Origin of the sequence: Nitrincola schmidtii (assembly GCF_008973715.1) — a bacterium.
In the GTDB taxonomy this organism is placed as follows: Bacteria; Pseudomonadota; Gammaproteobacteria; order Pseudomonadales; family Balneatricaceae; genus Nitrincola; species Nitrincola schmidtii.
Map to the genome: position 1 here is coordinate 1 of NZ_WBOL01000011.1, position 57,671 is coordinate 57,671.

Sequence of the window (57,671 nt, forward strand, 5' to 3'; positions counted from 1 at the left end):
TTTGTCTGGCGACCATAGAGACGTGGAACCACCTGATCCCATCCCGAACTCAGTAGTGAAACGCGTCATCGCCGATGGTAGTGTGGGGTCTCCCCATGTGAGAGTAGGTCATCGCCAGGCACTTAATTCTAAGAAACCCTTGTCACTCCGTGGCAGGGGTTTTTTATTATCTGCTTTTATGCACAGGATGTGCTGACATAAAACCGCTCCTGCGTTTTCTGTATACTGGCCATCCTTGGCCGTATACACCCCGAAGTGCTGTGATGCACGTGAAGGGGGTATGTTCGCTTACAATTATATTCCGTACTCTTCCCTGTACTTGCGAATTGCGGCTAATGCTTCAGGCATCTCGTCCTTTTCTTCCAAAAACTCAATCAGCTGAGTCAGTGTAATAATGCTGATAACCGGAATTCCATAATCGCGCTCGACTTCCTGTATTGCAGATAGCTCAGCACGCCCTTTTTCTTGCCTATCAAGTGCGATAAGAACACCAGCAGGCTTTGCTCCTGCGTTATCTAAAATCGTCATGACTTCGCGTATGGCGGTTCCAGCAGTGATCACATCATCAATAATTAACGCTCGACCTTTCAGTTCAGCACCAACGAGTGTGCCACCTTCACCATGGTCTTTAGCTTCTTTTCGATTAAAAACATAAGGAACATCATGTTTATAATCACTGGCTAGTGCCACAGCAGTGGTTGCAGCTAGCGGAATACCCTTGTAGGCTGGTCCAAAGAGTAAATCATAGTCGACGCCGGACTCTTCTAGTGCAGCTGCATAGAACTTTCCTAGCTTGAGTAATGCTTCACCAGAACAAAAAAGGCCTGCATTAAAAAAATAAGGGCTGATACGTCCAGATTTTAATGTGAACTCACCAAACCTAAGGACGTTGGTGTCGATAGCAAATTGAATAAAATCGCGCTGATAATCGTGCATATTGAAATCGCTGTTAAGGGTTCATATAAAGACTATAATGATAACGTTGATAGCACATCTGTTCTATGAAGATAAGCGTTTTAAATTTCCTTTTGTTGCTGATCTCGTTACAATTTAAAACTAAATACCAATAAAACTGTTTTTGCTCAATGGAGCTGCCCAAATATGCGCGTGATCTCATTCAATACCCAAGGTATTGAGCAAGCCGCTGATAAAGGATTTTTTGACTGGATGATCCAGCAAGATGCTGACGTAGTGTGTCTTCAAAGCCTTAGAGCTAAAGAATATCAGCTTGATGCTGATCGTTATCATCCAGAAGGTTACCATTCCTATTTCTTTGATGCGTTTGAAGACGGCTTTAGCGGCGTAGCTATATATACACGACATGTACCCAAAGCAATAATGACGGGTCTAGGATTTGAACAGTGCGACTTCAATGGTCGTTTCATCCAAGCTGATTTTGATAAGTTCAGTATATCTTCCCTGACTATTCCTTCAGGTCTAAAAAGTGACCAAGAACAGATGGCCAAAATGGAATACCTTGATCTCTTTATGGGCCACCTGAAGAAGACCTTGCGAAAGCGTCGTGACTTTATCTTCACCGGGACCCTTAACATAGCTCACAAACCCGTAGATTTAAGCAATTGGTACGTTAATCAGCGTGTATCAGGTTTTTTAGCTGAAGAGCGGATCTGGATTGAAGAAATGTTTGGTGATTTAGGCTATGTTGACGCCTTCCGTCAGGTGAACAAAGCAGACCGTCAATATACTTGGTGGCCTGACTACAATCGTGCTTGGAAGTTAAATGAGGGTGCCCGATTAGATTATCAAATCACGACACCTAATTTGAGGAAGTCGATCAAAGCAGCATCCATTTATAAAGATCAGCGTTTCTCTGATCATGCACCGTTAATCATTGATTACGATTTAGATATGTAAGCTATAGAGTTGCCGTTTATAGACAAAAAAGGAGCATAAATGACGCTCCTTTTTGTTTGTGGATTCAGTTAGAAAAAAAGCAAATAATTAAGCCTTTAATGCATCACGCTGTATTTGTTGAATCTCGGCGATTCCCTTACGGGCTAAATCTAACATCGCATTCAACTCTTCTTGAGTATAGGGTGCAGCTTCAGCCGTACCTTGAACCTCAATAAACCCCCCCGCCTCAGTCATCACAACGTTCATGTCAGTTTCTGCAACAGAGTCTTCTTCATAATTGAGATCAAGAACAGGCTCACCTTTGCAGATTCCAACGGATACCGCTGCAATAAGTTGCTTAAAGGGATTGCCCTTTACGGCACCATTTTTATCCTTACGCAAGTAATCAATGGCATCAGCTAGAGCAACACAAGCACCACTAATGGCAGCTGTACGTGTACCACCATCCGCCTGAATAACATCACAATCGATTGTGATCGTATTTTCCCCTAGTTTTTTTAAGTCAATCGCAGCACGTAATGAACGGCCGATTAGACGCTGAATTTCTATTGTGCGTCCCGATTGTTTACCTCGACTGGCTTCGCGATCATTTCGAGTATTAGTCGCTCTCGGTAGCATGCCATATTCCGCTGTTACCCAGCCTGATCCAGACCCTCGCAGAAATCTGGGAACTCCACGTTCAACACTTGCGGTACAGAGTACTTTGGTATCACCGAACTCAACAAGAACAGAGCCTTCTGCGTGACGGGTATAATTACGTGTCATTTTGATTTCACGTAACTGATCTGGTTGACGGCCACCCGGACGTATTTTGTTTAAACCAAGACCCTTTAGTTGATCCGATAGACTGTTACTCATTGTGTCCCCTTGCTTGTCTTGTCATCGTGGAGTCGCTTTAACAAGACTGTTAATATGTGATCAACGCTAATTTTAATCGAGATTGACTCAAGATGACACGAAGCATGACGGCTTTTGCAGCTCTAAATACAAATCTAGGTGAAACTGAAGTGAAATGGGAGATTCGCTCTGTTAATAGTCGTTATTTAGAAATGCATTTCCGTCTACCAGAGAACTATCGTTGTTTAGAATCTCAGCTTCGAGAACTTCTTCGTCAACAACTGACGCGTGGTAAAGTAGAAGTGTCGTTACGATTGAATGATGGCCAATCTAATGCGTCATTATGTGTTGATCATGTATTGGTAGAATCACTTCTTGCAGCGATTTCTCAAGTAGAAAGTCATATGCCAACCTCAACAGCTCTTTCCCCTGTGGATCTTCTCCGTTGGCCGGGCGTTCTTACACAGCAAGAAACTAATAAAGCCACCGATTCTCAACTGATAGAAAGCTTTACTAAAGCGCTTCAACACTTATCGGAAGGTCGTTTGCGTGAAGGCGAAAAGCTTAATGAAATTATTCAACAGCGAATTGATGCCATAGCTAAGATACTGGAAGAATTGCGCAAAGAGTTGCCACAAATACTTAAGCGACAAGAAACATTGTTGAAAGAACGTATACAGCGTTTAGTCACAGAAGCAGATCCTGCTCGCATTGAACAAGAAACGGCCTTATTAATCCAAAAGGCTGATGTAGAAGAGGAGCTAGATAGGCTAGAGGTTCATATCGGCGAAGTTGAGCGGATTTTAGAGCAAAATGAACCCATAGGCAGACGTTTGGACTTTTTAATGCAGGAATTGAATCGCGAAGCGAATACCCTATCTTCAAAATCGATATCTTTATTTTCTACCCAAGCAGCAATTGATCTAAAAGTTCTGATTGAGCAGATGAGGGAACAGATTCAAAATATAGAATGAAAACCCCTAAGCAGGCACAATAGTGGTTTTTTATTCATAGTTATTAGGCTTTACGATGACAACCAGCAATAATACTAAACGACTCAATAAGTTTATCAGTGAGACGGGTATCTGTTCTCGTCGTGAAGCTGATCGACTGATCGAAGATGGCTTAGTGACGGTGAATGGGCGTGTTGCTGATTTAGGCGTTCAGGTGACTGCTGATGATCATATTAAAGTACGTGGTAAGCCATTAAAAACAAAACCTGTGCCTGTTTACATCGCTTATAACAAACCTGTAGGCATTACCAGTACAACCGATTCACAAGTGCCTGATAATATTGTAAAGGCCGTTAACTACAAAAAAGGGCGTATTTTCCCTATAGGTCGGTTGGACAAGCCTTCAGAAGGTCTAATCCTTTTGACCAACGATGGCGATATCGTCAATCGTATTTTACGAGCGGGAAATGCGCATGAAAAAGAATATGTGGTGACGGTGGATCGTCCTTTTGGTCCGGACTTTATTAAGCGAATGGCTGCTGGCGTTCCCATTCTTGACACGGTGACACTGCCTTGTAAGGTGCGCCAACTGTCGGCTAACAGCTTTAACATCATTCTAACTCAGGGCTTGAATCGACAGATTCGTCGAATGACGGAGTACTTAGGTTACGAAGTTACACGATTAAAGCGAATTCGCATTATGAATATTAGCCTAGGTCATCTTAAATCTGGCCAGTGGCGCTTGTTGGATCATCAGGAGATGTCTTTGATACAGGCGATGATTGCGGATTCGAGTGGTACTGAAGAGGCAAGTAAAATTAAACAGCCCTTTACTCGTGCACCCCTTAAAAATCAGAAGATATCAGCAAAGAAGAAGACCTCTAGGCGTTGATAGTGATATCAAAGCAAGACCCCTCTGGCTGTCTGACTGAAGTAAAGTTAGCCCTTTAATTGCGTTATTACCCGATACTTTTACGGAAGTAAGTTTGGCATATTATGTAATCTAAACTAGTATGCTTATATTAGATTATCTTTTAATATTCAACAGAGTATTTAAATCAATTGTTTGAACTTAGTCGTTTTTCGTTCAGTTTCGCGATGGGCTGCGTGATGTTTGTCATGTTGTCATTCAGTACGCTTGCCACAGCCAATCATGCTGATGATTACCCAAGCCAAGAAGTTGCTGAGCTTATTTTAGGCATCATTCATTTCAGTCGTTGGCCTGATAGTAAAAAGGATCTTCAGTTATGCATTGTTGGTGAAACAAAGCATGCAGACTTTTTACTTAACACCGACCTAACGGTAGGTGATTATCATATCGATAGTCAGTGGATTGATGATGCGCAGTTATTAGAATACGTAAGTTTATGTCAGGTGATTTTTTTCGGTCACTATAATGTCAGACAGATTAATGACTTTTATGCACAGCTATATGGAATGCCTGTGCTAACTATTGATGAATGGAATGAAGACTGTCGCATCGGTGGTATGTTCTGCTTACATAATAACCAAGGTCGGTTAGGCTTTAAGGTAAATTTGGATGCAGTGGGTCGCAGCCAAGTTAGGGTCCAGCCTAATGTTCTAAGATTAGGCCAGCATAGAGCAAATAAATGAGCCAACTGCAATTTAACATCTCCTCTGACTCATCAAACTTAAATTCTCTATTGTATTTAGTGATGCTGTTCATTCTATTTGATTTTAATGATCGTCAATGATTTTTATCCCGTAATCGTTGCAATTCGGCCCTCTTCTGACGCCCAACAAGAAACTAAACTACCTTGTGTTTCGTGAACGGCTGGGCGTTGCTGTTTGCACTTGGCATTCGCGAATTCGCAGCGTGGGTGAAAGGTACAGCCTGATGGGGGATCGATGGGGCTGGGTATCTCTCCAGTCACTTGCTTACGTCGACGACCGCTCATCTCGTGATCAGGAATGGCATCCAGCAGCATCCGCGTATAAGGATGTGCTGGTTGCTTAAATAATTGATCACTGGGCGAATTTTCAACCATAGAACCTAAATATAATACGCCTATACGATCTGCCATGTGTTTAACGACCGATAGATCGTGGCTGATAAACAGGTAAGTAAGTCCAAACTCATCTTGCAGATCCCGCATCAAATTAAGTATTTGAGCTTGAACGGATACATCGAGGGCAGAAGTCGGCTCATCACATACCAAAAAGTCGGGTTGAGCTGATAACGCTCTGGCGATGGCAATTCGTTGACGTTGACCGCCTGAGAACTCATGAGGGTATTTGTGCCTATCTCGACCAGCAAGACCGACTTTATCCAATAGTTCTTCAACTGTCCTAGTCACTTCAACCTGGCTTTTTGCTAACCCAAAGGCATGGATAGGTTCAGCAATAATATCACCTACCCGCCAACGTGGGTTCAGACTGGCAAAGGGATCTTGGAAGATCATCTGGATTCGTCTTCTGAGTGTTTTGAAGGCCTCGCCACGAGTGTTCGGTAACGACTGACCATCAAAACGGATATCACCTGATGAAGGATGAATTAAATCCACAATTAACTTTGCAATAGTTGATTTTCCAGAGCCAGACTCACCGACTAAAGCAAAGGTTTCGCCACGATTAACGCTGAATGAAACCTGATCGACGGCGGTTAAAAAACGCTGTGGCTCACGCTCGATCATACGGTTCAGCCAAGGCTTTGACACATCGAAGTGACAGGACAGCTCGTTGACTTCAAGTAATACTTGCTGAGTCATGGCTTATCTCCCTCATAAAGCCAACAGGATACCTGACCTTGATCGGTAGCAATCAAGTCGGGTCTGTCTTCTGTGCAACGATCAATTTTTTGAGTACAGCGAGGATTGAAGGCACAGCCTGTGGGTATGGCATCTAAACGCGGCATACTTCCGGGAATCTGTGTCAGTCGTTCAACACGCTCGGTGATGGATGGGATGGAACCCATTAATCCTTGAGTGTAAGGATGCTGGGGCTGTTTAACGATCTGTCGCACTTCGCCAATTTCTGCAATCCGACCTGCGTACATCACGGCAACACGATCACAGGCTTCGGCAATGACACCCATGTCATGAGTAACCAGCATGACAGCGGTTTTATGCACGTGGCACATACGTTTTAATACATCAATGATCTGTGCTTGAACTGATACATCTAAAGCGGTGGTTGGTTCATCTGCAATGATAAGCTCTGGCTCCCCTGCCAAGGCTAAGGCGATGACCACGCGCTGGCGCATACCGCCAGAGAATTGGTGTGGATAATCATCAATGCGCTTACTGGCCGCTGGGATACCGACTTCATCCAGTAGTTGAATAGCACGTGCACGTGCTTCTTTATCATTTAAAGGCAGATGAGTTTGAATGGTTTCAATGAGCTGATTGGCAATGGTTAAGATTGGATTAAGCGAGGTTAAAGGGTCTTGAAAAATCATCGCGATACGTTTACCGCGTAAGCGACGCATCTGATCATAGGGTAATTGATCGATACGCTGATCTTTAAGCCATATTTCGCCAGAAGCAATATGCCCAGGTGGTTCCAGCAAACCAATAATAGCCGCGCCCGTTAATGACTTACCGGCGCCTGATTCACCCACCATGCCGAGTATCTCACCAGGATGTATATCGAATGAAACTTTATCAAGCGCTGTTAGACGCGTTTTACGTTTTGGGAACTCGACAACAAGGTCCCTGACTGAGAGCAGTGCTTGAGTCATATTAGCGTAACCTTGGGTTGAGAGCATCGCGTAACCAGTCACCTAGCAGGTTGACTGACAATGCTAAAATTAACAACGTGAAGCCAGGAAACAAGGTAATCCACCATTCGCCAGAAAATAGAAATTCATTACCCACTCGAATCAGTGTACCTAAGCTTGGTTGAGTTGATGGAACGCCAACTCCCAAGAAGGAAAGGGTCGATTCTAAAATAATGGCTAGGGCGAGGCCTATGGTGCCGATAACTAATACGGGTCCCATCACGTTAGGAAGAATATGGCGTGCCAGAATACGTAAGGAAGAAACGCCAAATAAGCGTGCCGCTTGTACATACTCTTTATTTTTTTCCGCTAGGGTTGAGCTGCGAACTGTTCGAGCATATTGCACCCAGTCGCTTAGGCCGATGGATAGAATCAGTACATAAATGGCGGCTTGTTCTTGCATTTCGTTGGGTATCAAGCTTTTGGAAATACCGAAAATGAGCAAAGCAACTAAAATAGCGGGGAAGCTCAGTTGTACATCGGCAATACGCATAATAACGGTATCTATCCAGCCACCTTTGTAACCAGCAATCAATCCCAGTGTGATACCTAAAATAGCCGCAAAGGCGACTGCTGCAAAGCCGACTAGTAGGGAAATACGAGCTCCGTAAAGAATCGCTGAGAAAATATATCGGCCCTGGCTATCGGTGCCCATCCAGTAAACATTGCCGGTAAAGGCGTTTGGTTCCATTGGTGGCGTAAAGCCGTCCATTAAATTCAGGGATGCTGGGTCAAACGGTGTATGAGGTGCAATCCAAGGTGCGAAGGCTGCAGCCAGAATAATTACCACCGTCAGGAGAGCAGACAGAATGATAATGGGTCGGCGACTAAAATCGTAAAATAGATCGCTATCTAAAAAGCGACGAAACACACCACTTTCAGCAGGAGGTGTTGAGTGTGTCGTTTGGTCAGTCATAAAGGTCTCTCATATGCTGTTAACTAATCACTTGCTAACAATAATTCTTGATAAAAGCACGCTAACACTAACGACCAGCACTTCGCTTAGTCGCACGTAAGCGCGGATCAACCGCAAAATACAACAGATCCACGATAAGGTTGATCACCACAAATACCAGTGCAATTAAGAGTAAATAAGCAGACATAAACGGGATATCGACAAAGCGTATGGCATTGATAAAGAGTAAGCCTACGCCGGGCCACTGAAAGACGGTTTCAGTAATAATCGCAAAGGCGATAATGGAGCCTAGTTGTAATCCAGCAATGGTGATAACTGGCAGTAAGGTGTTCTTTAACGCATGATGGAAATGAATCGAGCGTTGTTTAATACCGCGAGCACGAGCGAATTTGATGTAATCGGTGCGAAGCACTTCCAGCATTTCAGCACGAACTAAGCGCATCAATAACGTCAGTTGGAACAGGCCCAAGGTAATCGCTGGTAATATTAAAGATTTCCAGCCGGATACGGTTAAGAGTCCCGTACTCCAGTTTTCTGTAATCTGGACGGTTTCACCTCTGCCAAAGGATGGCAGCCATTGTAACTCCACTGAAAAAAGGTAGATCAGCAGGATACCGATTAAAAAAGTGGGTAAGGACACGCCAATTAAAGAAGAGGACATTATAAAGTGACTAAGCCATCCATCTCTTCTCAGTGCAGTGTAAACGCCAAGGCCAATCCCCAAGCTAATCGCGAGAACGCCAGAAATTAAGGCCAGTTCAAGCGTGGCGGGTAAGCGCTCTGCGATCACTTCTGAGACAGGTCTTGCCATGCGATAAGAGATACCAAATTCGCCTTTTACTGCATTACCTACAAAACGAAAGAATTGAATTGGGATGGGATCATTTAAGCCTAATCGCTCTCGTAATTCAGCACGATCCTGTTGGCTTGCTTCTTGGCCGACCATATTATTAATGGGGTCGCCAACAAACTGAAATAAACTAAAAGAGATGAAGGCAACGACCAACATCACTAAAACCGCTTGAATCAAGCGGCGTATTAACATGGCAATCATAATGCTGTGCTCATCTGAAACGGATGACCTCCGCCTTGATTAAGGCGGAGGTTATTAAGTTTACTTGAAGGATAAGTACTTCAGCATAGGCTGGTTCTGGGACTGCACAGCAAAGTCGATATCCTGACGGACGGCCCAGTTAAGTACCTGATGATGAACCGGTAAGTAAACGATTTCATCCTGCACAATTTCCCATGCGCGAGCGATTTTTGCATTACGCTCATCTAGGTCTGTTTCAGTCGGTAGTGCACGCGATAAGCTATCAAACTCTTCATTTGACCAGCCAGTGAAGTTCCAAGCACCGGTATCTGGGGTTTTAGTTTCCAAAAGGAAATCAAATACATAGTGTGAATCTAGGGGTGGAACCGCCCAGCCAAGGATGAAGAAGTCGAGCTCGCCCTGCTGAAGTTCAGCAAAGTGTATGCTATTCGCACGTGCATCTAAGCGGACGTTGATACCCGCTTGCCCTAACATGCCGGTCACTGCCTGACAGATAGCTTCATCATTGACATAACGATCATTGGTACAAGTCAGTGTTACCGTAAATCCATTGGCATAACCTGCTTCAGTCAGGAGTTCTTTAGCACGGTTAACATTGGTTTCAGGAACGGTATCCAGTTCAGCTGTCCAGCCATTCACGAAGGACGGTGCAATCATTCCTGCTGGAACGGATTGGCCACGCATCACTACTTGCTGAATAGCATCGCGATTGATGGCGATATTCATTGCTTCACGGACACGAATATCCGCAAAAGGATTGGCCCCTTTGACATCTGATGTGCGAAGTTCTTCCCGGCCCTGATCCATACCAAAGAAAATGGTACGGTTTTCAGGTGCAGATAGCATGGTAATATTCGCTGAGTTATTTAAACGATTGATATCCTGAACAGGCACATCCTGTAGAAAGTCAATTTCGCCTGATAGCATCGCCGCAGCTCGTGTAGCTGCTGATTGAATCGGCGTGAGTACTATGCGGCTGATTTCCATTGGGAACTCGCCCATGCCCCAATATTCGTCGTTACGAACCATCTCAGTGCGGACGTCTGGGTCACGACTGACCAAGCGGAAAGGCCCCGTACCGTTCGCATTTCTGACAGCAAAGTTTTCTTCACCTGCAGAGTAGTCTTGAGGAGTTAAGACGTTATTGGCTTCTGCCCAAACTTTACTCATGATGAACAAGTTAGTTAGGTTGTTGGGAAGGAGTGGTGTGGGTCCATTCGTTTCAATATGAACCGTTAGGGGATCGACGGCACGCACTTCTTTAACCGAACTGATCAGCGTACGCATATCCGAATTAGGGTGTTGTGCGCGTTGGAAAGAGAAAACCACATCATCTGCAGTAAACGGAGTGCCATCATGGAAGGTCACGCCTTCACGCAGCTTGAATTCCCAGACACTGGGGTCGTCAGTCACTTCCCAGGAAACCGCCAAGCCTGGCTGCATTTCTGAGTCTAAATCTAAGTAGATTAACGGATTGTAAATTTGGTGTGCGACTGCGTGAGTTTGTCCGTGGTTTTGTGAGTGTGGATCAAAGGTGAGTGAGTCACCTGCACTTGCCCAGCGTAGAGTTTGAGCATTTGCGCTGGCTATCATAATCATAGAAATGGCAGTACCAAGTGTAACGGCACGAAGTGTCTTCTTCATGTGGATTCCTCATGAAATTATTATATCCTAGCAGCAGGGTTTGCAGCTCAGGCTGAGTTTGTTTTCGAACAGCTTAAAGAGTAGCCTTACAATAGCCTATTATCTAGTTTGATCTTATGGATCATAACCAACAAAATACACCGGTCGGAAATTATTTTTAATGACAATTTCATTCAGGATAACGGTATGAACACGCCAGGAACACTTTTTATTGTCTCCGCACCTTCGGGAGCAGGTAAAACTAGCTTGGTTAAAGCCTTGCTCAAACTCGATGAAGGTATCCGAGTGTCGGTTTCTCATACCACTCGTCTCCCTCGTCCCGGTGAACAAGACGGGCAAGACTATAACTTTGTTTCCCATGCTGCTTTTGATCAAATGATCGGAGAAGGTGCTTTTCTGGAGTTTGCTGAAGTATTTGAAAACAAATATGGCACTTCTCAGATCTGGGTTAAAGAACAGTTAGCTCAGGGCGTTGATGTGATTCTGGAAATTGACTGGCAGGGTGCTCAACAAGTTCGCCGTCTAATGAAAGGTGTCATATCCGTATTTATTTTGCCACCGAGTCGCCAAGTGCTTGAAAAGCGCCTGCAAGGGCGTGGACAAGATGATGAATCTGTCATCGCGCTGCGAATGTCCAAAGCGGTTGATGAAATGAGCCACTATCCTGAGTTCGATTATGTTATAATCAACGATGATTTTGATCAGGCGGTTGCTGAGTTGCACAGCCTGTTTCTGGCTAGGCGTCTTAGACAAGAAGCCCAGCAACTTCGTCATGAGGGTTTGCTAACAGAACTCTTGTCGTAAAACTGATCATTTTGTAAACTATTTCTCCTTTTTTGCCCCACATTCTGAGGTTGGTATGGCTCGAGTAACTGTAGAAGACTGTCTTGATAATCTTGAAAATCGTTTTGAACTGGTAATGGTTGCATCAAAACGTGCTCGCCAGTTAGCGATAGGTGGCAAAGATCCCAAGGTTGAATGGGAAAATGACAAGCCAACCGTTGTTGCATTACGCGAAATTAGCGCTGGCTTCATCGATCGTTCCGTTCTACTGGATGCAGACGACTTCTGATTCTTCCAATTGTCTTTCGAATGCGGCATCATCACAAATGAGCAGTGGAGTGGTTAAATCCAACTAGCTCAACAGGAGTGATGATGCCGACCATAGATGACCTTTCTCAGCGATTAACTGAATATCTCGAACCGGACCAGATCAATTTGGTGCGTAGAGCTTATTTTTATGCTGAACAAGCTCATGACGGGCAACGTCGAAAAAGTGGCGAGCCTTACGTCACGCATCCTCTAGCAGTCGCATCTATCCTCGCCAACATGCATATGGATCATCCGAGTTTAATCTCGGCAATGTTGCATGACGTTATTGAAGATACCGAGATCAATTATCAGGGTATTTCAGAGCAATTTGGTCAATCCGTTGCTGATATAGTGGATGGCGTATCCAAGCTAACTCATCTTGAATTTGAAACCCGAGCAGAGGCACAGGCCGAGAACTTTCAAAAAATGGTTCTGGCGATGGCAGAAGATATTCGTGTCATTATCGTCAAACTGTCTGATCGTCTTCACAATATGCGTACCCTAGGTGCGATGCCGCCTGAAAAGCAGCGACGTATCGCTCGCGAAACCTTGGATATTTATGCGCCAGTCGCGGCAAGATTGGGGATGCGAGATCTTCAAGTGGAGCTAGAAGATCTGGCTTTCCAAGCCTACCATCCTATGCGCGCTAAATATATTCGTCGCGCCGTCGTCAAGGCGCGAGGGCAACGTAAAGATGTGATTAGCAGCATCGAAAAAGCGATTGATAACCGCTTAAAAATGGAAGGTCTACAAGGCTCAGTTACCGGTAGAGAAAAACACCTCTATAGCATCTATAAGAAGATGAAAACTCAACGAAAAGCCTTTGTCGACATCATGGATGTATTTGCTTTTCGCGTCGTCACCGAAAGTGTTGATGACTGTTATCGTGTGCTCGGTGTGGTACACAATTTGTACAAACCAGTGCCAGGTCGTTTTAAAGACTATATTGCCATACCCAAAGCCAATGGTTATCAATCTTTGCACACCGATCTATTTGGCGCTAAAGATATTACCATCGAGGTACAAATACGTACCCGTGAGATGGATGCCGTTGCCAGTCAAGGTATTGCCGAGCACAGTCACTATAAGGTTTATGGTGATTCAGACAGTGCTGTCGGCTCTTATAATCGTGCTCGTAAATGGGTGAAAGGCTTGCTGGAAATGCAAGAACGTGCCGGTGACTCGATGGAGTTTATCGAGCATGTTAAAAAAGACCTTTTCCCCGATGAAGTCTATGTGTTCACCCCCAAAGGTCGTATTTTAGAGCTTCCCAAGGGCGCCACTCCAATCGACTTTGCTTATGCAGTGCATACCGATGTAGGCAACTCCTGCGTATCTTGCCGCATCGATCGACGCTTAGCCCCCTTGTCGCAACCTTTAGAGAGTGGTCAAACCGTTGAAATTATTACCACGCCTCGTGCTCAGCCTAATATGGCTTGGCTGAACTTTGTTGTTACCGGTAAAGCGCGTTCAAGTATTCGACACTTTTTGAAAAATCAGCAACGCCATGAATCAGTTGAGTTAGGTCGACGCCTGTTGAATCAGTTCTTGAGCAACTATGGCACCAGTTTGGAGTATGTCGATCCAGAAAAATTGGGCGAGCTTTTAAAAGAGGCAGAGCTTAAATCATTGCAAGATCTGTTAGAAGATATCGGCATGGGTAATCGTATGGCCTATGTTGTGGCCAGACGCTTAAAACCTGACACGACTGAAGAAGACACTCCAACCAAATCGAAAGGTAAGCCTATAGCGATTAAGGGTGTTGAAGGTGTGGTGTTGCAATATGCTCGCTGCTGTCATCCCATACCTGGAGATGCCATCGTCGGATATATCAGTGCCGGTAAAGGAATGGTTGTTCATCGTACAGATTGTGGAAACCTCGGTGCAATGCGCGATGATCCAGAGCGCTGTATCTATCTTGAGTGGTCTGGTAGTGACAAGGATGAGTATCCTGTGGTGTTAATGCTAGAAGTAGAGTCTCAGCGTGGCATTATTGCCAATCTAGCGTCGGCAGTGACAGAGGCTGGAGCCAATCTTCTAAAGATTGATAGCGGTGAGCATGAAGGACAAATTTATAAGGTGCAGATGGATCTTGCTGTCAATAATCGAGTGCATTTAGCGGCGGTGATTAAAAAGCTGAGACGTTTACGCGCCGTTTTAAAAATCATCCGTCCCTAGTAGACACGATCAGTTAGATTGATTTAGTTTGGTTTTTGTAAGCTTCTGTTACACTTAGCTGTATGAAAGCAGCTTATTACAATCTAGAGGGGTAGTAAATTGTCTGTCGGCGCAAGACCATTAGGTCAAATGGAAAAAAATGTGGTCAGAATCGCACTGGTACACGACCAGCAGGGAAAGGCATTAGTAGTCCTGCCGGCACATGCGCTTCTTAATTTAGCTGCACTTTGGCGACTCACTGGGCGTCAATTGCAACCGGTCAGTGGTAGTGACTCGCAACGTTTCTTTGCTCAAGAGGGATTGAAAACGGCAAAGGGTCAAGAGCAATTGATGAATATGCCTCTGATCTTGGATTCTGATGTAAATGTTTCTAAATCAGAAGTCTGGGAGCCATACACCGGGCTTCGTTTCTCTATCCAAGACGATCGGCTTAAGAATGCTCAGTATGTTGGTTCCTTAAGCTTAACCTCCGAACTCATCTACGAAAAAGTGACAATGCAGAGCGATGTCGAAGCCATTACTCAGGCGCTAGAGCGTTTCTCTGCCCTCCGTGTTCGCCAACGACTAGAAGATACCCTAAGTTTACCTGGTTTCAGCCAAACTACGCGTAAGTTGATCATGCTACGTAGCGATCCAGACGCAGAGGTTGAAGAGCTACTAAAGATTGTAAAAGTGGATGCTCCTGTCGGTGCTCAGGTGATGAGTTGGGCTGCATCACCCTATTATGCGGCACCCGGTAAGGTAGAGTCGATTGAAGATGCAGTGATTCGTGTGCTTGGCTTTGATCTAGTGCTTAACTTAGCTTTGGGGGTAGCGATGGGGCAGGTGATGAGTATGCCTGATAATACGCCTCGTGGTGGAACACCCTTCTGGTTGCAATCAGTCTCTTCAGCCGTGTTTGCAGATCAGTTAGTACGCGCTTCAAAAAGTGAAAACCGTCCAAAGCCTGGACTGATTTATTTATCGGGTTTACTACATAACTTCGGCTATTTGTTATTAGCACATCTATTCCCAGCACAGTTCTCTACACTATCCCGGTATATTGAAGCTAACCCTCACTTACCCTATACCTTGATCGAACAGCAAGTCTTGAGGCTGACTCGAGAGCAAATTGGTGCGTGGTTATTAGAGAGTTGGTCGCTGCCAGAAGAAGTGTGCGTCGGAGTTCGTCAGCAGAATGACGTTAACTACGATGGTCCTCATGCAGAATATGCTAAGTTTGTTCAAATCACTAATCGCGTTTTGCGCGAGTTGGGTTATTGTGATGGACCGATTGAACCTGTTTCAGAGCAAGAACTTGCCGCTATTGGTTTGACTATGGAGAGTAAAAATAAAGCGGTTGAGTCTTTCTTACAGAATCAAGATAAGTTAAAAGAGTTGGTAAGCATCTTCGGGGCACGAAGTTCTTAATTAGGGATAGCTAGCTGATATCATCAGAGGCAGATAGCTCCGCTTCTTTGCTTTCTAGTGCCTCTAGCTGTTCCATCCACTCGATCTCAACCTGATCCAAAGTTTGTTTATGGTCAGTTTGCTGTTGTAGCAATTTTTTTAAGCTATCTTTTTGCTCAGCAGTGTACAGATTTGCATCGGCTAACTGAGTTTCAATTTGAGACAGACTTGAACTCAGCTCGGCTACTTTCTGTTCTAACTTCTCAACTTGCTGCCTTAACGGACGTAACGCTGCTCGCTTCTCTGCTTGCTGGCGCTTCAGCTCTTTCTTTTCATTAGCGCTAAGTGATCGCTCACCAGTTCCTCGAGCACTTGTCGATTGGTTTGCGGTTTCTTGACGGCGATATTGACCTAACCACTGTTGATAATCATCCAGATCACCATCAAACGATTTGACCTCTCCTTCTGCAACCAACAAAAAGCTATCAACGGTGTTACGTAATAGGTGTCGATCATGCGAAACAAGAATTAAGGTGCCTTCGAACGCTTGCAGTGCCAGTGTGAGTGCGTGGCAGACTTCCAAGTCTAAATGGTTAGTAGGCTCGTCCATTAACAGTAGGTTTGGCCGTTGCCATGCAATCAGTGATAGGGCAACGCGAGCTTTTTCACCGCCGGAAAAGCGTGCAACGGGTGTTAGCGCTTTATCACCAAAGAAGTCAAAGCTTCCTAAGAAGTCACGTATGGATTGATCCGTAGCTTTGGGATTGATGCGCTGTAAGTGTAAAAAGGGTGATGCTTCAGGATCGAGGGCTTCTAATTGATGCTGAGCGAAGTAGCCAATACGCAAATGCTCGCCACAGACTCGCTCTCCGGTTAAGGGTTCAAGGTCTCCCATCAGGGTTTTGATGAGCGTCGATTTACCTGCTCCATTAGGGCCAAGTAAGCCAATACGTTCACCTGGCGTCAAGGTCAGCGACAGTTCCTTCAGAATACAGCTGCCGTTATAGCCTAATTCAGTATGCTGAAGAGCCAGCAGTGGTGATGATGTTTTATCGCTGTTAGCAAAGCTAAAGGTAAATGGGCTATCGATATGGGCAGGAGAAAGCTGCTCCATCCGCTCAAGTTCTTTTAGACGACTTTGCGCTTGTTTGGCCTTAGAGGCTTTCGCCCGAAAACGTCTGACAAAGCTCTCGATCTGCTCGATACGCTCTTGTTGTTTTTCGAATGCTGCTTGTTGCTGCGACAGGCGTTCAGCTTTTGCCCGCTCAAAGGCGGTATAGTTACCCTTGTATAGCGTCAATTGTTCAGCCGACATGTGCACGATGTGGCCGACGACATTATCCAAGAAGTCGCGATCATGAGAGATCAGTAATAAGGTGCCAGCATAGCTTTTTAGCCACTGCTCTAACCAAAGGGTGGCGTCTAAGTCCAAGTGGTTGGTGGGTTCGTCCAATAACAAAATATCAGAGCGACACATTAAAGCTCTGGCTAGATTAAGACGAATTCGCCAACCACCTGAAAAAGACGCGACGGGCTTTTCTGCATCACCGACTTTGAAGCCAAGTCCGTTGAGGAGTTGGTGGGCTCTGGCTTCGGCACGATAACCATCGATGCGCTCCAATTCAGCATGTAACTCTCCCGTTCTTCCGGCGTTATGCGCTGCTTCCGCTTCAACAAGTGCTGCCTGAATGCTACGGAGCTCTTTGTCACCATCGAGCAAAAACTCTAGCGCCAGTTTGGAGGTAGCAGAGACTTCCTGAGCCATATGAGAAATGATGGCTGACTCGGGCAGTTTAAGCTCACCGGTATCGGGTTGAAGTTCGCGGAGTAACAACTGAAATAGGCTGGATTTGCCCACGCCATTGCTGCCGATGATGCCAACTTTCCAACCTGAGTGGAGGGTTAAATCGGCATGATCGAGTAGACGAGTTGTTCCGCGTTGTATGCTAAGCTGTGAGATCTGAATCATGGCGGGATTTTATCACAAAATGCAGTTAGACAATCCACTTTGGCACTATGTATCAGCAGTTTATTCGCATTCGGGTGTTGAAAATGTGTGCTTACAAGCACAGGCATTAGGGTTGCAGGTAAACAGTTTGTTACTTTGTATTTGGCTGGCGCATCAGCAACAACAATATGATCCTTCGGCTTATCTTCATATTGATCAGCAGTGGCGAGATCCGTTATTAAAGCCGGTACGAACATTACGTTACTGGTTGCGTGAGCGAAAAGAGTCAGATCCAGAGTTGTTAACATGTTATGAGTCGATGAAGCAAACAGAGTTGGAAATGGAGCGAGTTGATATTGCACAGCTTTGGGAAGCGTCTTTAAAAACACCTAAGCTTGAGCAGCAGGATTTCTCATCACTTGCGTTAATGAATATGTCAGCCTATGTTAGTTCTGTAAAAATCAAAAATCATGATGCCTGTCAACATTGCTGCCGGTCTTTGGTTGATCTTTTGAGCTAATCTTGCCTATTCAGTGAACTTTGGCGTTAAATAGTTAACTAAGCCGAACAGGTGAACGTGTTACACACATCAATATAGGAATACTTTATGAAAAAAATTGCACTGGCCGCTATGTTAGCTGGCAGCGTCAGCTTAGCCCAAAGCGTGCAGGCACAAACCTTAGACACCGATGCAGCCAAACTGAGCTACAGTCTTGGTGTGATGATAGGTGAGAATATTCTGATCCATGATTTCCAAACGCTCGACACAGAAGCTTTTCGCTTAGGTATCGATACCGTTTATGGTAATCAAGATGCATTGATGACGCCTGAAGATATAATGGCGACCATGCAGGCGTTTCAACAAAATCAAATGGAAGCACAGCGTGCAGCTTTTGCAGCACAGGCTGAAGAAAACCTAAACTTAGGTCAAGCTTATCTAACTGATAACTCTGCTAAAGCGGGCGTAACAACAACCGATTCTGGTTTGCAGTATGAACAGCTAGAAGCAGGCGAAGGTGCATCACCTGTTGCCACCGATGTGGTTAAAGTTCACTACCGTGGTCATTTGATCGATGGTACTGAGTTTGACAGCTCCTACTCTCGTGGTGAGCCGATCTCTTTCCCACTAAGCGGTGTTATTCCGGGTTGGACGGAAGGTCTTCAGTTGATGCAAGTGGGTGAAAAAGCACGTTTAGTGATTCCTTCTGATTTGGCCTATGGCCCGAATGGTATGGGTAATGCGATAGGCCCTAACGAAACCTTAGTGTTTGAAGTCGAGTTGCTTGAAATCAACCCTGAGATGAATTAATAGCGCTTCGCTTAACGAACGCCTTAGATTTTATTCACATACGCACGTGAATTCAGCCTAAGGCGTTTTGCTATTTGGACCATTTATCTCAACTGTCACTCAGCGTGAAGATAAGGTTAAAAATTATCGTAGTTCGTTTAACAGTCCATTCGAACCTATCGCAACAAAACCACCTGCCCTTGAAAAACCCACTGCATTAGCGCCTGTTTGAACCGGTCCGGTTCGGCCACGTTGCGCCAGTCGCCAGTTATTCTCTAAGCGTCCTGTTTGTGTATTCCACAGCATCACTTGTCCCGAAGCGGTTCCCGTTAGGAGTTGGCTGCCATCAGGGGAGAAGCGTGCAGAAATGTGACTTAGACGACGAGTAATGAAGGTTTCATCACCACTTAAGGAATGCAGTATTTCACCCGTTTGCCCGTTCCAAATTCGAGCACTACTCAGTGTTGCTGCGCTAAAGGCAAGTTGTCCATCTGCACTTAACGCTACACGATTAACGATATTATCAAAAGCTAGCTCGCTAATGACCGTCTCATTTTGAAGATCCCAAAAACGAGCAATATAGTCGTCCGCACCGGTTAGGGCGAAGCGTCCATCGGCACTTAAGGCAACACTTCGGACTCTGGCAGGATGGCGTAAGGTGCGGCGTACGCCGCCATTTTTCACATCAAAATACACGGCAGTATGATTAGCTAAACCAAGAAGGGCATAGTCACCATTACGAGACAATGCCATGTCGAGTATTTCACCAGGACTACTCCAGAACCAAATAGGCTGGCCATCGAGGGTTTGCCACAACACCAAATCTGTTGCAGTTGCTGTGACTACAAAATTACCTTCAGGAGAAAATGCGCTAGAGATCAAATCTGAAAAACCACCTTGAACGTGATTCCAATCATATAAGCGCTCTTGACGCTGTAAATCCCAGAAATGGCCACCCATCTCAAACGAACCTATGACAGCAAAGCGACCATCGTCAGAGAGTGATGCACCGAAGCTACCTCTGGCTGTCAGAGGGTAGTTGTTTTCGGGTGACTTAGCTGAGTCACATCCTACCAGAATCAGGAGTAAGCTCAGCAGGATCGCTAGACGTTTCATGCCATTGCTTGTGCTTGTTCGCTGTGGGCGTTATGTAAAATTTCTATTAACTGATCTTCTATAGAGAAGCGCTCTTCCAAAGACTCACCTAAGTGTGACAGTTGGTTTGAGAAGTCTCTTAACTCACGTAATGTTGGTTTGCTAAAACCATTACAAGCATCATTAAAGTCTAGAGCAAAATCAGTGGTAGGCTGAATCAGAGGTAACAGCATTTGTGCTTTTTCAACGCTACCATCTTTAAACTCTCTACCTTCATTAAGTAGCTGCTCATAGACCTCGAAGTGCCCAGATGAGATGTAATCAATCAGCACAGAACAGAAGTTATCGATTTTGGCATTCAGTGACTCACCCACTTCTGCATCTGGAAGGTTGATAAACGCGCTGATCAGCTGTTGGCGCTGTTCCAGCCAGTGGTCGATAATTTGACTCACGCCACCCCAACGTTCACGGGCATTGCGACATTTTTCCAACATGGCTAAATTTCTCCTATTCAAACGCAAACGGTTGGCGAGATATATCATCTGTGGTATCTATGATAATCAGCCCTTAAAATTAAATAGCTTATCGAACTGCTTAATTAAGTACCATAGTAATCTTAGACCTAGGCTGCGGCAACCTAACAAACACACACTTGTCTGATTTGGTATGACAATGAGTTTTAAAAATTTATCCAAGGAGAGCGAAACATGGCGATAAAACGGTTTTTATGGATGGTGGCTTTACTGATAGCGCCGCTTAGTTGGGGGCAAGCTCTAAGCAATCCTTATGTGGAGCTTGAAGCGTTCGTCACTAATTTTGGCGAAGTCCAGTCAGGTCCTTTACGCTTTTTGAAAGCGGATGTCACCCTGCATATTGCCGAGGGTGGTAATCGCATTGATCTTGAAAAACACAAGGCTCAGATACGTAATGATTTGATTTTTCTGTTTAAGTCACAAAAAGAAGCAGATTTGGCAACGGTAGAAGCTCAGACAGTGTTGGCTCAAAGAGCGTTACAAATTGTGCAAGAAGCGATGGTGAAAGAGACAGGTCATCCTCAGGTAGATGACCTGTTCTTTACCAGTTTAGTGATTCAATAAACCGTTTACGATTTATTATATTGATCAAGAAAGGCATCGAAACTGAGGGTATCAGCCGCTTCGATGCTGGCTTGCTCTAGCAATGAGGTTTGTGCCTCGGTAATTAAGCGCGCTTTCAGACCCGCTTCTAGTGGCTCAGAGAGTAAGGTGTTTTTATGCTGCTGACTGAGTTGTGTTACCCATTGCTGGTAACTGCCACCACTGTCACGCAAAGATTCCAGAACCTGAGCTGAAGGCGTAAGTTCAGGGTGTTTGATCTTTTCTCGCTGCAAGGCGACAGAGGCAGTGTAACGTTGGGTGTTATGTGCTTCATCCAACACACTGGCAGTCCGTTCAATCTGATCCAGAATCGCCATGCCCAAGCTTTCACGGCTTTGTTCACCCTCATCGCTTAAGAGCGTTAGACCGGGTTCGCGGCCACGGGTGACAATGCGTTGATGATTTTCAGCAATCAAGTTGCACTCTAAATCACTCAGTTCAGCGTCATTACAGAACAAGCAGGTGACTAAGAAAGCATCCAAAAAGTTACTTTGCTCGATACTGATACCGGTGGGCAGCAGAGGATTGATATCCGTATTACGTACTTCGATATACTGAACACCTCGGCTCAATAACGCATGAATAGGCTTTTCGCCCGATTCAGTGACGCGTTTAGGGCGTATATCACTATAGTATTCATTCTCGATTTGCAGAATATTGGCATTCAGCTGGTGGTATTCGCCATCCACTTTTACGCCAAGTTTTTCATAGCTAGGATGGGGTGTCCGTATCGCCATTAACAAGGAGTTGGTGTAGGTATTTAGACGGTTAAAACAGATATTCAACGAAGACTGAACTTTATTAGAGTAGCCTAGATCGCTCATTCTTAATGAGGTGGCCCAGGGTTGAAACAGGGTGTCTTCTGCCAAAGTATCAAGATTATGCTGTTTATTGCCCATAAAGCTTTTGCTGAGCGCAGGTGATGCGCCAAACAGATAAAGTAATAACCAGCTGAAACGGCGGAAGTTTCGAATCATGCGGAAATAACTGGCGGAGCGAAAATTCTGCATCGTGCCGCTATCGTTACAGATACGCTGATAGGCTGGCCATAGTTGCTCTGGTAATGAGAAGTTGTAATGAATGCCTGCGATAGTCTGCATCATTTTGCCATAGCGATTCTGCAAACCTACGCGATAGACATGCTTCATACGACCCACATTACTTTTACCATAATAGGCAATCGGGATCTCATCTTCGCCACTGATATCGCAAGGCATACTGGCACACCAGATCAATTCATCATTTAGCATTTCGTAGCTGAAACGATGCAAGTCATTAAGATGATTCAGCATTTCACGATTATCTTGGAAAACAGGCGTGATAAATTCAAGCAAGGCTTCAGAATAGTCGGTGGTAATTTCACTGTGTGTAAGTGCTGACCCCAAGCCTTTCGGGTGTTCAGTTTGAGCTAGACGACCCGAAGCGTTAACGCGCAAGCCCTCTTTCTCAATGCCATGCTGTAACTGGGTGAGAAGATGGCTGCTACCGTCACGTAACAGTTGATTTAGGTTGTATTCGAGGGTGGCTGGCAAGGTGTTATTCCCTATTGCAACGATCCCCTAATCAAGATCGTGAATTGTATTTATGGTCGAAATATCGTCATTATATGCATGATGGGGGCAGAAAGTGGCTCAGACAAGAGCCATCATTCGGTTTTTTTCATACTCAGTGCAATTCTTCGGCGTTTGCTGTCCACTTCTATCACGCTGACCGAGACAATTTGACCCGTGCTGACAATACTATGAGGGTCTTTCACAAAGCTATCTGCCATTTGAGAGATGTGCACTAAGCCGTCTTGATGTACCCCTAAATCAACAAAAGCACCGAAGTTGGTAATGTTGGTGACAACGCCTTCTAGTCGCATGCCGATTTGTAAATCATCAATGGATTCGACACGCTCATCATAGTTTACCGAGCGAAATTCGGGTCGTGGATCACGTCCCGGTTTTTCCAGTTCGTTAAGCACATCTTTCAGCGTATAAGTGCCATATTCATGCAAAGATTCAGCTGGAATCTTACGCAAGGTTTCCGGCGATTTAAGCAGCTGGGATATGCTCATATCAGCTAATGACGCTATTTTTCGCACCAGTGGATAGGACTCTGGATGGACAGCGGTATTATCAAGAGGCTCTTTGCCCTCACGAATACGTAAAAATCCGGCACATTGTTCGAAAGCTTTTGGCCCTAAACGCGGCACTTTTAAGAGTTGTTTTCGATCCGCAAAACGCCCTAATTCTTCGCGACTTTTAATAATGTTATTCGCCAGCGTGGTGTTTAAACCGGCCACACGAGTCAAGAGTGCCGGTGATGCGGTATTTAAATCGACGCCAACATGGTTAACGCAGTCTTCGACCACGGCATCCAGTTTAGTTGCGAGCGCTTTTTGGTCGACATCATGTTGATACTGACCGACGCCAATAGCTTGAGGATCGATTTTTACCAACTCAGCTAAAGGATCCTGTAAACGTCTGGCGATGGACACTGCACCCCGCAAAGTGACATCAAGGTTAGGAAATTCTTCCGCGGCTAACGCCGATGCGGAATAAACGGATGCACCTGCTTCGCTAACTAACATACAGGCGACCTGTTTGAACTCAGCGGCACGAAGCAGGTTTTGTACCCAGCGTTGTGTTTCGCGAGATGCGGTACCATTGCCGATAGCAATCAGCGTTACCTTATGCCGCTTAATAAGCTCAGCCAACTGCTTTGACGCTGCTTCCTCTTGGCGTTGCGGAGGGTGAGGATAAAGTGTGGCGGTAGCCAGTACTTGACCGGTTGTATCAACGATTGCTGCTTTGACACCGGTACGTAAGCCGGGATCTAACCCGAGCGTCACATGGGCACCCGCTGGTGCAGAAAGCAGTAGGTCTTTCAGATTACGTGCAAACACATCAATGGCAGCGACTTCTGCCTGCTGGCGTAGTTGGCGTAACAATTCATTTTCTAGCATCGGAGCAAGCTTGGTTTTCCAGCTTTGCTCGATGGTGTGCAATAGCCAAGAAGAACATTCGGGTAAGCGCAGCTGATTGTAGCGAGCGATAGCTTGCAGCGGCTGATCAGCTTGGTCCTCCGGTAGGTTGACTTTATAGCTAAGCTCACCCAATTGTTTACCACGTAATATCGCTAACGTGCGGTGTGATGGAATCTTGGATAGCGTTTCTGAAAAGGCATAATAGTCACGAAATTTACTGTCAGGGTCTGTTTTGCCCTTTGCCGCACTGACTTCTAGCAACCCCTGTTGCCAAAGTTTCTGTCTTAATAAACCTATCAGGTCAGGGTGTTCTGTCAGTTGTTCTAACAAGATGTGCCTGCAACCTTCTAAAGCGGTTTCTATCGAATCAACGCCTCTAGCTGGATCAACATAGGGCGGTGCAAAGGATTCAGGCGCAATACGAGGTTGTTTTAAGACCTGTTCTGCAAGTCCCGCTAAGCCAGCTTCTCTTGCCTCTTGTGCTTTATTCCGGCGTTTGGGTTTGTAAGGCAGGTAAAGATCTTCTAAGCGCGCTTTGCTATCAGCATCGTTAAGTGCTTTTTCAAGTTCGGGTGTCAGCTTATCTTGGCTACGAATCTGATCCAGAATCGTGCTGCGGCGCTCTTCTAGTGCGGTACAGTATTCCAGTTGCTCAGCGAGTTCTCGAAGCTGGGTATCATCTAACCCTCCCGTTGCTTCCTTGCGATAACGGGCAATAAAGGGAATTGTTGAGCCTTCCTCAATCAGTTTTAACGTTGCACTGACTTGTGCTATTGGAAGTTTCAGTCGACTTGCGAGCTGTGGAGCAAGATTCATAATAATCCTTAAATTCGTTATTGAACCTGAAGAATTTGCATTAAATTGGTTTGACCATGCGCACCGATTAAGCTGCCTCGGGTGAGGAGTACGATGTCACCGCAAGTAACACGACCGTCTGCTTTTAATCCTGCCAATATCGCATCATTAATCCGATCTTTATCCAAAGCAGTCACATCAAAAAAGATGGGCTGTACGCCGCGATAAAGTGCCATACGTCTTAGAGTTCGGCTATTACGAGTCAACGCATAGATAGGTAATCCCGAGCGAATCCGCGACATCCACAAGGGTGTCGATCCCGATTCGGTTAAACAAACGATGGCGCGAACACCATTTAAGCCATTAGCGGTATACATCGCCGATCGTGCAATCGCTTGATCAATGCGCTCGCAAATTTTAGTGGGCGAAGTGGGTACAGGTGCAACCAGTTGTTGTTTTTCGGCACCTTGACAGATACGAGTCATGGCCTGGACAACTTCAACGGGATAGTCACCGGCAGCCGTTTCTGCTGACAACATCACCGCATCGGTACCATCTAAAATCGCATTGGCGACATCAAATACCTCGGCTCGTGTTGGCATAGGGTTGTGAATCATCGTTTCCATCATCTGCGTGGCGGTAATAACAAAGCGGTTTAACTCGCGCGCACGTCGTATCAGGTGTTTTTGTACCCCAATTAACTCCGCATCACCAATTTCTACCCCCAGATCCCCTCGGGCAACCATCACTCCGTCTGCAGCTAAAATAATGGAATCTAATGTTTGGTGATCTACGACCGTTTCAGCGCGTTCGACTTTGGCAATAATTTCAGCACGACTTTGGCTTTCATCTAACAGTCGTCTCGCTTCGATCAGATCTTCAGCGCTGCGTGGAAAGGAAACGGCAACATAATCAAAATCTATCTCTGCGGCAAACTTGATATCGAATCGATCTTTATCAGTTAGGGCATCGACAGATAGGCCCCCACCTAAACGATTAATCCCTTTATTATTGGATAGAATGCCACCAATGATGACTTTGGTGTGAATTTTAGAACCATCGATACTGAGAACTTCGAGTTGAATTCGACCGTCATCTAAGAGCAACTGATCTGTTGGTTTGCAGTCATCGGGAAGCGCTTTGTAATCTATACCAACGCAAGCATTTGTTCCTGCTGCGGGGTCCATAGTGGCATCTAAAGTGAAGAGATCACCGGGAGCTAGGGTAATCTTCTGATGCAGAAATCGAGCGATGCGAATTTTAGGACCTTGCAAATCTGCCATCAGAGCAACAGGTATGCCCGTTTTCCGTGACGCTTCCCTAACGCGTTCAACACGCTTGCGATGGTCGCTACTGGTACCATGCGAAAAGTTTAATCTAAAAACATTTGCACCCGCTTTGAGTAAACGCTCAAGAATTCCTTCAGCGTCAGTTGAGGGGCCAAGCGTGGCAACGATTTTTGTACGTTTTAACATAGGCGTTACCTTGTTGTGTGAAACTGCTTTTCAATGGGCAATTTAAACTTACTAGTGATATCGATAGCGATTAAGCGCTAAACTCGACACTATTATAACGATAGAGCTAAGCTCTACCTAAGTTTTGCAAGTGCATTTCTGGACACCGTGATGAAACCCTATTCTCAGATAGCAACAACTAGTCGCTTTTCTAGACTGCTCATTGGACTCAGTGTGTTGGTGCTTTTTGTCGTGCTGATGATGCAAACGGCTGCGATTAGTCGTCATCAAGCACTTCAAGAATTGCAGCATAAAACCGAAGCTGACCTAAATCGATACATCATTACGGTACAGCAAAAGCTTGATCGTTTTAAGGATCTTCCTAAGCTTCTCTCCACTCACCCTGATCTGCTGAGTATCCTTCCGCATCCCGATACCGAGGAGAATAAGCTACGTTTGAATCTGTTCTTAGAAGAGGTAAACGATATTATCGGTGCCTCAGATACCTACTTGATGAACAGAGAAGGCTTAACGGTTGCCGCCAGTAATTGGTCGATGGAACGTTCCTTTATCGGTGGGAATTTTAGCTTTCGTCCTTACTTTATCGATGCCGTTGCGGGTGGTGCTGGCAGTTATTTTGCGTTAGGGACAACGTCACAGCAGCGCGGTTATTTCTTTAGCTATCCGGTTTACAGTAACAATGAAGTTGTCGGTGTGATCGTTGTTAAAATCGATTTGAATGATGTGGAAGACCATTGGAATGATCCGTTACAAGATATTTTAGTGACGGATAATGACGATGTTATCTTTATCTCTACGCGTCCAGATTGGAAGTTTAGAAGCTTAACGCCGCTTTCGGTAGAGGATCAGCGCCGTGTGCAAGAAAGTTTGCGCTATGGTGATAACCCGCTGGTCTCCTTAGATATCACGCTGCGTGAACCCTTGATGGCAGGCGTTGAATTGGTGACGATGAAACCCGCCATAGATTCCGATGCAGAGGGCGATAATCGAAACCAGCAGCAGTATCTATTGATGACACAGTCGATCGAAAATGCTGGGCTGAATGTATCGATGCTTTCTAACATGAAAGTGGTCGATCAAAAAGTCTTGGCGGCCATGGTACAGGTCGCCTTTATCTATATTGCCCTGATGCTGCTCATTTGGGTGCTTCGCGTTCGCTATCGCTTAAAGCTTCAGCAGCGTGACTTTCAACTTCGAGAGCATAAAGCGCTTGAAGAGAGCGAAGCGCGAATACGTGCCATTATCGATCATACCCATGCCGGACTGATTACCTTAGATGAGGCGGGTACCGTTCGCTATATGAATCCTACCGCAGAAAAGCTGTTTGGTGTGACTGCTGATGAGTTGCGCGGGCAGTATCTCAGTCCACTTTTTTCAGAAGCCGCTAGAACACTCTGCTGGCGCTATATTATGGATGAAACCACGGATACGGCGGAATTGACTATCGAAGCAGACGCATTGCGCAAAAATCGACAGTCTTTTCCAGTAGAGCTGACCTTAGGGCGCATGTCTGTCGCGGGTGAAAAACTGTTTATGCTAACCATCCACGACATTACAGAGCGTAAACAGTACGAGCAGAAACTTCGTGATGCCACTGAGGCGTTAGAGTATCGGGTTCAAGAACGTACCAAAGATTTAGTACAAATCAATGCGCGCTTAATGGAAGAGATGACCCAGCATCGCAATACCCAAAATGAGTTGATTCAAACGGCTAAGTTAGCAGTGCTTGGGCAGTTGTCTGCAGGTATCAATCACGAATTGAATCAACCTCTCACGGCAATTCGTAATTATGCTGACAACGGTTTGGCGTTTCTTGAGCGTGGAAAGCTAGAGCCTGTCAGCAATAATCTGATGGAGATCAGTGGGCTGACGGAAAGAATGGCAAAAATCATTCATCCTCTGAAAGAGTTTTCTCGAAAGAGTACTAACTGTATTGAGCCTGTCTCCTTAAAACAGATACGCGATGGTGTGATGTCTGTCATGTATGGACGTTTCGAAAAAGAACAGGTCAAAGTCAGTTGGCCTGAAGGAGTTGATCAGGTGTGGGTTATGGCAGATAGACTGCGTTTAGAGCAGGTTTTTGTCAATCTACTGACCAATGCTCTACAGGCGGTATCTGATCAGCAAGATAAAGTTATTGCCGTGACCACTCACTCTACAGAGGTCGTAACTGATATTTTTGTCAGAGATAATGGTCCGGGAGTGATCGATCCAGAGCGCGTTTTTGAACCTTTCTACACCACCAAAAGCTCCGGGCAGGGCATTGGTTTAGGGTTGCCGATATCACAACGTATCATTGAATCTTTTTATGGAGAATTGACCGTTCAAAATCATCACCAGGGTGGTGCAGAGTTTTGCGTTCGATTACCCTGTGCAATCAATCAAACTCAGCAACACACGGTTCTTGTTGATCAAGGCCAATAAGGTATTTGGGAAAGGTAATGACAGACCAGCAGGGTGTGTGTCCAGTTCTTCTGATTGATGATGAAAAGCATATCCGCTTAGCTGCAGGGCAAACTCTGGAACTGGCTGGGCATGATGTGGAGCTCATGAGCAGTGCTGAGGGTGTGTTGGGTCGCATCCATGAAGCATGGCCGGGAGTCATCATCACCGATATTAATATGCCAGGTATGGATGGATTGGAGTTAATGCGATCGATCCATGCTAAAGACCCCGATCTTCCCGTTATTTTAATCACCGGGCATGGTGATATCTCCATGGCAGTGAATGCGATTCGTCAGGGGGCCTATGATTTTATTGAAAAACCCTTTGCCTCTGAATTGCTGCTCGATGTGGTGAGGCGAGCACTCGAAAAGCGTCGTTTGACCCTAGAAAACCGTCAACTCCGTTTTGAATTAGAAGCTCAGTCAGCACCTGGCCCAAAAATCATTGGTAAGTCTGCTCAAATTCAACAATTGCGTCGTTTAATGGCAGCCATTGCAGATACCGCAGCAGATATTTTGGTGATGGCAGAGACAGGTTGCGGTAAAGATCTGTTAGCGCGTTTTATCCACGAGCATAGTCAGCGACGGGATAAAAACTTTGTTGCTATTAATTGCGGTGCTGTGCCAGAGGCGCTGATAGAAAGCGAGCTGTTTGGGCATGAGGCCGGTGCCTTTACCGATGCAAGAAATCAACGCATTGGTAAGTTTGAATATGCTAATGGCGGTACCTTGTTTCTTGATGAAATCGAAAGTATGCCGATGTCCTTGCAGATAAGACTATTGCGAGTGCTAGAAGAGCGCAGTATTGAGCGACTCGGTTCTAACAAAACCATAGATCTTAATTTGCGTGTTATTGCCGCCACCAAGGTTGATCTATTGGCGTTGTGTGAACAAGGTGGTTTTAGAGAAGATCTTTATTATCGTTTAAATGTTCTCCGCGTTGATATTCCTCCGTTGCGCGAAAGGCGTGAAGATATTCCGCTACTGTTTCAGCACTTTGCCCTGATTGCCTCAAATCAGTATGGTCGTGAAGTCATGCCCTTGCCGGCTGAACGAATGCACAGTTTGATGCTGCATGATTGGCCGGGAAATGTTCGAGAGCTTAGAAACCTTGCCGAGCGTTATGTGTTGCTGGGCGAGAGCTGTACCTTTGACTTTGATAATCGCCCCATTACGTTAACGGGAGCGGGATTAGGTATGACATTGCCTGAGCAGGTGGAGCGCTTTGAAAAAATGTTGATCCATACTGAGTTAGGTCGTCATGGTGGTTCGATTAAAGATACTCTGGAATCCCTAGGGCTTCCTCGTAAAACCCTGTATGACAAAATGCGTAAGTATGGGTTAGATAAGAGTCAGTATAAGTAGCATAAACAAGAACAAAGGGCTGGTCGATGACCAGCCCTTTGTTTGTATTGAAAAGCATTTATGCTAAATCATTATAATTTAAAGCGTTGTAGCATAGTTTCCAATTCGTGAGCCAGTGACGTTAGCTCACTGGAGACTTGGCTTAAATGCTGTGCATGCACTGAACTGTCCTCAGAACTATCATTGATGGCCATAATATTACGCTCGATATTACTGGCGACGATGCTTTGTTCATTCACCGCGTTAGCGACTTCATGATTCATGTTATTAATACGACGAATCTCTGCAGCGATGGTATTCAGCGCCTTAGAGGTGTTTTGAACTTGCTCAACGCCTTTGCCAGCGCTCTCCAGCGAACTTTGCATTACATCGACGGCATTTTTAGCATCGACCTGCAGGCTATCAATAATTTTATAGATCTCTTCGGTTGAAGCCTGCGTTCGACTAGCAAGAGTGCGAACTTCATCAGCCACCACTGCAAAACCGCGACCTTGTTCACCGGCACGTGCAGCCTCAATCGCGGCGTTCAGCGCCAATAGGTTAGTTTGTTCGGCAATGTTTTTAATGACCTCAAGCACGGTGCTAACGTTCTGAGCCTGATCATCCAGTTTCTGAATAACGCCAGAGGCCTCATCAATATCCTTACGCAGCTTCTCGATCGCTTGAATAGCATGTGCGGTAACTTTAGTGCCTTCATCACTCTCACGCAAAGCTAAATCAGACGCTTCAACACTTTGATTCGAGCTACTGGAAACACTGCGGGTAGAGGCTTCCATCTGTTCGACCGCAGAGGCTACCGAGCGTGTTTGATCTTGCTGATGCAATACGGCTTGCGTTGTTTGATTAGCAATATCATTAATACGGTTGCTGGAAGAGGAAAGCTTTAACACCGTACTACTTACCTGTTTAAGGCTTTGATGGACATTACCTAGCAGTGAATTCATTGCGGCGGACATTTTGCCTATTTCATCATCTGACTTTACGTCAACTCGAAGGCTAAAGTTGTGGCTCTTTTCAATATCATGAAGTGTGGTGGCAAACTCATTAATAGGACGAATGACAATGCGGTTAAGAATATAGCTAATCACCAAAATACCGATGATGAACAAGACTAGCTCAACCAGAGCAACATTGATCATATTGGCGCGAATCGTTGCGTTCATCTTGTCTAACGAATAGGTCACGCGCACCGCACCAATGACGGTTCCCTCTGGATGTTGGTGGCATAAAAGGCAATTGGTGCCTTTGTAGTTAGGTATCGCTTTCATGGGTAACAGCACAGTTAGGCGGTGGCCATTACTATCGCGTGATTCCTCAATAACACGTTCTCCACTCATGGCGCGTCTGTCTAACTCATCTCGAACCACTGAGTCTTCAGAGCCTGGACCATAGACTGAATTGAGTTCAGGACTACGAAGGATTCTTGCTTCAACTATCGACTCATTGCTCAAAATACGTTGTTGCAGCTCGCCGCGATTTCCCATGGCACCACTTAGCATCAAAATATTAATGCTATCAAAATAGGAGTCTGCTGCATCAATGGTGGTTGTTCTGGCGACATCGGCGACCAATGAGGTTTCGCTTCGATAGATCACCGTGAGGGAGCTGATCAGTACAACCATGAACACGATCAGCAGCGATACGTTTACTTTAGTTTTAATTGACATGTAAGCCTAACCAGATAAAAGGTTTGTCATCTATTTCTAGTGTGTTTTTCAAAGAAATTCAAGAATACCTTAAAGTGTCAGTGCTGTAACCTTTGTTTGAATAGGGTTTTTGAACTTTTTGCAAAGTGGCGGTTTTTCACCCTTATACCCTAGAGCGATTGGCGGGTATTCACTCAAATAGATGGTGTTTGAAAATAACTAGAAAGCAAGTTGATTGTTTACTTTAAGTTTTTTGAAACTGGCATGACCTGTGCTTAGTAGAAACCTATCTTGATGATCGCATGTAAGACTGTAAATTTGCTGTTTAAGAGCTAGGCTTACCCATGATGTGATCAACGATAGAACATAACAATATTAGGTGGAATGAATGGCTCAATATAAAACAATCCTTTTTGCAACCGACTTTTCTGAAGGCGCTGAGAAGGCTGTTGCACATGCCCGTACCTTGGCGAAGTTGACTGGAGCAAAGCTACATCTGTTTCATGTCATTACCGAGTTATCCGATAAACGCCGTAAACGCGTACCTGCAGATGTGATTGATACCTTCATTCGAGAAGTGACGCGTCAAGCAAATGAAGATATGGAGAGCTTCTGTCAATTGCATTTTTCAGGTGAATCGGCCGAAGGAATAGAACTGAGCCACAGCATAGACGTAGGTAGTGGTTATACCGCCATTTTAGATGAAGCCAAACGGATCAATGCGGACATGATTGTGATGGGCACCCATGGTCGCTCTGGTATCGAAAAAGTATTAGTAGGTTCCACCGCAGAGCGAGTGGTTCGCAATGCACTGATTCCTGTGTTGACGGTTAGATCCTAACTGCAGCGCAAGAGGTTAACGCGTAAACATCATAAGAAACTCAAAACAAGTAATACAATCAGGAGAACTATAAGAATGAGAATTCTATCCAAACAAGCCCTAATTGCAGGTTGTGTCGGTTTAGCGATGGCCGCCGGTGCGGTTCAAGCAGCAGAAGATCGTAGCGATTGGCCACGCAGCATCACTGTCGGTACCGCTAGCCAAGGTGGTGTTTACTACGTTTATGGTGCGGGTTGGGCAAACTTAGTCGGTGAAGCCCTTGGTATTTCTGCTGGCGCAGAGGTAACCGGTGGTCCCGTTCAGAACGCTACATTGGTTCAAATGGGCGAGCACGCGTTTGGTATGGTGACAACCGGACCATTGATCGCTGCTTTGAATGGTGAAAGTGAGTTAGCACCCGGTATGCCGCATGATGATCTTCGTGCTGTTTTTCCTATGTACCAAACCACGCTGCAAATCATTGCGTTAAAAAGTTCAGGAATCAATTCAGTTGATGATCTGGATGGTAAAACCATCGGTGTAGGCCCTGCGGGTGGTACCGCTGACATGTATCACAGCCAGCTGTTAGAAAAGCTTGGTATCAATGTTCGTACTCGTAATGGTGGTGCAGCTGACCAAGCAGGCCAATTACAGGACGGTTTGATTGACGCTTTTGCTTTTGCAGCAGGTATGCCTATTTCTGCGTTTAGCCAGTTGGAAGCTCAAGCAGATGTTAATATCTTCTCTTATGAGCCAGAGCATTTTGCACGTATCACTGAGCAGTTTCCAGAGCTAAGCGCTGCGGAAATTCCAGCATCTATTTACTCATCTATGCCTGAGGATCGTGCTGCAATCTCTTTGTGGAACTGGGCGATTACGCATAAAAATATGCCGGAATCCTTGGTTTATGGTGTCACCAAAACCGTGATGGAAAATCATGATCGCATGATGCAGATCCATGCAGCATCCTCTGAGACTATTCCTGAAAATTTCAAATACAACAATGTTCTACCATGGCACGCTGGTGCAGCACGTTGGTTTGAAGAGAAGGGTTTTGAAATACCAGCAGAGATGAAAGACTAATTCTGACATTAGTTGAGTAACATGGGTGCTGATCAACAGATCAGCACCTTCGCCATACATGCCTTAAACTAGGTATCTTTCTCATGACAGAAAAAACTCCTGCGTCAATTGATGCTGCTGAAGAAAAAATTGGTGCGGAAGGTGTTTCCGATGTTCCTTTGGGTCACAACGAGCGTGACTTAACAGGTGTTGTCGGCAAGATCATCTTTTTTGCCTGCGTTTTTTATACAGGTTTGCATCTATACGCCCTCAATATCTCACCTATTGAAACCTGGACTTTCCGGATTATTCACGTGGCGGGTGGTTTAGTCGTTGGCTTTGCGCTAATTGCGGCCTATACGCTAGATAGACAAAAAGAACCGCAACCTTTATGTGCTATTCAATGGGCTGCAATGCTGCCTGTTTCAATAGCAATGCTATTTGCAGCGGCCGGCATCACCTTTGCTTGGATTAGTCGTGAATGGATGGGGCAAATGCCACCTGCTTGGCTACTGCCTCAGGTAGCATGGGCACTGGCTATCTCAACATCGGTTGCCATCTTGGCAGGTTGGATCTGGAAATCGGGTGGTAACAAGCGAATTTTCTGGGGTGACCTAGTCTTGATGGGTGCTGCTGTCGTCGTCGCTGCTTACTTAATCTTTGTGTTACAAAGATGGCGCTTTGCGGCGGGCACACCGATGGTTAGCCAAACCGATTTCTTGGTTGCTTTAGCCGGCGTTATTTTGATTATGGAACTCACGCGTCGCGTGGCAGGCTTGGCCTTAATTGTTATCACGGCCGTCTTTCTTGCCTATGCCTTTGCTGGTCCATATCTACCTGGTATTTTGGAGCATCGTGGTTATTCAATGGAACGCTTCTTTACCTATATCTATACCGATAATGGTATTTTAGGTCCAACCACAGCGGTATCTTCAACTTACATTATTTTGTTTATCACCTTTGCTGCCTTCTTGCAGGCATCACGAGTAGGTGATTACTTTGTGAATTTCGCCTTTGCTGCAGCAGGTCGCGCAAGAGGGGGGCCTGCTAAAGTAGCCGTTTTTGCCTCAGGTTTAATGGGGATGATTAACGGCACTTCGGCTGGTAACGTGGTGGCGACGGGTAGTTTGACCATTCCACTAATGAAAAAGGTCGGTTATCACCCACGCAGTGCTGGTGGTATTGAAGCGGCTGCATCAACGGGTGGGCAGATTGTACCGCCAATTATGGGTGCGGGTGCCTTCATTATGGCGGAAATTACCGGTATTCCTTATACCGAAATCGCCATTGCTGCTTTGATTCCTGCTGCATTGTATTTCTTATCCATCTACCTGATGGTAGATCTTGAAGCCCGTCGTGAAGGGATGTCTGGCTTGTCGCGTGATCAGTTGCCAGTATTCAGCAAAATGGTTAAGCAGGTGTATCTGTTCTTGCCCATTATTATCCTGATTACAACGCTATTTATGGGTTATTCCGTCATCCGTGCGGGTACCTTAGCGATGGTCAGTGCGGCAGTTGTCTCTTGGTTTACACCCTATCGTATGGGGGTAAGAGAAGTCCTTGATGCGCTATCGCTAGGTACGCGGATGGCCATTCCGTTAATTGCGGTGTGTGCTTGTGCGGGTATTATTGTTGGTGTCATCAGTCTGACTGGTGTGGGCGCTCGCTTCGCTTCTATGCTACTAGGTATCGCAGATACTAGCCAAATTCTAGCGCTGTTCTTCGCCATGTGTATCAGTATTTTGCTAGGCATGGGGATGCCAACAACAGCAGCATATGCGGTTGCGGCATCGGTCGTTGCGCCTGGTTTACAACAGATAGGCATCCCGCCTTTAGTGGCACATTTCTTCGTGTTCTATTATGCGGTGTTATCTGCGATTACACCGCCAGTGGCGTTGGCAGGTTATGCGGCAGCGGCAATAGCGGGAACTGATCCACTGAAAACAGCAATGACCTCATTTAAGTTTGGTCTGGCTGCGTTCATCGTACCCTTTATGTTCTTCTACAGTCCTGCGCTGTTGATGGATGGTACTTGGACAGAGATACTCAGCGTAGTGATTAGTGCCTCAATTGGGATCTACTTGCTGGCGGCCTCGATTCAAGGCTGGTTCTTGAAAGGCGGCGTAAATCTAGTCCAGCGCGCTATTTTGTTGGTTGCTGCAATCTCAATGATTGCCGGTGGTTTGATGACTGATGCGATAGGCCTAGGTTTAAGTATTGTCGTTCTGGTGTGGCAGATTGCGATGCAGAAAGCGAAAGCTTAATAACGGCTGATAAAACTATAAAGGCGCAACTTGATTATCAGGTTGCGCCTTTTTTATCCATTCGCTGAATGGATTTAAGCACTCTTTAGTGCGTGTGCCGATAGGGTGTAAATCCCTATTAACCTAAAAATAGCTTATAAGCTTCGTTATCGGTTTCTTCCGAGTAGCTGTAACCAATATCATCTAAGAAGCCATGCACCAGATGACGTTCCTCTTCCGGTACTTGCATACCGAGTAAAACACGGCCATAGGCAGCGCCATGATTTCGATAATGGAACATTGAGATATTCCAACGACCACCCATTTTATTCAAGAACAACATCAATGCACCGGGACGTTCTGGAAATTCAAAGCGATAAATGACCTCGTTATTGACACTCGCTGGCGCATGACCACCGACCATATAGCGAATATGAATTTTTGCCATTTCGTTGTCGGTTAGGTCGACTACATCGATTTGATGCTTTTGAAGGTTTTCCAGTAGCTCTTTACGTCCGTCATTATTCGGCTTGATTTGTACACCCGCAAACACAATCGCTTCATTGTCATTGCCATAGCGATAGTTAAATTCGGTGATATTTCGTTGGCCTAGTGCTTTGCAGAACTTTTTGAAGCTGCCGGGGTGCTCCGGAATCTTAGCGGCAATAATGGCTTCACGTTTTTCACCTAACTCAGTACGCTCGGCAATATGGCGCAAGCGATCAAAATTAACGTTTGCTCCCGATGCAATAGCCACGAGGGTTTCATTTTTCGCCTGGGTTTGTTCAACATATTTTTTGATACCCGCAACGCCTAAAGCGCCTGCGGGCTCACAAACTGAACGCGTATCATCAAAAATATCTTTGATCGCTGCGCAGATCTCATCGGTTGTGACGGTAATGACTTCATCAACAAATTGTTTAGCGAGTTCAAAGGTATGATCACCCACTCGAGCAACGGCTACACCATCGGCAAATAGACCGACTTGTGGAAGAGTGACGGGTTCTCCGGCTTCTAAGGCAGCTTTTAAGCAGGCGGCATCTTCAGGTTCAACACCGATAATTCGCGTTTCTGGACGTAAATATTTGATATAGACTGCTATACCAGCAATCAAACCACCCCCACCCACACAGACAAAGACAGCATCGATATTGCCGCCATGCTGACGCAGCAGTTCCATGGCAATGGTGCCTTGTCCAGCAATGACATCGGGATCGTCAAACGGAGGAATATAGGTCATGCCTTTCTCTTCAACGAGCCTACGAGCATGAGCTTGGGCTTCATCAAAGGTATCGCCATGAAGGACCACGTGGCCGCCACGTGCACGGACACTGCTGACTTTAATATCGGGTGTAGTCTTTGGCATCACGACCGTCGCTTTAATGCCCATCGCTTTGGCTGACATCGCCACCCCTTGAGCATGATTGCCAGCAGAGGCGGTGATAACACCGGCTGCTTTTTCAGCGTCACTGAGTTGTGCCATGCGGTTATAAGCACCGCGTAACTTGAAGGAGAAAACCGGTTGTAGGTCTTCGCGTTTCAGTAAAATGCGATTGCCGAGGCGAGCTGACAGCGCAGGGGCCTCATCCAGTGGCGTTTCGATAGCAACGTCATAGACGCGAGCTTCCAGAATTTTTTTGATATACCTGTGTGCCATAACAAAAGCCGTTGAAACCTGTGTAAATAATGAACGGGGTACTGATGGTATCGGCTATGTGCTCTAACGTCTATAAGCTAACTGCGCTAGAGCGTATAATTCAAAAATTGTTTGTTCTTAATGTGGGTGAAAGCAATGAACCAAGATGAAATGAAGCGTGCTGTCGGTATCGCAGCTGCAGAGATGATCCGTCCTAAGCTGGACCGAGAGACTATCATCGGTGTTGGAACCGGTTCAACCGCCAATTGTTTTATTGATGCACTGGCTAAGTATCGTGACGAATTTGCCGGTGCGGTTGCCAGTTCTGAAGCGACGGCTGCTCGGTTACGACAACATGATATCGAAGTGTTTGACCTTAACTCCGTCTCACAACTCGAGTTTTACGTTGACGGCGCTGACGAATTCGATGCGCGTTTTAACTTGGTAAAGGGTGGAGGCGGTGCCTTAACACGTGAAAAAATTGTTGCAGCGGTGGCGAAAACCTTCATCTGTATTGTTGATGAAACCAAGCAGGTTGATGTTCTGGGTAATTTCCCATTACCGGTGGAAGTGATTCCGATGGCTCGCTCCTACGTGGGCCGTCAACTAGCTGGGCTGGATGGGCAACCTATCTATCGAGAGGGTTTTGTGACCGATAATGGCAATATCATATTGGACCTGCATGATGTTGAAATCATGGATCCAAAAGTGTTTGAACGCCATTTGAATAATATCGTAGGGGTGGTCACCAATGGTTTGTTCGCCAATCGTGGTGCGGATGTGATTCTAATGGGCACGCCCCAGGGTGTAAAAACCCTGACACGTGACTGACCAGATTCTTTGGGTATGTAATTACAGTTTATGCACTTCTTAGCAAACGATAACACTGTGATAGTGTCAGGCGTCTTCTGAGTAAGAAGCCACTGATGACAAAGAAAAGCGTGGATGCCAGCGGTAGCAAGATCCACATCGTGGGGTGCAAGCTGGCTTGAAGGTTTAATAGGTTTAGGTAAAGCAGCGCTAAGGTTAACTCCGCGGTGATGACCGCCAATAAACCGCAGACAAATCCCAGTAGCAGCAGCTCAAGCAGATCTAATCTCTGAGTCTGTTGAGCTGTTGCACCTAGGGTTTGTAACAGTGCGCTCTCATAACGCCGCTGCTCCAGAGCTTGATGCAGCGTCAGTAACATCAATAACGCACCACACAGCATCGTTAATCCCAGTATCAGCGCAGAGCTGTCACCCAATCTTTCTAGCCATCCTGCAATCTGCTGCAACAGTTGACCTATATCGATCAGGGTAAGTGAGGGAAACTCCCTTACCAACTGAGAAGCTAAGGCTTGTTCGCTTTCACTTAGTCGGAAACTAGTAATAAAGGTTGCTGGCATCTGTTCTAGGGCGGCGGCATTAAAAATGACATAAAAGTTGGGCTGAAAAGAAGTCCATTCCACTTCACGCAAATTGCTAATTCGCGCTTCTACCTCAATACCGCCAAGATTAAAGCCTAAGATATCACCGGGCACTAATCCAAGAATCTCTGCCATCTCTCGTTCAACCGAAATTTCCGCCTCGGTGGTATCGTGTACCCACCAACGCCCAGCAATAACATTGTTGTGTGACGGTGGTGTATCACTCCAGCTGAGGTTTAATTCTCGATTAAGCGTATTGTGTTCTAGTTGCTGAGGCGACATTTGCGCATGAATAGAGCTTCCGTTTAGAGTTGTTACCCTGCCTCTGACCATCGGGTAGAGTTGGCTAACGATGGAGTTTTCTGTTAAAAAATCTTGCAGCGGTTCTGTCTGCCAAGGCTGAATGTTAATAACAAAATAATTCGGCGTATCGTCTGGAATCTGCGTTTGCCAATCTGCCAGTAAATCAGTTCGACTAATCCACACTAGGCTCAATAGCGTCATTAACAGAATGACAACACCCGCTTGCAGACGGTGCCAGCGTTTTTGCTGCTCCAAACGCATGGTTAACAGACGGCCCAAGAGTAGCTTTTTAGCTAAAGGATAGGCTAGTAACCTCAATAGCTTTTGCGCGATCCAACCAAATACAGCTCCGCCGACTAAGATAAGTATAAGGAGTGTTAAGGCGGCTAGCGGTGCGCCTAAAAACGCGAGCAGTGTGGCAGCGAGCAAGCCGAAGCAGAAAAGTTGAATCATCAATGCACGTTTATCACCGCCTACGATCTCATCACGGAAAAGTGATGCAACCGAGATTTTAGATAATTGTAAAATGGGAGGTAAGCCGAGTAATATCAATAACGCAAAACCCATCGCAGGGCCGCTGAAGTAACGCCATAAAATCGGGCTAGGTAAGGCTTCAGGTAATAGATCTTTTAACCAGCTGAGAATCAGCTGCTCAAGTAGCACCCCTGTCAAGGTTCCCAGTACTGACAGTACTAGCCATGCAATAATCAGTTGATAAAGATAAAGTTTAACCAGATCTTTACTGTTCAAGCCAAGGCTGAGTAGTAAGGCGCAGCGTTTATGCTGACCATTACTGAAACGTCGTAAACTTAAAAAGATCGTCAAAGCAGACAATAATAGAGCAATTAAGGCTGTCAGCTTTAGATAACTTAGTGCACTGCCTAATGCGGCTCCAGTCATAGGCTGATCTGCTTGCAGGCTAAATAAACGTTCCTCGTCACCAAGGTTGTCACGCCAAGCCAGCTCTAGAGCTTCGACTCTATCGCTATCGCCGGCCATCAATAGTCTAAATTCTGCTCGGCTTCCGGGTGCAAGTATTCCTGTGGCTTCTAGATCATCTTGATGCATCACCAGTTGTGGGCTAAAGCTGCGAAGTCCTGAACCTCTATCGGGTGAACTCAGCATTTCCGCAGTGACCTTAAACTCGCTATAACCCAAGGTGATTTGATCACCAATCGACAACTCAAGCTGTGATAAAATTCTCGATTCTACCCACACTTCACCGGCCTGTGGTTGCGAATGGGGTTGTTCTGGTCGCGTTCGTATCTCACCACGAAGTGGGTAGGGGGAAGTAGCAGCGCGAACAGACACCAACATCATTTCTTCATCGATATTGATCATGCTAGGAAACTGCACCACTTCACTAACTTGTAAATCGCTTGTTTTAGCTTGTTCGATGCGTTCGGTGTTGATCGGTCGTTGGCTGCTCAGAATAAGATCTGCACCGAGCATGGCGGCACTTTCACGAAGCAAGCCTCTTTCCAGTCGGTCTCCAAGTAAAGCAAGCAATGTTGCTAAGGCAATGGCAATCCAGGTAGCAAATAACAGCGCACGCCATTCGGCTGTCCGTAATTGACTGCCGAGCTGTCGAAGTACAATGAGCTTAAATCCTTTCATTATGCGCTCTCATACACTTTTTCATGCAGTTGACCTGCATGCAGTGAAACACAGCGTTGACAACGAGCTGCAAGCTCAGAGTCATGGGTAATCAAAATCAACGTGGTGTTTTCTTGCTTATTGAGATCGAACAGCTGCTCAATGATTTGATGCCCAGTTTCTTCATCAAGATTTCCTGTTGGTTCATCTGCAAAGAGTAAAGAAGGGCGAGTGGCGAAGGCTCTAGCGATCGCTACACGTTGTTGTTCACCACCTGAAAGCTGAGCTGGGAAATGATCTGTGCGTTGACCTAAGCCAACTTTACCTAACCAACGGTCTGCTTGAGCAATGGCGTCTTTACAGTCTTGGATCTCTAGGGCGAGTCTGACGTTGTCTAAGGCGGTCAGTTCCGGCAGAAGATGAAAGGATTGAAAGATAAAGCTGATTTGCTTAGCTCGTAGTTCAGCGCGAGTAGCATCATCCATCTCAGCAAGAGAACGCCCAGCTAACAATATATTGCCAGCACTAGGTTGATCCAGCCCGGCTAGTAAGCTCAGTAGTGTTGACTTACCTGCTCCGGAACGTCCTACAATTGCCAGTGTCTCACCTTCAAGTACTTTTAAGTTCAAATCGTGGAATAGCTCAAGTCGTTGGTCTTGTGTTGTAAACCATTTTGCGACATTCTGAGCTTCAAGTAGAATTTTTTCAGTCGTCGGGAGCGTCATGCGTTATCTCATTTCCGTGTTATTTATGATCTCAACATCGTTACATGCCAACACCCTTTTAGTCTTTGGTGATAGCTTATCAGCCGCTTACGGTATCCAGCCTGAAGAGGGTTGGGTCGCGTTGATGGAGCAGCGGCTCGATGCTGAGCAATATACGCTAATTAATGCCAGTGTCAGTGGTGAAACGACTGATGGTGGTTTGACACGACTGCCGGCATTGCTTGAACGTCATCAGCCTGATTATGTGTTGTTACAGCTGGGCGCTAATGACGCGTTAAGGGGGCTACCCATTAACAGAATTCGTACCAACTTGACCGCCTTAGTCGAAATGATTCAAAAAAATGGCGCTCAAGTGGCTATTGTCGGTATACGAATACCTCCTAACTATGGACCTCAGTATACCGAATCCTTCTTTAATCTCTATGCAGAGATAGCTGACCAGTTTGATCTGGTTAGAGTTCCCTTTTTGCTTGAAAATGTTGCACTGGACTGGAATCTGATGCAGTCTGATGGACTTCACCCAAATGCAGAAGCGCAGCCCATCATCTTGGACAATGTGTGGCCCTATGTGGAGTCGTTTCTTACTGTAACTGAGTGACCCAAGACTGGCTAGAAATGGATTGATTAAAATGAACAAAAGCCCCGTGAAAACCCTAACAAAAACGCTTGTTCTGCTTGGCTTAATGGCATTAATGACGGCTTGCAGCAATGTGCAGATTCCCGGTATGGGAAACAGAGATAGAGCGCCGACTCAGCCGGTAGCCTCTCCGGTGGTCCAGCCACCTTTAATTACCACATTAGATTGGGCACCTAATTACACACAGCCTATTCGTTATTTAGAAGCGTTACTGCGAGATCAAAATGATCAACAAGCAAAGACACAAACAATCACTCAGATCGCTTATCTATATGATGCTGAGTTGTATGTGCTGTTTCATGAATTGTTAGATTATCTTCCGGATAGCGCTAGAGTTCGTGAAATTGAAGAGCAAAACGGCTGGTTAGATACACGACAAAATGCTGTCAGCGAAGCCTTTACCCGAAATGGTGGTGGCGATCTAGGCGCCTATCATGCTGCGGATATGTTTATCGCGCAAACGCGTCAGAGAACTGCTTTGGTTGAAGAGCGTTTGTCACGTGTAAAAATTGATTAAGCTGATGGGTTTTACGAAGTAAATACAAAAATGCCGCGCTCATTTCAAAAGCGCGGCATTTTTTTAATCGTGATTAGGCTGCAAAGTTTTCGTTTGCGAAATCCCAATTGATCAGTGACCAGAAGCCTTTCAGGTAGTCTGGACGCACGTTGCGGTAATCAATGTAGTAAGCGTGTTCCCAAAGATCAACAGTCAGAATTGCGGTTTGACCATTGGTCATTGGAGTACCCGCGTTGCTGGTATTGGTGATCTCTAAAGAACCGTCCGCGTTTTTAACTAACCAAGTCCAGCTAGAAGCGAAGTTGTTCACAGCGCGATCATTGAACTCTTCCTGGAATTTCTCGAAAGAACCCCATTTAGCGTTAATCGCATCAGCCAACGCACCCGTTGGAGCTCCGCCACCATTGGGTGACAAGCAATGCCAGTAGAAAGTGTGGTTCCACACTTGAGCAGCATTATTGAATACAGGACCTGCTGGCGCTGCTTTGATGATCTCTTCTAGTGTTTTGCCTTCAAACTCAGTACCTGGGACTAAACCGTTCAGCTTAACGACATAGGTGTTGTGGTGTTTGCCGTGATGGAAATCAAGTGTCTCAGCAGAGATGTGTGGTTCCAGTGCATCTTTAGCATAGGGTAGTGCTGGTAATTCAAAACTCATAATCTGCTCACCTTATTATTGACAGTATTTGACAGGGTTAGGATCAACGAGACGAAATAATAGCATCGAATTTTGCATCTATCATGATACAAAAAGTGTGCGAATTAACCTCTTTAACCCTAATCATAATATTAATTGGGGTTCTCGACGCAAAAAACAAGGTTTTTCACTGAAAGAGATCGGAGTTTTAATCGATTAAAGTAGACACCCAGTCAGGAATAGGCTGAGCCATGGCGATAAAACTGGGATTGTTGATGTCCTCTTTTTCGTTATAGCGCATCGGTATTGCTTCGGGAAGCGTTAAAATACAACCGCCGGCTGCTTCTAAAACTACCTGAGCTGCAGCGGTATCCCATTCGCTGGTTGGAGCTAAGCGAAGATATAAATCGGCTTTGCCTTCGGCAATGTGGCAAAACTTTAAGGAGCTACCCATGGATAAGCTCTTCATTGACGTATATATGCCCTCATCAATCAGTCGTTGCAAAGCTTGGGTTTCATGTTGACTGTGACGACGACTGGTCAGTAGCGTGCATTCAGAAGAGCTAGGTTTGACTTGAATTTTCTCAGCCTCTCCATGACGGTGTGTTTTCCATGCTCCTTTTGGCTTTAACTGTGTGCCATCACTGCCCCAGTAGAGTGTTTCAGTGGCAGGTGCATAAACAAGGCCCAATGCGGCTCGCCCCTGATCTATCAGGGCAATGTTGACGGTGAATTCTCCATTGCGCTGCAAAAACTCTCTCGTTCCATCCAATGGGTCAAGCAACCAATAGCGTGACCAGTGTTGGCGGATTTGCCAGTCGGCCATCAATCCTTCTTCGCTTAAAATTGGCAGGTTAGGCGTTAATGAAGATAACCCTTTAATCAGTACCTCTTGCGCAGCTAGGTCTGCGGCAGTAACCGGTGTGTCATTGGATTTTTGCTGTGTTTCCCATAAGGATTGATCAGCATAAATTGACATGATCGCATCGCCAGCCCTATAGATCAGCTGTTTAAGATCGAGCAGTTGATCAGGAGTGATCATCATGTATGGTTTTTCCTTATTCAGTTTACGCAAAAGTTTACCTAGGAATTCGATGACTTTAAAAGTAGGCAAACTGAGTTCATACTGATAACAATTATAAAGGAGATTAGCTTCGGATGATGCTACGTTCATGACACAGCACTACTTTCATACAGATCATAAAATAAGACTAGATAAATGGCTTTGGGCTGCTCGTTTTTATAAAACTCGTGCACTGGCAAAGCAGATGATTGATGGCGGAAAAGTGCAATACGACGGCGCTCGAACCAAAAGCAGCAAAATGGTCGAAGTCGGCGCTGAAATTACCCTAAGACTGGGTTTGGAAGAGAAAACGGTCAAAGTGTTAGCTTTGTCTGATCAGCGGCGTGGAGCAGTAGAAGCTCATTTGCTTTATCAAGAGACAGAACAAAGTATCAAAGCCAGGGAAGAACGTGCCGCACAGCGTAAATTACTGGGTAGTGCGCCAGATCACCGCCCAGATAAGAAAAGTCGCCGCGAATTACTGCGCATCAAAGGCAGTTGGGATTAACGGAAAATAGGTTTCACACTCTGTTTTTGCACAGATTACGATCCTTTTAGCTTTTAAAAAAAGGTAGCTTGCCAATCAAGGGGAGACGCCCCACCAGTGTAAATAAGGGTACAAAACCTTTCTCTAGCCAGAGTGTTAAGCGGTAGACAATCGGAGAGTAAAATGCCCAAGCCAAGACAGGAAGCGCAACGGCAAAACCGCCGACAGCAACATCGCTGAACCAATGTGCACCGCCAACCAGTCTTGGCAATATCATCAATGCCGCTAACCCCACCGCCATAAAACTTCCGATGCAGCGTTTATTCATCACTAAATAACCTGCCCACAAGAGTAAAACCGTGGCGTGATCACCAGGGAAGCTGCGGCTTGAAGCGTCTTTGGCTGAAATATTTGGAAAGAGCTCTGTCAGCATATAGGCGGGTATAACAGAGATAGATGGGCTAGGTCCGGTTAGATCCAAACTTTTAGAAAATTCGTAAAAAAAGTATCTTAAGGGAACCATGACAATCATCAAGGCAAGAAAGCCGACCAAGGCTTGTTGTAATTGACTTCGTTGAAAGCCGAACCCTGGAAACACCAAAAACAGCAGCATGATGATGGCTAAGGCCATATCCTTATAGCGCGTATTTGCCCATGCCCATAGCCATGCCCAAGTTCCGCCCTCGGCGAGAGTGCCGTTAAGAGAGAAAAAAATGTGGGTATCCAGTTGTCGCCAAAGTTCAAAGCCGGCACCTGAGATAAAGCTGAACATTAATAAGAGGGCAATTAGGTGCATGCTAAAAAAAGGTATTGGGCGCCAGGTTGTGCCAAACACAGGAGGTGTCAAAGTCATGCGGTTATCTTTCTCTGTTGTGGTAAAATTGAACAAATAGTAACAGTCATTAATGCTTGTCTAAAAGTCTAACTTCAAAATCTATGCGGAAAAGTCCTTATGAGTTCAGCTGATACCATCCAGAGAATCCTGTTCGAAGATGCCGACGTGCGTGGCGTGGTGTCACGGTTGGATGACAGCTATATAGCGGTAATGCAAAGAAATCACTATCCGCCCATCGTGCGTCAACTCTTAGGTGAAATGTTAGCTGCAGTAACCTTGATGAGTTCGACACTGAAATTTGATGGTCGTTTGATTCTTCAAGCACAGGGTGAAGGAGCGCTTCGCCTATTAATGGCTGAATGTAGTCATCATCACCAAGTTCGTGGTATTGCAAGAATAGATGGTGATTTGCCAGATGCGCACAGCTTTGCTGATATTTTTCAATCGGGTCGATTAGCCTTAACTATCGAACCGTCTCAGGGGCAGCGATATCAAGGTGTCGTTCCGATGGAAGCCGGATCTTTGGCAGCCTGTTTAGAAGACTATTTCAGTCGTTCAGAGCAACTCCCTACGCGCATTCAACTGGCATGTGACGGAACTCGGGCTGCAGGTATGTTGCTGCAAGTGTTACCCGCAGCACAAGGAAAAACTGAAGATTGGAATCGTATTGGACTGTTGGCAGAAACATTAAAAGTTGATGAACTGCTAGCGTTAGATAATGAAGAGATGCTGTATCGGCTCTTTCATGAAGAGAACTGCAGGCTTTACGAACCGCAATCGCTGGAGTTTCATTGTGATTGTTCGAAAGAGCGATGTGAGCGTGCCTTGCAGTTAGTCGGTCGTGATGAGTTGCTGCAAGCGGTTCAAGAACAAGGTGGAACTATTAAAGTGGACTGCCAGTTTTGCAATGAGGTCTATATATTTGATCAGCAAGATATAATGTCGATGACTCATCTAGATAGTCCTGAAAACCCAATATTGCATTAAAATGTATCAATCCGACTTTAGTCAGGAGGTATATTCTTAGCCAGTTGCGGTTGTCCACATAAAGGATTTTTTATGTAATAATAGCCGCCTTAATTTTAATAATAGATTGTTCTGCAACCCAGTAGACCAACAACGCAAAGCGCATTAGATATCATCATGTAGACTGCTAATGTGCATATTTACTTTCAGAATTAGATTGGCACAAGCCAAGGGAAAGCGTAATGACTACAGAAACTGCCACAATTGCACATCTGAATTTGAGCCCAGCGGAACTCATCGAGCGTGCGCTGCAGCGTCAAGAAGGCGTGCTGGCTGACACAGGTGCGCTGGTAGTGACCACCGGTAAGCGTACAGGTCGTTCACCGATGGATCGATTCATTGTCAAAGAGCAAACGACTTCAGCTCAAATTGACTGGGGTAATGTGAATCGACCATTTGATGCTGATAAGTTTGATGCGCTTTGGGCGCGAGTTGAAAGCTGGCTTGAGGGCGTTGAGCGCTTTGTCTCTCATGTGCATGTAGGTTCTGATACTAACCATTATCTTCCGGTTAAAATGACTACGCAAACGGCTTGGCAAAATCTGTTTGGTCTTAATTTATTTATTCGTCCACACACCTATAACCCCAAAGGTAAGGGTGAGTGGCAAATCATCAATGCTGCGGGTTTTGTTTGTGATCCTGAGCGTGATGGCACTAACAGCGATGGTTGTGTGATCTTAAACTTCGCAGAGCGTAAAGTGCTGATTGCTGGCATGCGTTACGCTGGCGAAATGAAAAAAGCGATGTTCTCGGTACAAAACTTCTTACTACCAGAGCACGATGTATTACCTATGCACTGCTCGGCAAACATCGGTGAAGATGGCTCAACCACGCTTTTCTTCGGCTTGTCTGGCACTGGTAAAACAACCCTATCCGCGGATCCTGAGCGTTACCTAATCGGTGATGATGAGCATGGTTGGGGTAAAGGTGTAGTCTTCAATATTGAAGGTGGTTGCTACGCAAAAACCATCAACCTAAGCAAAAAGAATGAGCCTATTATTTGGGATGCGATTCGTTTTGGCGCCATCGTTGAAAACGTCACCTTAGATGGACATCGCAAAGCAGATTACAACGATACCAGTTTAACTGAAAATGGTCGTTGTGCTTACCCGTTAGAACATGTTGATAAGCGCTCTGCGACGAATATGGGTGAAGAGCCAGATTCGATTGTCTTCTTAACTTGTGACTTAACCGGTGTGTTGCCACCCGTTTCTGTGTTAACCAAAGAAGCAGCCGCTTACCACTTCCTATCAGGTTACACCGCATTGGTGGGTTCAACTGAAATGGGTTCAGGTGGTGGTATTAAATCTACCTTCTCAACCTGCTTTGGTGCACCTTTTTTCCCACGTCCAGCACACGTATACGCAGATCTTCTCATGAAGCGTATCAGTGAGTACGGCTCACGTGTCTATCTGGTTAATACAGGTTGGACGGGTGGTTCTTACGGAACGGGTGAACGTTTCAGTATTCCAACAACGCGCGCCATTATCAGTGCTATTCAAAGTGGTGCATTGAAAGATTGTGAAACACAGATGTTGCCAGGTATTAATTTGGCTGTGCCCGTATCAGTTCCGGGCGTTGATGCTAAGTTACTTAATCCTCGTGAAACCTGGGCGGATAAAGCGTCTTACGATGCGGCAGCTAAAAATCTGATCAGTCAGTTCGTGACAAATTTCCAGAAGTTTAGTGGTGTGTCCGATACGATTGTTAAAGCAGGTCCACAGCTTTAATAGGTTGTAATAAAGATCAATAGAGCGCGCCGTCACAAGCGCGCTCTATTTTTTCTATATCTTTTTGTTTAGTCTCTTCGCAACAAGTCTTTATTAGATCAACAGTGAATTTTTAGTTAAATTTCAGCTTGTAATCAACGCTCTTCAAATACTCTGCCTCACTTTCTAAATCAGCCAACGTCAGTGGATGATGGTTCAGCCAGTCTCTAGGAAAGTTCATAGAAATTTTTTGACCATCAACCTGTAGTGATATAGCAGGTGTGCGTAATTTGCTCCGGCTGCGGTGAAGAATGACCGCTAAGCGTAATAAGATGCTCAGTCTTAAATAGGGTTGCTGCTTGTTATCAGGTAATAACTTCAGTTCATCTTTTGGCAGTTTGCGTCGGTGTGCCCGAGCTAAAAAAGCCAGTAATAACTGCTCAGTATTGCTGAAGCCGGGTAAGTCGCAGTTTTGCAGCAGGTAAGCACTGTGACGATGGTAGCGGTTGTGAGAAATATCTAGGCCTATCTCCAGAGTGCGTGCAGACCAGCAGAGCATATCGTGAAATTCATCGTCTGCTAGACCCCAGCCATCCTTAACCTGAGCCAGCATAAATAATGCTGAAGCTTCGACGTTTGATGCATGGCGGCTATCGATGTGATAACGCTTCATTAAGGCGCCAATAGTCCGCTCGCGGACATCTTCATGGCGAAGTCTGCCTGCCATATCATAAAGCACGCCTTCTCTCAGGGCGCCATCAGAATACTCCATCACTTCGATGTCGAGTGACTCAAAAATTGCGCACATAATCGCGGTGCCAGCCGTCAGTACAGCTTTTCGCTCTGGTTTGATCGATGTTAAAGAGATCTCATCAGCATGCTTAAACTTAAGCAGGTATTGTTTAAGCTGTTTCAAACTTTCCGTTGTGATGCTGCCAGAAGAAAAGCCAAGCTCAGCACACGATTGACTGATTGCTTTAGCGGTACCAGAGGAGCCGACACAACTGTGCCAGCCCATGCGGCGATAGTTGCGACGAATAGATAAGAGTTCCTGCATGGCAGCCATTTTGGCCTGCTGAAAGCCTTTGTCAGAGATTTCGCCATTCGGAAAGAACTCTTCATTGAAACTGACGCATCCGAGTTGCAAGCTTTCCAGTAAGCGAGATTCAAAACGCTCGCCAATAATGCACTCGGTGCTGCCGCCGCCGATATCGATAACCAAGCGTCTTCCGGTATCGTCAGCTAGGGTGTGTGCCACACCTAAATAGATTAGACGAGCTTCTTCATAGCCCGAGATAACTTCCAATGGCAGGCCTAAGATGCCATTAGCTTGTTCGATAAACTCACCACGGTTGGATGCTTCACGCATAGCATTGGTTGCCACGGCTCGAATTGCTGTGCGTGGGAGTTCTTTGAGGCGTTCAGCAAAGCGTCTGAGGCAATCAAGGCCACGTTGTTGGGCTTCATCGGACAATAATCCCGACTCATCTAAACCTGCTGCAAGCTGAACTTTTTCGGACATAATGTCTAAAGGCTTGAGTTCGCCAGCGACCAGTCGAGCCACCACCATGTGAAAGCTATTAGATCCTATGTCGATGGCTGCTAGTAATGAGCCCTCAGAGGGCTGATCAAAACGGTCCGTCTGTGCGTAAGATTCCATGAAAGCTCCAATCACCTGCAATTAATGTGCTGTATTTTGCCAGACCAATGGGTGTAGAAGAACCCATTTGTTTAAATACTTGGTCAACTAAGCTTTCGGGATAAGTTCACAAGTTAGGGTGGCAGGTGTTATGATCTAGCTATTAGAACGATTACAAAGCATGTGCTGCTATGGAGAACGAGAGACATGAGTGAAAATATAATTAATGTGACCGATGCCTCTTTCGAAGAGGATGTATTGAAAGCAGACGGTCCAGTGCTCGTCGATTATTGGGCAGAGTGGTGTGGGCCTTGTAAAATGATCGCTCCTGTCTTGGAAGAAATTGCCAAAGAGTATGACGGTCAATTGAAAGTCTGCAAGTTGAATATTGACGAGAATAACGAAACACCACCCAAGTTTGGTATTCGTGGCATTCCAACGCTGATGTTATTTAAAGCAGGAAATGTCGAAGCGACTAAAGTCGGTGCCTTGTCTAAGTCGCAGTTAGCAGCGTTTATTGATGCCAATCTTTAATCAGTAGGTGTTAAATGTAAGGGTGTTAGATTTAACACCCTTTTTAAAGCTTGTTCCAGATCAATTTAGACCTATTTATGATCTTATAAACTGGACACTAGGCATTAAACGCTTTATATTCGTTTTGTTATTTCGAAGTTTTTACTTCGAGGTTCTTTCCAACTCAATCCTCCGGCTTACCATTCAATTATCAGTCAATGTTGGCTGCATCCTAAAAAACTATGAATCTATCAGAATTAAAACTTAAAAGTGTTCCAGACCTGCTGGAAATCGCAAATACCATGGGCATCCAAAACATGGCCCGTTCGCGAAAGCAGGATGTTATTTTTGCCATCCTTAAAAAGCACGCTGTCAGCGGTGAAGACATCTATGGCGACGGTGTACTAGAGATTCTCCAAGATGGCTTCGGTTTTTTACGTTCGGCTGACTCGTCTTACCTCGCTGGTCCGGATGATATTTATGTTTCACCCAGTCAGATACGCCGATTTAACTTGCGTACTGGCGATACCATTGCAGGTAAGATTCGCCCACCTAAAGATGGCGAGCGTTACTTTGCCTTATTAAAAGTCAGTGAGATCAACTTTGATCGCCCTGAAAATGCCAAGAACAAAATTCTATTTGAAAACCTGACGCCTCTGTTTGCGCAATCACGTATTCGCATGGAAGTCGGTAATGGCAGTACCGAAGATATCACGGCACGTGTTATCGATCTGGTCTCTCCGATGGGTAAAGGGCAGCGTGCCTTGATCGTATCACCGCCTAAAGCTGGTAAGACGCTGATGTTGCAAAACATCGCCAACAGCATTACCCGCAACAGTCCAGATTGCTATCTAATTGTATTGCTGATTGATGAGCGTCCAGAAGAAGTAACCGACATGCAGCGTACCGTGCGTGGTGAAGTCGTCGCTTCTACCTTTGATGAGCCGCCATCACGTCACGTGCAAGTTGCTGAAATGGTTCTGGAAAAAGCCAAGCGTTTAACCGAGCATAAAAAAGATGTGGTTATTCTGCTCGATTCTATAACTCGTCTAGCGCGTGCTTACAACACTGTGATTCCATCATCCGGTAAAGTATTAACCGGTGGTGTGGATGCGCATGCATTAGAGCGTCCAAAACGCTTCTTTGGTGCCGCACGTAATATTGAAGAAGGTGGCAGTTTAACCATCATCGCCACTGCTTTGGTGGATACCGGCTCTAAAATGGATGAAGTCATCTATGAAGAGTTTAAAGGTACCGGTAATGCTGAAGTCCATCTGGATCGTCGTATTGCTGAAAAGCGCGTCTTCCCAGCGATAAATATTCGTCGCTCGGGTACACGTCGTGAAGATCTTCTGACCACAGAAGATGAGCTTCAGCGTATTTGGATTCTGCGTAAATTACTTGATCCCATGGAAGATGCTGCAGCAACCGAGTTTGTCATTGATAAGTTAAAAGACTTTAAGACCAATGACGAGTTCTTCATGTCAATGAAGCGTAAGTAAGCGATCCATTTAGGGATTAACAGCGTAGGTTTTCGCTGTTAATCCTTATCACTTAGCCTGCTGATCGCAGCGCGCCAAAGATCGGTACCTAGATATGTCTTCTCCTAAATATAAGGATCTACGTGACTTCATCGATATGTTGGAGAAGCGTGGTCAGCTAAAACGTATTACTCAGCCCGTCAATCCTGTTCTTGAAATGACAGAAATTGCAGATCGTACCCTCAGAGCGGGTGGGCCTGCCTTGTTGTTTGAAAATCCGGTTGGCTATGACATCCCGGTATTGGCCAATCTATTTGGTACGCCAGAGCGTGTCGCCTTGGGAATGGGTGAAGAGTCAGTTACCGCCCTTCGTGAAGTGGGTAAACTGCTGGCGCAGCTTAAAGAGCCAGAGCCACCCAAAGGCCTGAAAGATGCTTGGGAAAAGTTACCCATGTTTAAGCAAGTCTTAAACATGGGGCCTAAGATGGTTAAATCGGCACCTTGTCAGGCCGTCGTGATAGAAGGTGACGACGTTGATCTTTACCGCATTCCTATTCAGACTTGTTGGCCCGGAGATGCAGGTCCTTTAGTGACTTGGCCCTTAGTTATCACGCGTGGCCCAAATAAACCGCGTCAAAATTTAGGTATCTACCGCCAACAGTTAATTGGGCGTAATAAGTTGATTATGCGCTGGTTGGCCCATCGTGGCGGGGCGTTAGATTTCCGTGAATGGAAGCAACAGCATCCTGGTGAGCGCTTTCCAGTAGCGGTTGCGCTTGGTGCAGATCCAGCCACGATTCTGGGTGCCGTGACACCTGTTCCCGATACTTTGTCCGAGTATGCTTTTGCAGGTTTACTCAGAGGCGGTAAAACGGAATTGATCAAGTGTATGGGTAACGATCTACAAGTGCCGGCCAGTGCAGAGTTTATTTTAGAGGGTTATATCGACCCCGACGAAACGGCTCCTGAAGGCCCTTTTGGCGATCATACTGGCTATTACAACGAAGTGGATCATTTCCCTGTTTTTACTGTTGAGCGAATTACACATCGTAAAGATCCCATCTATCATAGCACTTATACGGGTCGTCCGCCCGATGAGCCAGCCGTGCTAGGGGTTGCTTTAAATGAAGTGTTTATCCCTATTTTGCAAAAGCAGTTCCCAGAAATTGTTGATTTCTACTTGCCGCCAGAAGGTTGCTCTTATCGTTTAGCGATCGTGACGATGAAAAAGCAATATCCCGGGCATGCTAAACGTGTGATGCTGGGTGTGTGGTCTTTCTTGCGACAATTTATGTACACTAAGTTTGTTATTGTCTGCGATGATGATGTCAATGCGCGTGATTGGCAAGATGTGATCTGGGCCATGACGACACGTATGGACCCATCTCGTGATACGGTAATGATTGAAAATACGCCTATCGACTATTTAGATTTTGCCTCACCTGTTTCAGGTTTGGGATCTAAGATGGGTTTAGATGCAACCAACAAATGGCCAGGAGAAACCCAGCGTGAATGGGGTGAACCTATCCAAATGTCAGATGATATAAAAACCAAGGTAGATGAAATATGGGATAGCCTTGGGATAATTTCAGGAGTGAAGGGTGACTAGATACCAACTGCGTATACTAAACTGCGAGCGTCTTAATAGAGATGTATTTTGTATTCGGCTTAGTTATCAAGAGATCGCTAATCAGGGTGTGAGTTTTAAAGCGGGTCAGTATTTAGAACTGTTTCTTCCTGATGGTAAAGGTGCTTATTTTTCCATAGCCTCTTCGCCAGAAACTACGGAATATCTCGAATTACATATTCGATCCATGCCTGAAAGTGAACTAAATCAGGCCCTGCTAACACACCTTCAGCATGAAGATAGCATCGACGTGAGTTTAGCCATGGGACAATGCCACCTTGTTGCTGAAGAGCTGGCGGCTGGGCAGGCAATCTATTTTGTCGCGGGTAGTACAGGTTTTGCGCAAATTAAAAGTATGGTCGAGCATTTACTTCACAGTGGCATCTCTCAACCCATGCGTTTGTTTTGGGGTGCCCGTGAAGCAGATGACCTTTACATGCAGGATTTGGCAAAAAGTTGGTCTGATCAAAATGAGCACTTTGAGTTTTTCCCGATTATCTCTGGCCCTGAAACAGATAATCTAGGCGAAGAGCAATCATTGCCTAGTCTGGTTGCTAAGAGTATTACAGATCCTAAAAATGTGTTGTTATTCGTCTGCGGATCACCAGGTATGGTTTATGCCCTCGTGGATGCTGTTGAAGCGCGAGGTGTCAGTGAAAAACAGATACATGCTGATGTGTTTGCTTATGCCCCAAGACCAAAACCCAAAAGCTAAAACGAAGATCTATATCAGGTAAAAAGCCATTACAAAAAAGCGCTAAGGATGCGAGACCCTTAGCGCTTTTTTTTACAGCAAACGTCTTTTATTCAGAAGTTTCTACTTTACCGAAGTTGCTGCTAACGCAGGCTTAGGGGTTGGTAGATTAGGTAAGTGACTGCTGACTTCGTTAAAAGCTTGATTCATCACTAAGGCCGCTTTTTCAGGTTGATCCAGTTGATGTAGCAGTCTTGCAAGTTCGGCGCAGACCTCTAAATCAGGGTTAATCGCTAAGCTAGCCTCATAGAAAGCAACTGCTTCCGTCCATAACTCGCACTGACAGGCTAAACGAGCCAGCGCTAACTGTAGGCCCGCACTTTGTTCGTGTTTGGCTAGCCATTGTTGAGCTTGCTGATACAGCTTGCGTGGCTTTGCGGTTTGCAACAGACCATAAAGAGGAATGAGCTGTTCGCTCCACTTTTGCTCTAATCGCTGCTTTAACAATTCTTCTGCTGGCTTATCACCTTTTGCATCGATCAGTTGAGATACATACTCAGCGACCACTTCATCATAGTTCGCAGCGGTTTTAGGCATGGTGACCCAAACACTTTGAAGATGACGGACTTGATGATCAGGCTCTGGGGTTTTTCCCGCTGCAGGCGTGCGCTGTTTTTTCAGCAGAGCGAGCAGTGTGGTACGTTCTAAGTTTTCTAGTTGTTTCGCAGGCAAGGCTTCATATTGACGAAGTGCTGGCAGTATATCAGCAACACCCTGCCAATCATGAAGTTGACTGCAAACATCTGCTAATAAAGCCAGTATCTGCTTATTCTTCGGTTGCTTGCGTCTTAGTTTCAATAAATTAGCTAGCGCAGCTTCCAACTGTCCACGAGAAACCTGGATTTGTGCTTGAGTGATGCTGATAGCGAGAGAGGCGTCTGGAGAGGCTTCCAAGGCTTTTTTTAGCATCTCATCTGCAGAGCCAGCATCACCATTCTCATGGGCTGCTTTAGCCGCAGCTATATAGTTGACGAGAGGGATATCAGCGTCTTCTGCTGATCGTGTTAAGGCATTTTGAGCCTTTTGCCATTGTCCCTCTGACAGAGCCAATAGCCCCTGAAGTGTTTTCTTACGTGCGTTACGTTTTCTACTTGCAGAGCGCCAGAGGCGCCATTTACCCGTGGGTAGATTCAGGTTAAATAGCAAATTAAAAACCACATGAAAAATCATGAAGGCTAGCGCAATCCCTACTAAGAATACCCAAAGGGTGGTTTCTACCGTAGTTTGATTGTACGCCATTAATACATAGCCTGAATCGGTCATCATCATCTGGCCGGCCCATGCGCCTAGCACTAATGCAATAAGAAGAAGTAGAAAGATGCGTTTCATCCTTGGCCTCCTTCACGTTTGAGACGGCGTAGCTCGTTGATATGTTGCTGAAGTGCGCTTAAAGAACCATTAATTGCGGGTACTTCAACAGATACTTGTACTTGCTTTAGCGACTCAATACCTTCTAATAAGGCGATGGTCGTGCCATCATTTGCTTCAAAATAGTCCTGAATCCAACGACCTGCTTTAGCAAGACTTTCATCAAAGGCTGCTTGACGACGCTGTAGCAGTGCATGCTGAGCTTGTTCAAACATTAAATGAAGATTTTGTTGCAGGTAGTAGTTTTGCTCTGGAGACAGTAAGGGTTGAATCGGTTCATCGCGATGTTGAATGACAACCAGTTGTTCAAATTTCTGCATCGCATTGGCAAAGGCGTCACGCGCACCTGCCCCCCAGGTTTCACGGACTGCTTCAGGTGTCATTTCATCGATGATGTTTGGCAGTTGATGACGGTCGGTAATAGGAACCATTCTGAGGTTAGGAACCTGAGAGCTCAGTGCGCTGAGTCGTAAAAACACACCTTCGGTATCGATGCGTGGAATTGATTCTAGACTTGATATATCGCGAGCTAAGGCTTCTCTAACCTGATAAAGAGCAACGTCATCTGCTTTAACTAAGACTTCATCCGCCGCTCTAAGTAACGCTAACGCCCCAGATGCATTTTGTTCCATCAAAATACGTTGGTTGGCTAGACGAAGTAGGTATTCTGCTTCAGCGAGTAGCCAGTCCGTTTCTGAGATGGTTTGCTGTGCCTGCACTTGTTGGATGCTTTGTGTCAGGCGCTGTTGCAAGCTATCTATATTCCGTTGACCTGCTGCGGTTTGTTCTTGCAGTTGACCGAGTTGCTGGTTGACGCTAGCGGCTTGTTCACTCACGGTGGCAACTGTTCGAGCTACTTCTGATGCATTATTGGCTAAACGAGTTTCAACTTCTGCACCCAGTGTTACAGTTTGGCTATGCATCTCCTGCTGTTGTAAAAACAGATAGCCAGATAAGCCCAGCGCAGCGAGTGCAAGCACTAATGCAGTTTTGCCCGGCCAGCCGGAAGGAATGTCATCTTTGCTAAGCGTATTTCCATTGGTAGATGACTGCTGTTCAGAAGAAGATGGTTTAGGTACATCCTGTTTCGGCGCTTCTGATGTAGCTTCTTGTTTTGGAGGCGCAGTGTAGGGTATGGGATCTTCTGATTTCACTGTATTTTCAGTGCTGGTTTCATCAGTTGGGTTGGTTTCTGTTTTAACCGGGGTAGTGTCTTCAACACTCGTCTTGTCCATAGAGGTATTCTCTTCAGACTTTGTCGAGTTATCTTGCGAAGTAGCGTTTGTTTCTGTGCTGTCAGTATGATGCTTCTGGTCGTTGTTATCCGATTTGTTTTTCATGCCAGCTGTTCCAATTCTTTTCCGGGAGAATGGCCCGGACCATTGATTTATCATCCGGTCCTGTTGCAACTGTGACTCGCTGAAATCCCAATTCACGCGCAAGCTTCGCTATGCGCTCGCTCGGTACAACTAACAGCGTGCTATACAAAGGCTGAAACCGGTGTGCCGAAACTGCAAAAAGTATCGTCTGCAGGTTAGTCAGTCCTTCACCACTGGTGATCAGCAAGGCTGACGGTAATCTATCTAAAAGCTTGAGCTGAATACTTTCCTCAGAATAACTGGGCAGGCTGCGATAGTAAACCGTACAATAGTCAACTTTTGCTCCACGAGCGACAAAGGTATCACGCATCAGGTCGCGCCCACCATTGCCTCGGATGATCAAAATACGTTGATCATTAACGGATT

Annotated in this window: 49 protein-coding genes, 1 rRNA gene and 1 pseudogene (1 of these 51 running past the window's edge); 27 read left to right on the plus strand and 24 right to left on the minus strand. The window is 45.6% G+C overall.

The genetic code is table 11. The features are described from left to right. Positions 1 to 4: 4 nt before the first annotated feature. Positions 5 to 120: ribosomal RNA gene (gene rrf, locus F7R24_RS10365) — 5S ribosomal RNA — on the plus strand. A gap of 174 nt (positions 121 to 294) precedes the next feature. Here rrf and pyrE read toward each other — a convergent pair. Next, positions 295 to 936 carry an orotate phosphoribosyltransferase gene (gene pyrE / locus F7R24_RS10370; RefSeq protein ID WP_151671195.1) on the minus strand — a complete coding sequence of 214 codons (642 nt, stop codon included), beginning with the start codon at positions 934 to 936 and terminating at the stop codon, positions 295 to 297. A gap of 165 nt (positions 937 to 1,101) precedes the next feature. Here pyrE and F7R24_RS10375 point away from each other — a divergent pair, with 165 nt between their 5' ends. Further along, positions 1,102 to 1,875 carry an exodeoxyribonuclease III gene (locus tag F7R24_RS10375; protein WP_151671196.1) on the plus strand — a complete coding sequence of 258 codons (774 nt, stop codon included), beginning with the start codon at positions 1,102 to 1,104 and terminating at the stop codon, positions 1,873 to 1,875. An 87-nt stretch (positions 1,876 to 1,962) separates the two neighbouring features. Here F7R24_RS10375 and rph read toward each other — a convergent pair whose 3' ends face one another. Continuing rightward, entirely contained in the window at positions 1,963 to 2,733 is a 771-nt protein-coding gene (gene rph / locus F7R24_RS10380) for a ribonuclease PH (protein ID WP_151671197.1), read from the minus strand. Between the two features lie 92 nt (positions 2,734 to 2,825). Between rph and F7R24_RS10385 the strand changes: the two genes are divergently transcribed. The 3 genes from F7R24_RS10385 (at position 2,826) to yfiR (ending at position 5,279) form a co-directional block, all read left to right on the plus strand. Beyond that, positions 2,826 to 3,686, plus strand: a complete 861-nt coding sequence (locus F7R24_RS10385) for a YicC/YloC family endoribonuclease (protein WP_151671198.1) — start codon at positions 2,826 to 2,828, stop codon at positions 3,684 to 3,686. Between the two features lie 55 nt (positions 3,687 to 3,741). Beyond that, positions 3,742 to 4,557, plus strand: a complete 816-nt coding sequence (rluF, locus tag F7R24_RS10390) for a 23S rRNA pseudouridine(2604) synthase RluF (RefSeq protein ID WP_151671199.1) — start codon at positions 3,742 to 3,744, stop codon at positions 4,555 to 4,557. Positions 4,558 to 4,784: 227 nt separating this feature from the next. After that, positions 4,785 to 5,279, plus strand: coding sequence for a regulatory sequestration protein YfiR (gene yfiR, locus F7R24_RS10395; protein WP_168926816.1), 495 nt, complete (start codon positions 4,785 to 4,787; stop codon positions 5,277 to 5,279). A 104-nt stretch (positions 5,280 to 5,383) separates the two neighbouring features. On the opposite strand, the gene F7R24_RS10400 is transcribed toward yfiR, so the two are convergent. From F7R24_RS10400 to F7R24_RS10420, 5 genes are all read right to left on the minus strand, one after another. Beyond that, entirely contained in the window at positions 5,384 to 6,394 is a 1,011-nt protein-coding gene (locus F7R24_RS10400) for an ABC transporter ATP-binding protein (RefSeq protein ID WP_151671201.1), read from the minus strand. Next, positions 6,391 to 7,365 (minus strand): ABC transporter ATP-binding protein, encoded by a 975-nt coding sequence (locus F7R24_RS10405; RefSeq protein ID WP_151671202.1) that lies wholly within the window; start codon positions 7,363 to 7,365, stop codon positions 6,391 to 6,393. The genes F7R24_RS10400 and F7R24_RS10405 overlap by 4 nt, the downstream gene beginning before the upstream one ends. A 1-nt stretch (position 7,366) precedes the next feature. Next, positions 7,367 to 8,320, minus strand: coding sequence for an ABC transporter permease (locus F7R24_RS10410; protein ID WP_151671203.1), 954 nt, complete (start codon positions 8,318 to 8,320; stop codon positions 7,367 to 7,369). Positions 8,321 to 8,387: 67 nt separating this feature from the next. Continuing rightward, positions 8,388 to 9,374, minus strand: a complete 987-nt coding sequence (locus tag F7R24_RS10415) for an ABC transporter permease (RefSeq protein ID WP_151671204.1) — start codon at positions 9,372 to 9,374, stop codon at positions 8,388 to 8,390. A 60-nt stretch (positions 9,375 to 9,434) separates the two neighbouring features. Further along, positions 9,435 to 11,018 (minus strand): ABC transporter substrate-binding protein, encoded by a 1,584-nt coding sequence (locus F7R24_RS10420; RefSeq protein ID WP_151671205.1) that lies wholly within the window; start codon positions 11,016 to 11,018, stop codon positions 9,435 to 9,437. Positions 11,019 to 11,204: 186 nt separating this feature from the next. Between F7R24_RS10420 and gmk the strand changes: the two genes are divergently transcribed. The 4 genes from gmk (at position 11,205) to F7R24_RS10440 (ending at position 15,698) form a co-directional block, all read left to right on the plus strand. Next, positions 11,205 to 11,822 (plus strand): guanylate kinase, encoded by a 618-nt coding sequence (gmk, locus tag F7R24_RS10425; protein ID WP_151671206.1) that lies wholly within the window; start codon positions 11,205 to 11,207, stop codon positions 11,820 to 11,822. Between the two features lie 55 nt (positions 11,823 to 11,877). Next, the gene (rpoZ, locus tag F7R24_RS10430) at positions 11,878 to 12,090 is read left to right on the plus strand and encodes a DNA-directed RNA polymerase subunit omega (protein WP_151671207.1); all 213 of its coding nucleotides are present in this window, start codon (positions 11,878 to 11,880) and stop codon (positions 12,088 to 12,090) included. An 83-nt stretch (positions 12,091 to 12,173) separates the two neighbouring features. Beyond that, positions 12,174 to 14,288 carry a RelA/SpoT family protein gene (locus F7R24_RS10435; protein ID WP_151671208.1) on the plus strand — a complete coding sequence of 705 codons (2,115 nt, stop codon included), beginning with the start codon at positions 12,174 to 12,176 and terminating at the stop codon, positions 14,286 to 14,288. A 99-nt stretch (positions 14,289 to 14,387) separates the two neighbouring features. Beyond that, positions 14,388 to 15,698 carry an HDOD domain-containing protein gene (locus F7R24_RS10440; protein ID WP_240776084.1) on the plus strand — a complete coding sequence of 437 codons (1,311 nt, stop codon included), beginning with the start codon at positions 14,388 to 14,390 and terminating at the stop codon, positions 15,696 to 15,698. Positions 15,699 to 15,708: 10 nt separating this feature from the next. Here the strand turns inward: F7R24_RS10440 and F7R24_RS10445 are convergent, their stop codons facing one another. After that, a complete protein-coding gene (locus F7R24_RS10445; protein WP_151671209.1) occupies positions 15,709 to 17,646 on the minus strand; it encodes an ATP-binding cassette domain-containing protein in 1,938 nt (645 codons plus the stop codon). On the opposite strand from F7R24_RS10445, the gene F7R24_RS10450 reads away from it, so the two are divergent. Continuing rightward, a complete protein-coding gene (locus F7R24_RS10450; protein ID WP_151671210.1) occupies positions 17,645 to 18,145 on the plus strand; it encodes a TIGR02444 family protein in 501 nt (166 codons plus the stop codon). The genes F7R24_RS10445 and F7R24_RS10450 overlap by 2 nt on opposite strands. A gap of 87 nt (positions 18,146 to 18,232) precedes the next feature. Then, the gene (locus F7R24_RS10455; RefSeq protein WP_151671211.1) at positions 18,233 to 18,934 is read left to right on the plus strand and encodes a BamJ family beta-barrel-assembly machinery protein; all 702 of its coding nucleotides are present in this window, start codon (positions 18,233 to 18,235) and stop codon (positions 18,932 to 18,934) included. 123 nt (positions 18,935 to 19,057) lie between these two features. Here F7R24_RS10455 and F7R24_RS10460 read toward each other — a convergent pair whose 3' ends face one another. Both F7R24_RS10460 and rsd read right to left on the minus strand, forming a co-directional pair. Further along, positions 19,058 to 20,029: a WD40 repeat domain-containing protein gene (locus tag F7R24_RS10460; protein WP_151671212.1), complete on the minus strand. Its 972-nt coding sequence runs from the start codon at positions 20,027 to 20,029 to the stop codon at positions 19,058 to 19,060. Continuing rightward, positions 20,026 to 20,502 carry a sigma D regulator gene (gene rsd / locus F7R24_RS10465; protein ID WP_151671213.1) on the minus strand — a complete coding sequence of 159 codons (477 nt, stop codon included), beginning with the start codon at positions 20,500 to 20,502 and terminating at the stop codon, positions 20,026 to 20,028. Before rsd ends, F7R24_RS10460 begins: the two co-directional genes overlap by 4 nt. A gap of 213 nt (positions 20,503 to 20,715) precedes the next feature. On the opposite strand from rsd, the gene F7R24_RS10470 reads away from it, so the two are divergent. Further along, positions 20,716 to 21,105, plus strand: a complete 390-nt coding sequence (locus F7R24_RS10470; RefSeq protein ID WP_151671214.1) for a flagellar basal body-associated FliL family protein — start codon at positions 20,716 to 20,718, stop codon at positions 21,103 to 21,105. A 5-nt stretch (positions 21,106 to 21,110) separates the two neighbouring features. Here F7R24_RS10470 and gshA read toward each other — a convergent pair whose 3' ends face one another. The 3 genes from gshA to pyk all read right to left on the minus strand — a co-directional run bounded on the left by gshA (position 21,111) and on the right by pyk (position 26,385). After that, the gene (gshA, locus tag F7R24_RS10475; protein ID WP_151671215.1) at positions 21,111 to 22,676 is read right to left on the minus strand and encodes a glutamate--cysteine ligase; all 1,566 of its coding nucleotides are present in this window, start codon (positions 22,674 to 22,676) and stop codon (positions 21,111 to 21,113) included. A gap of 113 nt (positions 22,677 to 22,789) precedes the next feature. Then, positions 22,790 to 24,931 carry a Tex family protein gene (locus F7R24_RS10480; RefSeq protein WP_151671216.1) on the minus strand — a complete coding sequence of 714 codons (2,142 nt, stop codon included), beginning with the start codon at positions 24,929 to 24,931 and terminating at the stop codon, positions 22,790 to 22,792. Between the two features lie 17 nt (positions 24,932 to 24,948). Continuing rightward, positions 24,949 to 26,385, minus strand: coding sequence for a pyruvate kinase (gene pyk, locus F7R24_RS10485; protein ID WP_151671217.1), 1,437 nt, complete (start codon positions 26,383 to 26,385; stop codon positions 24,949 to 24,951). 150 nt (positions 26,386 to 26,535) lie between these two features. On the opposite strand from pyk, the gene F7R24_RS10490 reads away from it, so the two are divergent. Together F7R24_RS10490 and F7R24_RS10495 are read left to right on the plus strand one after the other, a co-directional pair. Further along, positions 26,536 to 28,809: a PAS domain S-box protein gene (locus F7R24_RS10490; RefSeq protein WP_151671218.1), complete on the plus strand. Its 2,274-nt coding sequence runs from the start codon at positions 26,536 to 26,538 to the stop codon at positions 28,807 to 28,809. Between the two features lie 17 nt (positions 28,810 to 28,826). After that, on the plus strand, positions 28,827 to 30,194 hold the full coding sequence (locus F7R24_RS10495) for a sigma-54-dependent transcriptional regulator (RefSeq protein WP_151671219.1): 1,368 nt from the start codon (positions 28,827 to 28,829) through the stop codon (positions 30,192 to 30,194). Positions 30,195 to 30,265: 71 nt separating this feature from the next. On the opposite strand, the gene F7R24_RS10500 is transcribed toward F7R24_RS10495, so the two are convergent. Then, positions 30,266 to 31,861 carry a methyl-accepting chemotaxis protein gene (locus F7R24_RS10500; RefSeq protein WP_168926817.1) on the minus strand — a complete coding sequence of 532 codons (1,596 nt, stop codon included), beginning with the start codon at positions 31,859 to 31,861 and terminating at the stop codon, positions 30,266 to 30,268. A 367-nt stretch (positions 31,862 to 32,228) separates the two neighbouring features. Here F7R24_RS10500 and F7R24_RS10505 point away from each other — a divergent pair, with 367 nt between their 5' ends. From F7R24_RS10505 to F7R24_RS10515, 3 genes are all read left to right on the plus strand, one after another. Beyond that, a complete protein-coding gene (locus tag F7R24_RS10505; RefSeq protein ID WP_151671220.1) occupies positions 32,229 to 32,681 on the plus strand; it encodes a universal stress protein in 453 nt (150 codons plus the stop codon). A gap of 75 nt (positions 32,682 to 32,756) precedes the next feature. Further along, entirely contained in the window at positions 32,757 to 33,743 is a 987-nt protein-coding gene (locus F7R24_RS10510; RefSeq protein ID WP_151671221.1) for a TAXI family TRAP transporter solute-binding subunit, read from the plus strand. An 83-nt stretch (positions 33,744 to 33,826) separates the two neighbouring features. Then, positions 33,827 to 35,986 carry a TRAP transporter permease gene (locus F7R24_RS10515; protein WP_151671222.1) on the plus strand — a complete coding sequence of 720 codons (2,160 nt, stop codon included), beginning with the start codon at positions 33,827 to 33,829 and terminating at the stop codon, positions 35,984 to 35,986. A 118-nt stretch (positions 35,987 to 36,104) separates the two neighbouring features. Here F7R24_RS10515 and ilvA read toward each other — a convergent pair whose 3' ends face one another. Next, positions 36,105 to 37,622 carry a threonine ammonia-lyase, biosynthetic gene (ilvA, locus tag F7R24_RS10520; RefSeq protein WP_151671223.1) on the minus strand — a complete coding sequence of 506 codons (1,518 nt, stop codon included), beginning with the start codon at positions 37,620 to 37,622 and terminating at the stop codon, positions 36,105 to 36,107. 135 nt (positions 37,623 to 37,757) lie between these two features. On the opposite strand from ilvA, the gene rpiA reads away from it, so the two are divergent. After that, positions 37,758 to 38,432 (plus strand): ribose-5-phosphate isomerase RpiA, encoded by a 675-nt coding sequence (gene rpiA, locus F7R24_RS10525; RefSeq protein WP_151671224.1) that lies wholly within the window; start codon positions 37,758 to 37,760, stop codon positions 38,430 to 38,432. A gap of 28 nt (positions 38,433 to 38,460) precedes the next feature. Here the strand turns inward: rpiA and F7R24_RS10530 are convergent, their stop codons facing one another. Together F7R24_RS10530 and F7R24_RS10535 are read right to left on the minus strand one after the other, a co-directional pair. Beyond that, positions 38,461 to 40,929 carry an ABC transporter permease gene (locus tag F7R24_RS10530; protein WP_151671225.1) on the minus strand — a complete coding sequence of 823 codons (2,469 nt, stop codon included), beginning with the start codon at positions 40,927 to 40,929 and terminating at the stop codon, positions 38,461 to 38,463. Beyond that, positions 40,929 to 41,633 carry an ABC transporter ATP-binding protein gene (locus tag F7R24_RS10535; protein WP_151671226.1) on the minus strand — a complete coding sequence of 235 codons (705 nt, stop codon included), beginning with the start codon at positions 41,631 to 41,633 and terminating at the stop codon, positions 40,929 to 40,931. The genes F7R24_RS10530 and F7R24_RS10535 overlap by 1 nt, the downstream gene beginning before the upstream one ends. On the opposite strand from F7R24_RS10535, the gene F7R24_RS10540 reads away from it, so the two are divergent. After that, positions 41,632 to 42,231, plus strand: coding sequence for an arylesterase (locus tag F7R24_RS10540; protein ID WP_151671227.1), 600 nt, complete (start codon positions 41,632 to 41,634; stop codon positions 42,229 to 42,231). The two genes, F7R24_RS10535 and F7R24_RS10540, sit on opposite strands and share 2 nt — an antisense overlap. Positions 42,232 to 42,262: 31 nt before the next feature. Continuing rightward, positions 42,263 to 42,787 carry a hypothetical protein gene (locus tag F7R24_RS10545; RefSeq protein ID WP_151671228.1) on the plus strand — a complete coding sequence of 175 codons (525 nt, stop codon included), beginning with the start codon at positions 42,263 to 42,265 and terminating at the stop codon, positions 42,785 to 42,787. 73 nt (positions 42,788 to 42,860) lie between these two features. Here F7R24_RS10545 and F7R24_RS10550 read toward each other — a convergent pair whose 3' ends face one another. Together F7R24_RS10550 and cysQ are read right to left on the minus strand one after the other, a co-directional pair. Next, a complete protein-coding gene (locus tag F7R24_RS10550; protein ID WP_151671229.1) occupies positions 42,861 to 43,445 on the minus strand; it encodes a superoxide dismutase in 585 nt (194 codons plus the stop codon). Between the two features lie 187 nt (positions 43,446 to 43,632). After that, positions 43,633 to 44,469, minus strand: coding sequence for a 3'(2'),5'-bisphosphate nucleotidase CysQ (gene cysQ, locus F7R24_RS10555; protein ID WP_240776085.1), 837 nt, complete (start codon positions 44,467 to 44,469; stop codon positions 43,633 to 43,635). Between the two features lie 127 nt (positions 44,470 to 44,596). Between cysQ and hslR the strand changes: the two genes are divergently transcribed. Then, positions 44,597 to 44,995 (plus strand): ribosome-associated heat shock protein Hsp15, encoded by a 399-nt coding sequence (gene hslR / locus F7R24_RS10560; protein ID WP_151671230.1) that lies wholly within the window; start codon positions 44,597 to 44,599, stop codon positions 44,993 to 44,995. Between the two features lie 46 nt (positions 44,996 to 45,041). Here hslR and F7R24_RS10565 read toward each other — a convergent pair whose 3' ends face one another. Beyond that, entirely contained in the window at positions 45,042 to 45,827 is a 786-nt protein-coding gene (locus tag F7R24_RS10565; protein WP_151671231.1) for a phosphatase PAP2 family protein, read from the minus strand. Positions 45,828 to 45,926: 99 nt separating this feature from the next. Here F7R24_RS10565 and hslO point away from each other — a divergent pair, with 99 nt between their 5' ends. Together hslO and F7R24_RS10575 are read left to right on the plus strand one after the other, a co-directional pair. Continuing rightward, a complete protein-coding gene (gene hslO / locus F7R24_RS10570; RefSeq protein ID WP_151671232.1) occupies positions 45,927 to 46,796 on the plus strand; it encodes an Hsp33 family molecular chaperone HslO in 870 nt (289 codons plus the stop codon). Between the two features lie 191 nt (positions 46,797 to 46,987). Then, positions 46,988 to 48,565 (plus strand): annotated as a pseudogene (locus F7R24_RS10575) (phosphoenolpyruvate carboxykinase); the annotation flags it as partial. Positions 48,566 to 48,677: 112 nt separating this feature from the next. Here the strand turns inward: F7R24_RS10575 and ppx are convergent. Further along, a complete protein-coding gene (gene ppx / locus F7R24_RS10580) occupies positions 48,678 to 50,204 on the minus strand; it encodes an exopolyphosphatase (RefSeq protein WP_151671234.1) in 1,527 nt (508 codons plus the stop codon). Between the two features lie 186 nt (positions 50,205 to 50,390). Here ppx and trxA point away from each other — a divergent pair, with 186 nt between their 5' ends. From trxA to F7R24_RS10600, 4 genes are all read left to right on the plus strand, one after another. Beyond that, entirely contained in the window at positions 50,391 to 50,717 is a 327-nt protein-coding gene (gene trxA, locus F7R24_RS10585) for a thioredoxin TrxA (protein ID WP_151671235.1), read from the plus strand. Positions 50,718 to 50,938: 221 nt separating this feature from the next. Next, the gene (rho, locus tag F7R24_RS10590) at positions 50,939 to 52,198 is read left to right on the plus strand and encodes a transcription termination factor Rho (protein ID WP_151671236.1); all 1,260 of its coding nucleotides are present in this window, start codon (positions 50,939 to 50,941) and stop codon (positions 52,196 to 52,198) included. Between the two features lie 94 nt (positions 52,199 to 52,292). After that, positions 52,293 to 53,786 (plus strand): 4-hydroxy-3-polyprenylbenzoate decarboxylase, encoded by a 1,494-nt coding sequence (gene ubiD, locus F7R24_RS10595; RefSeq protein ID WP_151671237.1) that lies wholly within the window; start codon positions 52,293 to 52,295, stop codon positions 53,784 to 53,786. Then, complete coding sequence (locus F7R24_RS10600) at positions 53,779 to 54,519, plus strand: FAD-binding oxidoreductase (RefSeq protein ID WP_151671238.1); 741 nt, start codon at positions 53,779 to 53,781, stop codon at positions 54,517 to 54,519. Before ubiD ends, F7R24_RS10600 begins: the two co-directional genes overlap by 8 nt. A 102-nt stretch (positions 54,520 to 54,621) precedes the next feature. Here the strand turns inward: F7R24_RS10600 and F7R24_RS10605 are convergent, their stop codons facing one another. The 3 genes in view from F7R24_RS10605 to F7R24_RS10615 are tightly spaced (each overlapping or abutting the next) and all read right to left on the minus strand, a layout consistent with a single transcriptional unit that may run on beyond the window. Then, positions 54,622 to 55,887: a heme biosynthesis HemY N-terminal domain-containing protein gene (locus F7R24_RS10605; RefSeq protein ID WP_151671239.1), complete on the minus strand. Its 1,266-nt coding sequence runs from the start codon at positions 55,885 to 55,887 to the stop codon at positions 54,622 to 54,624. Beyond that, entirely contained in the window at positions 55,884 to 57,266 is a 1,383-nt protein-coding gene (locus F7R24_RS10610; RefSeq protein ID WP_168926818.1) for a uroporphyrinogen-III C-methyltransferase, read from the minus strand. Before F7R24_RS10610 ends, F7R24_RS10605 begins: the two co-directional genes overlap by 4 nt. Further along, positions 57,247 to 57,671, minus strand: partial view of a uroporphyrinogen-III synthase gene (locus tag F7R24_RS10615; RefSeq protein WP_151671241.1) — the 3' portion only. 415 nt of this gene lie beyond the right edge of the window; 425 of the gene's 840 nt are visible here — the last part of the coding sequence; its start codon lies beyond the right edge, outside the window; it ends in the stop codon at positions 57,247 to 57,249. The genes F7R24_RS10610 and F7R24_RS10615 overlap by 20 nt, the downstream gene beginning before the upstream one ends.

Bases quoted from the DNA above. Each gene is read 5' to 3' on its own strand.
- pyrE (WP_151671195.1), bottom strand. From the start codon at position 936: ATGCACGATTATCAGCGCGATTTTATTCAATTTGCTATCGACACCAAC.
- F7R24_RS10375 (WP_151671196.1), top strand. From the start codon at position 1,102: ATGCGCGTGATCTCATTCAATACCCAAGGTATTGAGCAAGCCGCTGAT.
- rph (WP_151671197.1), bottom strand. From the start codon at position 2,733: ATGAGTAACAGTCTATCGGATCAACTAAAGGGTCTTGGTTTAAACAAA.
- F7R24_RS10385 (WP_151671198.1), top strand. From the start codon at position 2,826: ATGACACGAAGCATGACGGCTTTTGCAGCTCTAAATACAAATCTAGGT.
- rluF (WP_151671199.1), top strand. From the start codon at position 3,742: ATGACAACCAGCAATAATACTAAACGACTCAATAAGTTTATCAGTGAG.
- yfiR (WP_168926816.1), top strand. From the start codon at position 4,785: ATGTTGTCATTCAGTACGCTTGCCACAGCCAATCATGCTGATGATTAC.
- F7R24_RS10400 (WP_151671201.1), bottom strand. From the start codon at position 6,394: ATGACTCAGCAAGTATTACTTGAAGTCAACGAGCTGTCCTGTCACTTC.
- F7R24_RS10405 (WP_151671202.1), bottom strand. From the start codon at position 7,365: ATGACTCAAGCACTGCTCTCAGTCAGGGACCTTGTTGTCGAGTTCCCA.
- F7R24_RS10410 (WP_151671203.1), bottom strand. From the start codon at position 8,320: ATGACTGACCAAACGACACACTCAACACCTCCTGCTGAAAGTGGTGTG.
- F7R24_RS10415 (WP_151671204.1), bottom strand. From the start codon at position 9,374: ATGATTGCCATGTTAATACGCCGCTTGATTCAAGCGGTTTTAGTGATG.
- F7R24_RS10420 (WP_151671205.1), bottom strand. From the start codon at position 11,018: ATGAAGAAGACACTTCGTGCCGTTACACTTGGTACTGCCATTTCTATG.
- gmk (WP_151671206.1), top strand. From the start codon at position 11,205: ATGAACACGCCAGGAACACTTTTTATTGTCTCCGCACCTTCGGGAGCA.
- rpoZ (WP_151671207.1), top strand. From the start codon at position 11,878: ATGGCTCGAGTAACTGTAGAAGACTGTCTTGATAATCTTGAAAATCGT.
- F7R24_RS10435 (WP_151671208.1), top strand. From the start codon at position 12,174: ATGCCGACCATAGATGACCTTTCTCAGCGATTAACTGAATATCTCGAA.
- F7R24_RS10450 (WP_151671210.1), top strand. From the start codon at position 17,645: ATGGCGGGATTTTATCACAAAATGCAGTTAGACAATCCACTTTGGCAC.
- F7R24_RS10445 (WP_151671209.1), bottom strand. From the start codon at position 17,646: ATGATTCAGATCTCACAGCTTAGCATACAACGCGGAACAACTCGTCTA.
- F7R24_RS10455 (WP_151671211.1), top strand. From the start codon at position 18,233: ATGAAAAAAATTGCACTGGCCGCTATGTTAGCTGGCAGCGTCAGCTTA.
- F7R24_RS10460 (WP_151671212.1), bottom strand. From the start codon at position 20,029: ATGAAACGTCTAGCGATCCTGCTGAGCTTACTCCTGATTCTGGTAGGA.
- rsd (WP_151671213.1), bottom strand. From the start codon at position 20,502: ATGTTGGAAAAATGTCGCAATGCCCGTGAACGTTGGGGTGGCGTGAGT.
- F7R24_RS10470 (WP_151671214.1), top strand. From the start codon at position 20,716: ATGGCGATAAAACGGTTTTTATGGATGGTGGCTTTACTGATAGCGCCG.
- F7R24_RS10480 (WP_151671216.1), bottom strand. From the start codon at position 24,931: ATGAATCTTGCTCCACAGCTCGCAAGTCGACTGAAACTTCCAATAGCA.
- pyk (WP_151671217.1), bottom strand. From the start codon at position 26,385: ATGTTAAAACGTACAAAAATCGTTGCCACGCTTGGCCCCTCAACTGAC.
- F7R24_RS10490 (WP_151671218.1), top strand. From the start codon at position 26,536: ATGAAACCCTATTCTCAGATAGCAACAACTAGTCGCTTTTCTAGACTG.
- F7R24_RS10495 (WP_151671219.1), top strand. From the start codon at position 28,827: ATGACAGACCAGCAGGGTGTGTGTCCAGTTCTTCTGATTGATGATGAA.
- F7R24_RS10500 (WP_168926817.1), bottom strand. From the start codon at position 31,861: ATGTCAATTAAAACTAAAGTAAACGTATCGCTGCTGATCGTGTTCATG.
- F7R24_RS10505 (WP_151671220.1), top strand. From the start codon at position 32,229: ATGGCTCAATATAAAACAATCCTTTTTGCAACCGACTTTTCTGAAGGC.
- F7R24_RS10510 (WP_151671221.1), top strand. From the start codon at position 32,757: ATGAGAATTCTATCCAAACAAGCCCTAATTGCAGGTTGTGTCGGTTTA.
- F7R24_RS10515 (WP_151671222.1), top strand. From the start codon at position 33,827: ATGACAGAAAAAACTCCTGCGTCAATTGATGCTGCTGAAGAAAAAATT.
- ilvA (WP_151671223.1), bottom strand. From the start codon at position 37,622: ATGGCACACAGGTATATCAAAAAAATTCTGGAAGCTCGCGTCTATGAC.
- rpiA (WP_151671224.1), top strand. From the start codon at position 37,758: ATGAACCAAGATGAAATGAAGCGTGCTGTCGGTATCGCAGCTGCAGAG.
- F7R24_RS10530 (WP_151671225.1), bottom strand. From the start codon at position 40,929: ATGAAAGGATTTAAGCTCATTGTACTTCGACAGCTCGGCAGTCAATTA.
- F7R24_RS10540 (WP_151671227.1), top strand. From the start codon at position 41,632: ATGCGTTATCTCATTTCCGTGTTATTTATGATCTCAACATCGTTACAT.
- F7R24_RS10535 (WP_151671226.1), bottom strand. From the start codon at position 41,633: ATGACGCTCCCGACGACTGAAAAAATTCTACTTGAAGCTCAGAATGTC.
- F7R24_RS10545 (WP_151671228.1), top strand. From the start codon at position 42,263: ATGAACAAAAGCCCCGTGAAAACCCTAACAAAAACGCTTGTTCTGCTT.
- F7R24_RS10550 (WP_151671229.1), bottom strand. From the start codon at position 43,445: ATGAGTTTTGAATTACCAGCACTACCCTATGCTAAAGATGCACTGGAA.
- cysQ (WP_240776085.1), bottom strand. From the start codon at position 44,469: ATGATGATCACTCCTGATCAACTGCTCGATCTTAAACAGCTGATCTAT.
- hslR (WP_151671230.1), top strand. From the start codon at position 44,597: ATGACACAGCACTACTTTCATACAGATCATAAAATAAGACTAGATAAA.
- F7R24_RS10565 (WP_151671231.1), bottom strand. From the start codon at position 45,827: ATGACTTTGACACCTCCTGTGTTTGGCACAACCTGGCGCCCAATACCT.
- hslO (WP_151671232.1), top strand. From the start codon at position 45,927: ATGAGTTCAGCTGATACCATCCAGAGAATCCTGTTCGAAGATGCCGAC.
- ppx (WP_151671234.1), bottom strand. From the start codon at position 50,204: ATGGAATCTTACGCACAGACGGACCGTTTTGATCAGCCCTCTGAGGGC.
- trxA (WP_151671235.1), top strand. From the start codon at position 50,391: ATGAGTGAAAATATAATTAATGTGACCGATGCCTCTTTCGAAGAGGAT.
- rho (WP_151671236.1), top strand. From the start codon at position 50,939: ATGAATCTATCAGAATTAAAACTTAAAAGTGTTCCAGACCTGCTGGAA.
- ubiD (WP_151671237.1), top strand. From the start codon at position 52,293: ATGTCTTCTCCTAAATATAAGGATCTACGTGACTTCATCGATATGTTG.
- F7R24_RS10605 (WP_151671239.1), bottom strand. From the start codon at position 55,887: ATGAAACGCATCTTTCTACTTCTTCTTATTGCATTAGTGCTAGGCGCA.
- F7R24_RS10610 (WP_168926818.1), bottom strand. From the start codon at position 57,266: ATGAAAAACAAATCGGATAACAACGACCAGAAGCATCATACTGACAGC.